The 57,671-nt window shown below is 66.6% G+C and carries 50 protein-coding genes, 1 tRNA gene and 2 pseudogenes (1 of these 53 running past the window's edge); 11 read left to right on the top strand and 42 right to left on the bottom strand.

The features are described 5' to 3' along the window. From secD to ABD088_RS06245, 8 genes are all read right to left on the bottom strand, one after another. Positions 1 to 1,228, bottom strand: the 5' portion of a protein-coding gene (gene secD / locus ABD088_RS06280; protein WP_343900846.1) for a protein translocase subunit SecD. 488 nt of this gene lie to the left of the window's left edge; only the first 1,228 of its 1,716 coding nucleotides appear in the window; it begins with the start codon at positions 1,226 to 1,228; its stop codon lies beyond the left edge, outside the window. Between the two features lie 91 nt (positions 1,229 to 1,319). After that, the gene (yajC, locus tag ABD088_RS06275) at positions 1,320 to 1,754 is read right to left on the bottom strand and encodes a preprotein translocase subunit YajC (protein WP_343900845.1); all 435 of its coding nucleotides are present in this window, start codon (positions 1,752 to 1,754) and stop codon (positions 1,320 to 1,322) included. Between the two features lie 145 nt (positions 1,755 to 1,899). Next, positions 1,900 to 2,973 (bottom strand): Holliday junction branch migration DNA helicase RuvB, encoded by a 1,074-nt coding sequence (gene ruvB, locus ABD088_RS06270; protein ID WP_343900844.1) that lies wholly within the window; start codon positions 2,971 to 2,973, stop codon positions 1,900 to 1,902. Between the two features lie 9 nt (positions 2,974 to 2,982). Beyond that, on the bottom strand, positions 2,983 to 3,606 hold the full coding sequence (gene ruvA / locus ABD088_RS06265; protein ID WP_343900842.1) for a Holliday junction branch migration protein RuvA: 624 nt from the start codon (positions 3,604 to 3,606) through the stop codon (positions 2,983 to 2,985). A gap of 98 nt (positions 3,607 to 3,704) precedes the next feature. Further along, complete coding sequence (gene ruvC / locus ABD088_RS06260; protein ID WP_343900841.1) at positions 3,705 to 4,301, bottom strand: crossover junction endodeoxyribonuclease RuvC; 597 nt, start codon at positions 4,299 to 4,301, stop codon at positions 3,705 to 3,707. 7 nt (positions 4,302 to 4,308) lie between these two features. Then, the gene (locus ABD088_RS06255; protein WP_343900839.1) at positions 4,309 to 5,067 is read right to left on the bottom strand and encodes a YebC/PmpR family DNA-binding transcriptional regulator; all 759 of its coding nucleotides are present in this window, start codon (positions 5,065 to 5,067) and stop codon (positions 4,309 to 4,311) included. 2 nt (positions 5,068 to 5,069) lie between these two features. Next, positions 5,070 to 5,780, bottom strand: coding sequence for a pyridoxal 5'-phosphate synthase glutaminase subunit PdxT (gene pdxT, locus ABD088_RS06250; protein WP_343900838.1), 711 nt, complete (start codon positions 5,778 to 5,780; stop codon positions 5,070 to 5,072). A gap of 128 nt (positions 5,781 to 5,908) precedes the next feature. Beyond that, entirely contained in the window at positions 5,909 to 7,165 is a 1,257-nt protein-coding gene (locus tag ABD088_RS06245) for a CapA family protein (protein WP_343900837.1), read from the bottom strand. A gap of 51 nt (positions 7,166 to 7,216) precedes the next feature. Between ABD088_RS06245 and ABD088_RS06240 the strand changes: the two genes are divergently transcribed. Beyond that, positions 7,217 to 9,238, top strand: coding sequence for a M3 family metallopeptidase (locus ABD088_RS06240; protein WP_343900836.1), 2,022 nt, complete (start codon positions 7,217 to 7,219; stop codon positions 9,236 to 9,238). Beyond that, positions 9,235 to 9,942, top strand: coding sequence for a GNAT family N-acetyltransferase (locus ABD088_RS06235; RefSeq protein WP_343900835.1), 708 nt, complete (start codon positions 9,235 to 9,237; stop codon positions 9,940 to 9,942). Before ABD088_RS06240 ends, ABD088_RS06235 begins: the two co-directional genes overlap by 4 nt. 85 nt (positions 9,943 to 10,027) lie before the next feature. On the opposite strand, the gene pdxS is transcribed toward ABD088_RS06235, so the two are convergent. From pdxS to ABD088_RS06205, 6 genes are all read right to left on the bottom strand, one after another. Beyond that, the gene (pdxS, locus tag ABD088_RS06230) at positions 10,028 to 10,957 is read right to left on the bottom strand and encodes a pyridoxal 5'-phosphate synthase lyase subunit PdxS (RefSeq protein WP_372711121.1); all 930 of its coding nucleotides are present in this window, start codon (positions 10,955 to 10,957) and stop codon (positions 10,028 to 10,030) included. Between the two features lie 136 nt (positions 10,958 to 11,093). Then, the gene (locus ABD088_RS06225; RefSeq protein WP_343900831.1) at positions 11,094 to 11,657 is read right to left on the bottom strand and encodes an HIT family protein; all 564 of its coding nucleotides are present in this window, start codon (positions 11,655 to 11,657) and stop codon (positions 11,094 to 11,096) included. A 3-nt stretch (positions 11,658 to 11,660) separates the two neighbouring features. Then, complete coding sequence (gene thrS / locus ABD088_RS06220; RefSeq protein ID WP_372711119.1) at positions 11,661 to 13,694, bottom strand: threonine--tRNA ligase; 2,034 nt, start codon at positions 13,692 to 13,694, stop codon at positions 11,661 to 11,663. Between the two features lie 95 nt (positions 13,695 to 13,789). Then, entirely contained in the window at positions 13,790 to 14,263 is a 474-nt protein-coding gene (locus ABD088_RS06215; RefSeq protein ID WP_343900829.1) for a DUF1990 domain-containing protein, read from the bottom strand. 73 nt (positions 14,264 to 14,336) lie between these two features. Further along, a complete protein-coding gene (locus ABD088_RS06210; protein ID WP_343900827.1) occupies positions 14,337 to 17,960 on the bottom strand; it encodes a DNA polymerase III subunit alpha in 3,624 nt (1,207 codons plus the stop codon). Beyond that, positions 17,957 to 18,268 carry a DUF6504 family protein gene (locus ABD088_RS06205; protein ID WP_343900825.1) on the bottom strand — a complete coding sequence of 104 codons (312 nt, stop codon included), beginning with the start codon at positions 18,266 to 18,268 and terminating at the stop codon, positions 17,957 to 17,959. Before ABD088_RS06205 ends, ABD088_RS06210 begins: the two co-directional genes overlap by 4 nt. A 332-nt stretch (positions 18,269 to 18,600) precedes the next feature. On the opposite strand from ABD088_RS06205, the gene ABD088_RS06200 reads away from it, so the two are divergent. Continuing rightward, complete coding sequence (locus ABD088_RS06200) at positions 18,601 to 20,133, top strand: outer membrane protein assembly factor BamB family protein (protein WP_343900823.1); 1,533 nt, start codon at positions 18,601 to 18,603, stop codon at positions 20,131 to 20,133. 60 nt (positions 20,134 to 20,193) lie between these two features. Here ABD088_RS06200 and ABD088_RS06195 read toward each other — a convergent pair. The 3 genes and pseudogenes from ABD088_RS06195 to ABD088_RS06185 form a co-directional block, all read right to left on the bottom strand. Then, positions 20,194 to 20,543 (bottom strand): annotated as a pseudogene (locus ABD088_RS06195) (VOC family protein). Continuing rightward, a pseudogene (locus ABD088_RS06190) lies at positions 20,517 to 20,786 on the bottom strand (helix-turn-helix transcriptional regulator); the annotation flags it as partial. The pseudogenes ABD088_RS06195 and ABD088_RS06190, both read right to left, overlap by 27 nt. Before the next feature lie 9 nt (positions 20,787 to 20,795). Then, a complete protein-coding gene (locus ABD088_RS06185; RefSeq protein ID WP_343900822.1) occupies positions 20,796 to 21,560 on the bottom strand; it encodes an SOS response-associated peptidase in 765 nt (254 codons plus the stop codon). Between the two features lie 35 nt (positions 21,561 to 21,595). Between ABD088_RS06185 and ABD088_RS06180 the strand changes: the two genes are divergently transcribed. The 3 genes from ABD088_RS06180 to ABD088_RS06170 all read left to right on the top strand — a co-directional run bounded on the left by ABD088_RS06180 (position 21,596) and on the right by ABD088_RS06170 (position 23,682). Next, complete coding sequence (locus ABD088_RS06180; protein WP_343900820.1) at positions 21,596 to 21,865, top strand: mycoredoxin; 270 nt, start codon at positions 21,596 to 21,598, stop codon at positions 21,863 to 21,865. Positions 21,866 to 21,967: 102 nt separating this feature from the next. After that, entirely contained in the window at positions 21,968 to 23,053 is a 1,086-nt protein-coding gene (locus ABD088_RS06175; RefSeq protein ID WP_343900819.1) for an S-(hydroxymethyl)mycothiol dehydrogenase, read from the top strand. Beyond that, on the top strand, positions 23,053 to 23,682 hold the full coding sequence (locus ABD088_RS06170; RefSeq protein ID WP_343900817.1) for an MBL fold metallo-hydrolase: 630 nt from the start codon (positions 23,053 to 23,055) through the stop codon (positions 23,680 to 23,682). Before ABD088_RS06175 ends, ABD088_RS06170 begins: the two co-directional genes overlap by 1 nt. Positions 23,683 to 23,783: 101 nt before the next feature. On the opposite strand, the gene ABD088_RS06165 is transcribed toward ABD088_RS06170, so the two are convergent. Then, complete coding sequence (locus ABD088_RS06165) at positions 23,784 to 24,221, bottom strand: hypothetical protein (protein ID WP_343900815.1); 438 nt, start codon at positions 24,219 to 24,221, stop codon at positions 23,784 to 23,786. A 150-nt stretch (positions 24,222 to 24,371) separates the two neighbouring features. Continuing rightward, on the bottom strand, positions 24,372 to 25,127 hold the full coding sequence (locus ABD088_RS06160; protein ID WP_343900814.1) for a lipoate--protein ligase family protein: 756 nt from the start codon (positions 25,125 to 25,127) through the stop codon (positions 24,372 to 24,374). 46 nt (positions 25,128 to 25,173) lie between these two features. Between ABD088_RS06160 and ABD088_RS06155 the strand changes: the two genes are divergently transcribed. After that, positions 25,174 to 25,770: a uridine kinase gene (locus tag ABD088_RS06155; RefSeq protein ID WP_343900812.1), complete on the top strand. Its 597-nt coding sequence runs from the start codon at positions 25,174 to 25,176 to the stop codon at positions 25,768 to 25,770. Positions 25,771 to 25,805: 35 nt separating this feature from the next. On the opposite strand, the gene ABD088_RS06150 is transcribed toward ABD088_RS06155, so the two are convergent. Beyond that, a complete protein-coding gene (locus ABD088_RS06150) occupies positions 25,806 to 26,669 on the bottom strand; it encodes a thioesterase family protein (RefSeq protein WP_343900810.1) in 864 nt (287 codons plus the stop codon). Positions 26,670 to 26,732: 63 nt separating this feature from the next. Further along, entirely contained in the window at positions 26,733 to 28,199 is a 1,467-nt protein-coding gene (locus ABD088_RS06145; protein ID WP_343900809.1) for a protein adenylyltransferase SelO, read from the bottom strand. Between the two features lie 59 nt (positions 28,200 to 28,258). Between ABD088_RS06145 and ABD088_RS06140 the strand changes: the two genes are divergently transcribed. Beyond that, positions 28,259 to 28,693: a ribosomal maturation YjgA family protein gene (locus ABD088_RS06140; protein WP_343900808.1), complete on the top strand. Its 435-nt coding sequence runs from the start codon at positions 28,259 to 28,261 to the stop codon at positions 28,691 to 28,693. A gap of 455 nt (positions 28,694 to 29,148) precedes the next feature. On the opposite strand, the gene nrdF is transcribed toward ABD088_RS06140, so the two are convergent. The 4 genes from nrdF to nrdH all read right to left on the bottom strand — a co-directional run bounded on the left by nrdF (position 29,149) and on the right by nrdH (position 33,140). Continuing rightward, the gene (gene nrdF / locus ABD088_RS06135; RefSeq protein ID WP_343900807.1) at positions 29,149 to 30,123 is read right to left on the bottom strand and encodes a class 1b ribonucleoside-diphosphate reductase subunit beta; all 975 of its coding nucleotides are present in this window, start codon (positions 30,121 to 30,123) and stop codon (positions 29,149 to 29,151) included. A 132-nt stretch (positions 30,124 to 30,255) separates the two neighbouring features. Further along, a complete protein-coding gene (nrdE, locus tag ABD088_RS06130) occupies positions 30,256 to 32,424 on the bottom strand; it encodes a class 1b ribonucleoside-diphosphate reductase subunit alpha (RefSeq protein ID WP_372711112.1) in 2,169 nt (722 codons plus the stop codon). Further along, positions 32,394 to 32,864, bottom strand: a complete 471-nt coding sequence (gene nrdI, locus ABD088_RS06125; protein WP_372711110.1) for a class Ib ribonucleoside-diphosphate reductase assembly flavoprotein NrdI — start codon at positions 32,862 to 32,864, stop codon at positions 32,394 to 32,396. The genes nrdE and nrdI overlap by 31 nt, the downstream gene beginning before the upstream one ends. A gap of 33 nt (positions 32,865 to 32,897) precedes the next feature. Continuing rightward, the gene (gene nrdH, locus ABD088_RS06120) at positions 32,898 to 33,140 is read right to left on the bottom strand and encodes a glutaredoxin-like protein NrdH (protein ID WP_343900805.1); all 243 of its coding nucleotides are present in this window, start codon (positions 33,138 to 33,140) and stop codon (positions 32,898 to 32,900) included. Between the two features lie 424 nt (positions 33,141 to 33,564). Between nrdH and poxB the strand changes: the two genes are divergently transcribed. Continuing rightward, positions 33,565 to 35,289: a ubiquinone-dependent pyruvate dehydrogenase gene (gene poxB, locus ABD088_RS06115; RefSeq protein WP_343900803.1), complete on the top strand. Its 1,725-nt coding sequence runs from the start codon at positions 33,565 to 33,567 to the stop codon at positions 35,287 to 35,289. A 148-nt stretch (positions 35,290 to 35,437) separates the two neighbouring features. On the opposite strand, the gene ABD088_RS06110 is transcribed toward poxB, so the two are convergent. The 11 genes from ABD088_RS06110 to ABD088_RS06060 all read right to left on the bottom strand — a co-directional run bounded on the left by ABD088_RS06110 (position 35,438) and on the right by ABD088_RS06060 (position 46,708). Beyond that, positions 35,438 to 35,510 (bottom strand) — tRNA-Ala (locus ABD088_RS06110). Between the two features lie 88 nt (positions 35,511 to 35,598). Continuing rightward, positions 35,599 to 36,000, bottom strand: a complete 402-nt coding sequence (gene rsfS, locus ABD088_RS06105) for a ribosome silencing factor (protein ID WP_343900801.1) — start codon at positions 35,998 to 36,000, stop codon at positions 35,599 to 35,601. A 40-nt stretch (positions 36,001 to 36,040) separates the two neighbouring features. After that, entirely contained in the window at positions 36,041 to 37,132 is a 1,092-nt protein-coding gene (locus ABD088_RS06100) for a hypothetical protein (protein ID WP_343900799.1), read from the bottom strand. 24 nt (positions 37,133 to 37,156) lie between these two features. Further along, on the bottom strand, positions 37,157 to 37,780 hold the full coding sequence (gene nadD / locus ABD088_RS06095) for a nicotinate-nucleotide adenylyltransferase (protein WP_372711148.1): 624 nt from the start codon (positions 37,778 to 37,780) through the stop codon (positions 37,157 to 37,159). Further along, positions 37,773 to 37,931: a hypothetical protein gene (locus tag ABD088_RS06090; protein WP_343900798.1), complete on the bottom strand. Its 159-nt coding sequence runs from the start codon at positions 37,929 to 37,931 to the stop codon at positions 37,773 to 37,775. Before ABD088_RS06090 ends, nadD begins: the two co-directional genes overlap by 8 nt. Before the next feature lie 164 nt (positions 37,932 to 38,095). Beyond that, positions 38,096 to 39,388 (bottom strand): glutamate-5-semialdehyde dehydrogenase, encoded by a 1,293-nt coding sequence (locus ABD088_RS06085; RefSeq protein WP_343900797.1) that lies wholly within the window; start codon positions 39,386 to 39,388, stop codon positions 38,096 to 38,098. An 80-nt stretch (positions 39,389 to 39,468) separates the two neighbouring features. After that, positions 39,469 to 40,638, bottom strand: coding sequence for a glutamate 5-kinase (proB, locus tag ABD088_RS06080; protein ID WP_343900796.1), 1,170 nt, complete (start codon positions 40,636 to 40,638; stop codon positions 39,469 to 39,471). Beyond that, on the bottom strand, positions 40,635 to 42,206 hold the full coding sequence (gene obgE, locus ABD088_RS06075; RefSeq protein ID WP_343900795.1) for a GTPase ObgE: 1,572 nt from the start codon (positions 42,204 to 42,206) through the stop codon (positions 40,635 to 40,637). The genes proB and obgE overlap by 4 nt, the downstream gene beginning before the upstream one ends. 126 nt (positions 42,207 to 42,332) lie before the next feature. Continuing rightward, a complete protein-coding gene (gene rpmA, locus ABD088_RS06070) occupies positions 42,333 to 42,587 on the bottom strand; it encodes a 50S ribosomal protein L27 (RefSeq protein ID WP_343900793.1) in 255 nt (84 codons plus the stop codon). Positions 42,588 to 42,633: 46 nt separating this feature from the next. After that, on the bottom strand, positions 42,634 to 42,942 hold the full coding sequence (gene rplU / locus ABD088_RS06065) for a 50S ribosomal protein L21 (protein WP_343900944.1): 309 nt from the start codon (positions 42,940 to 42,942) through the stop codon (positions 42,634 to 42,636). Between the two features lie 388 nt (positions 42,943 to 43,330). Further along, on the bottom strand, positions 43,331 to 46,708 hold the full coding sequence (locus ABD088_RS06060; protein WP_343900791.1) for an Rne/Rng family ribonuclease: 3,378 nt from the start codon (positions 46,706 to 46,708) through the stop codon (positions 43,331 to 43,333). Between the two features lie 417 nt (positions 46,709 to 47,125). Between ABD088_RS06060 and ABD088_RS06055 the strand changes: the two genes are divergently transcribed. Then, a complete protein-coding gene (locus ABD088_RS06055) occupies positions 47,126 to 47,770 on the top strand; it encodes a vitamin K epoxide reductase family protein (RefSeq protein WP_343900789.1) in 645 nt (214 codons plus the stop codon). A 105-nt stretch (positions 47,771 to 47,875) separates the two neighbouring features. On the opposite strand, the gene ndk is transcribed toward ABD088_RS06055, so the two are convergent. The 6 genes from ndk to ABD088_RS06025 all read right to left on the bottom strand — a co-directional run bounded on the left by ndk (position 47,876) and on the right by ABD088_RS06025 (position 54,898). Beyond that, positions 47,876 to 48,292, bottom strand: coding sequence for a nucleoside-diphosphate kinase (gene ndk / locus ABD088_RS06050; RefSeq protein WP_343900788.1), 417 nt, complete (start codon positions 48,290 to 48,292; stop codon positions 47,876 to 47,878). Between the two features lie 40 nt (positions 48,293 to 48,332). Next, positions 48,333 to 48,779: a DUF4233 domain-containing protein gene (locus tag ABD088_RS06045; protein ID WP_343900786.1), complete on the bottom strand. Its 447-nt coding sequence runs from the start codon at positions 48,777 to 48,779 to the stop codon at positions 48,333 to 48,335. Positions 48,780 to 48,784: 5 nt separating this feature from the next. Further along, positions 48,785 to 50,146, bottom strand: a complete 1,362-nt coding sequence (locus tag ABD088_RS06040; RefSeq protein WP_343900784.1) for a bifunctional folylpolyglutamate synthase/dihydrofolate synthase — start codon at positions 50,144 to 50,146, stop codon at positions 48,785 to 48,787. Further along, entirely contained in the window at positions 50,147 to 53,404 is a 3,258-nt protein-coding gene (gene ileS, locus ABD088_RS06035) for an isoleucine--tRNA ligase (RefSeq protein ID WP_343900782.1), read from the bottom strand. Positions 53,405 to 53,706: 302 nt separating this feature from the next. Next, positions 53,707 to 54,471 carry an SDR family oxidoreductase gene (locus ABD088_RS06030; protein WP_343900781.1) on the bottom strand — a complete coding sequence of 255 codons (765 nt, stop codon included), beginning with the start codon at positions 54,469 to 54,471 and terminating at the stop codon, positions 53,707 to 53,709. Between the two features lie 70 nt (positions 54,472 to 54,541). Further along, a complete protein-coding gene (locus ABD088_RS06025) occupies positions 54,542 to 54,898 on the bottom strand; it encodes a DUF488 domain-containing protein (protein WP_343900780.1) in 357 nt (118 codons plus the stop codon). Between the two features lie 117 nt (positions 54,899 to 55,015). On the opposite strand from ABD088_RS06025, the gene valS reads away from it, so the two are divergent. Continuing rightward, positions 55,016 to 57,643 (top strand): valine--tRNA ligase, encoded by a 2,628-nt coding sequence (valS, locus tag ABD088_RS06020; protein ID WP_343900778.1) that lies wholly within the window; start codon positions 55,016 to 55,018, stop codon positions 57,641 to 57,643. Positions 57,644 to 57,671 lie beyond the last annotated feature (28 nt).

Here is a 57,671-nt window from a genome sequence, read left to right as displayed (position 1 = left end):
ACACGATGAACGAGTCGGCAGTCAGGCCGATGGAGACGATGATGCCGGCAATACCCGCCAAGGAGAGGCGGTAGTTCTGGGCCCATCCGAGCAAGACGATGGCCAGATAGGTCAGGATGCCCGCGACCACCAGGGAGAACATGGTGACGAGTCCCAGCAGGCGGTACTGGAAGAAGGAGTACAGGGCGACCAGTGCCAGGCCGATGATGCCGGCGATGAGGCCCATGCGCAGCTGGTCCGAGCCCAGCGTGGCGGAGATCTGCTGATCGCTTTGAATCTCGAAGCTGATCGGCAGTGCGCCGTACTTCAGCTTCTCGGCCAGCGCCTTGGAGGATTCCTCGGTGAAGTTGCCGCTGATCTCGGCCTTGCCGTCAGCGATCAATGCGTTGGTCGTCGGAGCCGAGAGGACCTTGCCGTCCAGGACGATGGCGAACTGGTTCTGCGAGCCCTTCATCTTGACGAGGCGTTCGGTCACGGTACGGAACTTGGTCGTTCCCTCACCGTTGAACTCCAGGTTCACCACCCATTTTCCGGTGTTGAAGCCCTGCTGCGAGGTCTGCATGCCGGATGTGGCGTTGGCGATGTCGGTGCCCGGAATGGCGACCGGGCCCAGGATGTACTTGACGTGCTGGTCCGGGTCACAGGAGATGCTCGGCTTGGACGGGTCCGCGGATTCGATATCCGACTTCGCCAGTTCTGCCGTGCAGTCGTAGGCCTCGAACTTCTTCTGCAAGTTGGCATCGATCCAATTGGTGTCCGACCCGTTCGCCGGCTTCTTGTCCGGCTTGGGCAGGTCGGCTGCCTTCGTGCGTTCTGCCTTCGGTGTGGCATCCCAGCTGCCGGCCTGGATGACCGGGCGGAATTCCATGTTCGCTGACGCCTGGATCAGCTCGCGGGTCTTCTCATCGGGAACACCGGGCATGGAGACGACGACGTTGCGTCCCGACTGCGTGGTGATCTCGGCTTCGGACACGCCGGAGCCGTCAACGCGCTGGCGGATGATCTTCACCGCTTGGTCCAGCTGATCCTGGTTGATGGCCGCTCCGCCTTGGACCTTTGGCGAAAGGATCATCTGGGTCCCGCCCTCGAGGTCGAGGGCGAGCTTGGGGGCGAAGCTCGCTTGATTGGTGGCAACGCCGGAAATCAGCACCGCCGAAAGCGCGATGATGATCACGCCGAGCCACAACAGCGCGCGCCGCGCGTGCTTGATCGGGCCAGTCTTAGTCATGGTGGGACTTTCTGCTCAAGACACCAGTGGAAGGCATCGAAGTACGGCAGAACGCGGCGCCGGGCCCTGGGGGCCAGACGCCGCGATGCACTTAGTCGTTCTGGTTCTTGCCTTCGCTGTCGAGGCGACGCAACGTCTCCTCGGGGGTTTCGCCCTGGTTGGAGTGCCCGGCGGGGGCCTCGTCCTGGTTCAGCGACGTGTTGGCCTGTTCCGGGGTTTCCGCGGTGGCGACGGGCACGACCTTGGCGATGGCCTGGGAGTGCACGGTGGCGGTGGTACCCGGCGACAGTTCCAGGGTGACCTTGTTGTCATCGGTATCGATGGACAGCACGGTGCCGAAGAGACCGAAGTTGGTCATGACCTCCGAGCCCGGCTCCAGCTGCGAACGCAACTGCTGCTGCTGCTTCTGCGCCTTCTTGCGGCCGCGGAACATCATGAAGATGAGGAACGCGAACGCCAGAATGAGGATGAGGGTCATCGGGTCGAAGCCCGGTGCTGCAGCCTGGGCCAATATCGTGGAGGTCAAGGGTTACTACCTGTTTCTGTTCTGGGGGCTTCCGTGCACGCCGGCTAGAGAGCGCACTGGAGGGCAAGTCACCATTGTATAGGTCGATGCTGGACGTTCCGTGACCGGGACCTCAGTGCGAACCGTGCCGTTCCGGGCCGGAGTCCTAGGAATCGCCGTCGACGGCCTCGCCCGGGTGCCCGAATTGTGCTCCGGTCCCGTCGCCGAAAGCAGCACCCGCAGGCGCCACCAGGCCCAGATGATCCCAGGCAGCAGGCATGGCAATGCGACCGCGGGGAGTCCGCCCCAGCAGGCCTTCACGCACCAGATACGGTTCGGCAACGGTCTCCACTGTCTCGGTTTCCTCGCCGACCGCGATCGCCAAGGTCGACAAGCCGACGGGGCCACCACCGAACTTCGTGCACAACGCCAGCAGGACGTTGCGGTCCAGCCGATCCAGGCCCCGGGAATCAACTTCGTACATGTCCAGGGCCGCCGAGGCGGATCGGGCGTCGATCTGTTCGATGCCATGGACCAGGGCCCAGTCCCTGACCCGCCGCAACAGCCGGTTGGAAATGCGGGGAGTCCCCCGGGAACGCATGGCGATCTCCGCGAAGGCCGCCGAATTCACCGACATGTCCATCAGCATGGCCGACCGGCGCAGCACCAGCTCCAGCTCGTCCGTCGAATAGAACTCCAGATGGCCCGTGAACCCGAACCGGTCACGCAATGGCCCGGGCAGCAGGCCCGCACGGGTCGTCGCGCCGACGAGGGTGAAGGGAGGCAGCTCCAGCGGGATGGCGGTTGCCCCGGCACCCTTGCCGACGACGATGTCGACCCGGAAATCCTCCATCGCCATGTAGAGCATTTCCTCGGCGGGGCGGCTCATCCGGTGGATCTCGTCCAGGAAGAGGACTTCGCCCTCCGTGAGCGACGACAGGATGGCCGCGAGATCGCCGGCGTGCTGGATCGCCGGTCCCGAACTGATCCGCAAGGGCGCGTTCATTTCCGCGGCGATGATCATCGCCAGCGTCGTCTTGCCCAACCCCGGGGGGCCCGAGAGCAGGACGTGATCCGCGGAACGCTGCCGGATCCTGGAGGCTTCCAGCACCAGGGACAGCTGTTGGCGGACCCGTGCCTGGCCCACGAAGTCGTGGAGGTTCTTGGGGCGCAGGGCCGCCTCGATGGCCCGTTCCTCCGGCTCCGAGGTCGAGGCCGTGATCTGCTGGTTCTCGGACATGGTCGTAGCCTAGCGTCCGCCGACCGAGGCTCCGCGACCCAGGTCGCGCAGGACGGACTTCAGGATTTCCCCGACCTGGCCACCGGCCACGAGGTCGGGTTCGGCCTTCGCGGTGGACGCCAACGCCTTCTCGGCGTCCTTTTCTGTCCAGCCCAGCCCCACGAGTGCCTGCAGGACCTGTTCCTTCCATGCGGGAACGACGGCGGCCGGGACCGCGGTGCTCGCCTCACCGGTCGGGGCCAGCTTGCCCGCGAGTTCCAGCACGATCCGCTGGGCGCCCTTGGGGCCGATACCCGGAACCCGGGTGAAGGCCTTGGTGTCCCCACCGGCGGAAGCGACGCGCACGTCCTCGGGACTGTGCACCGCCAATACCGCCAGGGCCAGACGCGGTCCGACGCCGGCCACGGAGAGCAGCACCTCGAAGACCTCGCGCTCCCCCGGCGTGGCGAAGCCGAACAGGGTCATCGAATCCTCGCGGACGACCAGGGAGGTGTGTACCTGGGCATCACGTCCCACGTGGAGCCCGGAGAGGGTCTGGGGCGTGGCCTGGATGAGCATCCCGAACCCGGACACCTCGATGACTGCGCTGTTCAGGGCCACATGGGTGACCACGCCGTTCAGGGAACTGATCATGGAAAGCCTTCCTCCGGCGTCGTACTGGTGTCGGGGACCGCCAGGCGGTATCCGAACATATCTACGAATACCCTACCCGGTGACCCGGCCCCGGCGGTTCAGCGACGCGGCGCCCGGGTCGACCGTGCCGTCGCTTCCGCGGCGGCCCAGGCCCGCTGGGCGGGGGTCAGCCCGCTGGATCCGCCACTGACCCCGACCGAAGCCTGGGCTCCCGGTGCCGCCCCACGCCAGCCATGGGTGATGGCCAGCGCCGCGGCATCTGCGGCGTCGGCGGGTGTGGGCGGTGCGTCCAGGCGCAGGATCTTGGCGACCATCTTGCCGACCGCCGCCTTGTTGGCCTGGCCGCTGCCGGTGACTGCCGCCTTGACCTCGGTGGGCGTGTGCAGTGCCACCGGGATGCCGCGGCGCGCGGCGGCAACGATGACGATCCCCGAGGCCTGGGCGGTGCCCATCACCGTGCTGACGTTGAGCTGGCTGAAGACCCGTTCGACGGCGAGCACATCCGGGCGGTGCCGGTCCAACCAGACGTCGATGCCCTCGGCGATGGCCAGCAGGCGCTGGTCCAAGGGGGTGTCCGGGGTCGTGCCGACCACGGTGACGTCGATCAGGGTGGCCCGGCGGTTGGGTTCGACGTCGACCACGGCCAACCCACAGCGGGTCAAACCCGGGTCGACGCCGACCACACGCAATGCCACGACGGTGCTAGTCGTCCGCTTCGAGCTCGGCCATGACCTCTTCGGAGAGGTCGGCGTTGGAGTAGACGTTCTGCACGTCGTCCAGGTCCTCCAGGGCGTCGGTCAGCTTGAGGAACTTGCGGGCCGCGTCGGCGTCCAGGTCCACCTGCATGGACGGGACGAATTCGACCTCGTCGGACTCGTACTCGATGCCGGCTTCCTCCAGCGCCTTGACCACGGCACGCAGATCGGTCGGTTCGGAGTGGATCTCGAAGCTGTCGCCGGACTCCTTGACCTCGTCGGCACCGGCCTCGAGGACCGCCATGAGGATGTCATCCTCGGTCAGGTCCTTCTTGGGCAGCGAGACGACCCCCTTGCGGGCGAAGAGGTAGGCGACGGAGCCCGGGTCGGCGACGGTGCCGCCGCTGCGGGTGATGGCCAGGCGCACCTCGGAGGCGGCGCGGTTCTTGTTGTCCGTCAGGCACTCGACCAGCAGTGCGGATCCCTGGGGGCCGCGGGCCTCGTAGATGATCTCGGCGTAGTCGATGACCTCGCCGGTGAGTCCGGCACCGCGCTTGACGGCCCGGTCGATGTTGTCATTGGGGACCGAGGTCTTCTTCGCCTTGGACACGGCGACTTCCAGGGCCGGGTTGCCGGCCATGTCGGCGCCGCCCGCACGAGCTGCGACTTCGATGTTCTTGATGAGCTTGGCGAACGACTTGGCACGCCGTGAATCGATGACGGCTTTCTTGTGCTTGGTCGTTGCCCATTTGGAGTGGCCTGACATGCTTACGCTTCTCCCTTGATCAGCTGGATGAAAAGTTCGTGGATCCGGCGCTCCCCCGTGACCTCCGGGTGGAAGGAGGTGGCCAGCAGCGATCCCGAACGTACTGCAACGATTCTACTGTCCGTTGGCGATTCCGCACCGAGCGGCCCGCTGGGCACCTGCACGGAGGCCAGGACCTGGACGTCCGGGCCGACGCTTTCCACCCACGGGGCGCGGATGAACACGGCGTGCACCGGGTCGGCCACGGCGCCCGACGTTGCCCCATCGGGGCCCGGCAATCCCTGGAGCCCGGCGAAGTCCAGGTCGGTCTCGAAGGACTCGACCTGCCGGCCGAAGGCATTGCGGCGCACGGTCATGTCGATGCCCCCGAAACTCTGCTGGGGCGCGCCCGCCCCATCGGTGGCCGGGTCCACGATGCGATCGGCCAGCAGGATCAGCCCGGCACAGGATCCGTAGACCGGGAATCCGTCGGCGATGCGCTGCTTCAACGGTTCGGCGACGCCGAACATCCGGGCCAGCTTGTCGATGGTGGTCGATTCGCCGCCCGGCAGGACCAGCCCGTCCAGACCGTCGAGTTCCTGCGGGCGCCGCACCGGAACGGCAGTCGCACCGCAGGCCTGGAGCGCCGCCACATGTTCGCGGACGTCGCCCTGCAGGGCCAGGACACCAACTGTGAGCATGCGCAACCGCCTCTTCCGGCACGGACCGGACATCGGGCCGCACCGTGGCGGCCGGGAAATGGGGACGCTCCAGCATAGTTCGGCGTGGACTCCCGCCGCGCGGCCGGCGACACGCCCCGTCTTCCGGCCGCGTCCACCGCCCCGCAGCCCCGGGATGCGGATCAGCTGGCGCCGGGATCCCACGGCTTGGCGCCCGCATCGTCGGCACCCAGGGCGTTGAGCGTGGTGCGGGTGCGTTCCAGGGAGGCTGCGTCCCCGCGGGCGGTGGTGCAGGGTGTCTTTGCCGGAAGCGCACACCAGCGCACCGGATCCTGGGCCATGATGTGGGCGGCCCACCGCGGCGGGGAGGTCTTCCACCCTGTGGCGGTGCGGGTGAACTCCAGTTTCAGGCTCACCCCTTCCCGGTTCACCGCCAGGTCCGTGGCATGGGCGGAAACACTGTTGCCCAGACCATAGGCGATCCAGACGCCGTCGTACTTCTCCAACGGCAAGACCGAATGCGTGTGGTGGGAGTAGACGACATCGAAGACACCGCTGCCGGCCAGGGCACGCGCGGTGCGGCGCTGGTCTGCGGTGGGACGGCTGGAATACTCCTGGCCGGCATGGAACCCCGCGAGAACGACGTCGGCGCCTGCCTTCCGGGCTGCCTTCGCCTGGGCGATCATGCGGTCGGTGTCGATGAGGTCGACCCGCCAGCCCGTGTCGGGCTGCAGGCCGTTGAGTGAGAAGGTCGCGGTGACGATGCCGACGCGCACTCCCTGCGCGTCCAGGATCAGCGGCCGGGCCGCCTCGGCCGCGGTGCGGTACGTTCCGGTATGGCGCAAGCCCGCCTGATCGAGCCCATCCAAGGTGCGTTCCAGCCCGGCCGTCCCGGCGTCGATGGCATGGTTGGTGGCGGTGGTGCAGGCGTCGTATCCGGTGGACTTCAGCGCCGGCAGGATCTGTGGCGGCACCACGAACGAGGGGTAGCCGCTATAGGGGCCGTCGGCGTCACCCACCGGGGTCTCCAGCGAACAGACTGCCAGATCGGCGTCTTCCAGAAAGGGCTCCACCCCCGAGAGCAGCGGGCGGAAGTCCGGTTGCGCCGCCGTGCCGTCAGTGCGGGCCTGGGCCCAAAGCGGTGGATGCAGCAGCACATCCCCGGTCACCGCCACGGATACCCGTTCCGGGGCCGCCGCGGAAGACCGGGCAGCCCCGGAGGCCTGGGGGGTTGAGGGGGTTGCGGCGCCGGTGGAGGTCGAAGGGTGCGTTGGCACCGCCGTGGAACCGCCGGCCACCGGCCCGTCGGAGGGCGTGCACCCGGCGAGCAGCAGAGCCACAGCGCAGGCGACCGCCAGGCCTGCTGCCGGCCGGAACCTGTGTCGCGGGACCGCCGGCTCGCGATCTCCGTGTCCGGTGGGGGCGGCGGCAATCGTCATGCCTCGATGGTATGCGTCGCGCAAGGCCCCGGGGTGTGAAAAACTGCCTTCATGACCAATCCCCTGCTGACGCCGAGCCCGCTGCCGTTCGAGATGCCCGCCTTCGACACGCTGACGGCCCAGGACTACGTCGACGCGGTCCGGCAGGGCATCGCCGAGCAGCTCGCAGCGATCGAGGCGATCACGTCCTCCACCGAGGAACCGACGTTCGCCAACACCACGGAGGCCTTCGAGGCGAGCGGCGAAACCCTGCGCCGGGCCATCATGGCGTTCTCGAACGTCAAGCCCTCGCACGGGACGCCGGACATCCTCGCCGCCGACGGGCAGATCCAGGCGCTGATGACCGAACACGCCGACACCGTGCACCTCGATGCCGGGCTGAACGCCCGCCTGGAGGCGGTGGCGTCGGCCGGCGGGCTCGACGGTGAGCGGGCGCGGCTCAGCGAGGAGACGCTGAAGGCGTTTCGTCGGGCAGGGGCCGGCCTCGGGACGCAGGACAAGGCGCGGTTGCGCGAGCTGAACTCCGAGATCTCCGCACTCTCGACCAGGTATTCCACCGCGCTGCTCGCCGGGATGAACGACGCTGCGGTGCACTTCGTCGACGCCGCCGACCTCGCGGGGCTCTCCGAGGCGGAGATCGCCTCCGCCGCCCGCGCCGCAACCCAGGCAGGGCACGACGGCGGCTACCTCCTCACGTTGGTCCTGCCCACCCACCAGCCGGCACTGGCACGCCTGGAAAACGCGGATTCCCGCCGGCGCCTGTTCGAGGCCTCCACCGGGCGGGGCCAGGATGGCCCGCACCGCACGCTGGACCTGGCCGCGTCGATGGCCCGGTTGCGTGCCGAGCGGGCCGGACTGCTGGGATATCCGAACCATGCTGCCGTTGTGCTGGAAGCGCAGACCGCCCCCTCCCTTCACGCCGTGAGGGAACGCCTCGCGGCGTTGGTTCCCCCGGCGGTGGCCAACGCGGCGACGGAAGACGCGGTCATGGCCGAGGTGGCCGGACAGGCGATACAGCCATGGGACCGCGCCTACTTCTCCGCGCGGGTGCAACGCGAACGCTACGCTGTCGATGCCGCAGCGCTGAAGCCCTGGTTCGAACTGGACCGGGTCATCCACGAGGGGGTCTTCGCGGCGGCGACCCGGCTCTACGGCATCAGCTTCACCGAACGGCACGACCTGCCGCTGTACCACCCGGACGCCCGCATCTGGGAGGTCACCGACGCCGATGGCAGCACCCGCGGGTTGTTCCTCGGGGACTACTTCGCCCGGCCGACCAAGGCAGGCGGGGCGTGGATGAACAGCATCCGGGTCGGCGCCTCCCTGTTCGGCGAGCTGCCCGTGGTCACCAACAACCTCAACATCCCGGCCCCCGCCGAGGGGGAACCGGCATTGCTCACCCTCGATGAGGTGCGCACGCTCTTCCACGAGTTCGGACACGCCCTGCACGGACTGTTTGCCGACGGGATCTACCCCTCGTTGTCCGGAACGGCAGTCCCCCGCGACTTCGTGGAGTACCCCTCCCAGGTCAACGAGATGTGGCAATTCGACGAGGAGCTGGTCAGCTCCTATGCCCGCCACGTCGAGACCGGCGAGGCCCTGCCCGACGGCGCGTTGGACCGGATCCACGCAGCCGCACTGTGGGGCGAGGGTTTCGGAACCACGGAGTACCTGGCGGCAGCAGTGCTGGACCTCGGCTGGCATTCATTGGCCCCCGGCGAGGACCCGGGCGATCCGCTGGCCTTCGAGGAGCGGGTCCTGCGCGAGGCCGGATTCAACCCCGACGTCATTGCGCCGAGGTACCGTTCCGGCTATTTCAAGCACATCTTCGACGGCGGATACTCGGCCGGGTACTACTCCTACATCTGGAGTGAAGTGCTCGACGCCGACACCGTGGAATGGTTCGCGGAGAACGGTGGCGGGACCCGGGCAAATGGCAACCGGTTCCGTGCCGGACTGCTCGCCCGCGGCAATACCCGCGATCCGCTGGAATCGTACGAGGACTTCCGTGGCCGGCCGGCACGGCTCGAGCCACTGCTCGTACGCCGCGGACTCGATGGGGTCTCCCGGTGACGACCATCTCCGGCGCGCAAACCGCCTGTGCCGATTGGAACCGCTCGCTCGCCGCAGCAACTGGCGGCCGCGAGTTCTCCACGCACGGCTGCCAGTGGGTATGGCAACCGAGCCGGGCCCGCCTGGTCCTCCTCTTTCCCGCCCGCCCGGAAGCGGCAGGCTTGCGCCCGGGGTTGGCCGAAGGCACCCGGTTGGGCGCCCGCGAGGTCCATGTCTGGCTCAATGCCGCCGCACGGGATACCGACCTGGTGGACCTGGGCTTCCGCGATGCCCCTCCGGTCTTCTGGCATGCAGGGAGCTTCGATGACGTCGCCGAGGCGTCCCGGGAGCACCAGCAATGGGACGGCCGCGTCCAGTTGACTCCCGATCTGCCCGAGGCCACCGGGCCCGACGCCGACGAACTCTCCATCGTGGACCCCGGTCACATCGAGCATGCGGTCGCCCGCACCCACTCCGGTGAGCTGGTGGGACGCGGTCTTGCCTACCGGCACGACGGCGGCGATGTGTCAGTGCATGACCTCGCCGTCGGCCCGTCATCCCGCCGCCGCGGTACCGGTACCGCCTTGTTGGCTGCACTGGCGCGCCCGCTGGGCTCCATCGGCAGCTCGGACCAGCTGCTGGCCGCCTCGACGCCCGGGGCGTCCGCCTTTTTCAGGGCCAACGGCATGGATCTGATCGGCAAGGGCCGTCACCTGGTCCAGTAGCGTCGTCTGCGCCGGCCATCCATCCGGTTAAACGACGGCTGGCCGCTCCCCGAGGGGAGCGGCCAGCCGTGTCGTGAGCCGGTGTCTACCAGCCGCGCTCGGAGAGCCGGTGCGGCTCCGGGAGCTCTTCGACGTTGATGCCGACCATGGCCTCGCCCAATCCACGGGAGACCTGGGCGATGACGTCCGGGTCGTCGTGGAAGGTCGTGGCCTTCACGATGGCGGCGGCACGCTGTGCCGGGTTGCCTGACTTGAAGATGCCGGAACCGACGAACACGCCGTCCGCGCCGAGCTGCATCATCATCGCGGCGTCGGCGGGGGTGGCGATGCCACCGGCGGTGAAGAGCACGACGGGGAGCTTGCCGGTCTGCGCGATTTCGCGCACCAGCTCGTACGGTGCTTGGAGTTCCTTGGCGGCCACGTACAGCTCATCCTCGGCCAGCGAGGAGAGGCGGGCGATCTCGGAACGGATCTTGCGCATGTGTCCCGTGGCGTTGGAGACATCGCCGGTGCCGGCCTCGCCCTTGGAGCGGATCATCGCGGCACCCTCGTTGATGCGACGCAGCGCCTCCCCGAGGTTCGTGGCGCCACAGACGAACGGAACGGTGAAGTCCCACTTGTCGATGTGGTTCACGTAGTCGGCCGGGGTCAGGACCTCGGACTCGTCGATGTAGTCGACACCGAGGGACTGCAGGATCTGCGCCTCGACAAAGTGTCCAATGCGGGCCTTGGCCATGACGGGGATGGAGACGGTCTCGACGATGCTGTCGATCATGTCGGGGTCGGACATGCGCGATACGCCGCCCTGGGCGCGGATATCTGCCGGGACCCGCTCGAGGGCCATCACGGCCACGGCGCCGGAATCCTCGGCAATGCGGGCCTGCTCGGCGGTGACGACATCCATGATGACGCCTCCCTTGAGCATCTCGGCCATGCCGCGCTTCACCCGGGAGCTGCCTGTGGTGGAAGGCTGCGCGGGGGTGTTTTCAGTGCTGGACACGTCGGGTCCTTTCAAAACGGTGGAGGAGTACGTTCCATCCTAAGCCTCTGTGCCACCCATCACCGTCCACCGTGACGTCACACGGAAGCACCCTGCAGGCTACCTGCTGGTAGCCCACCCGGGCGGGAGCGCACAGCTGAGGCTGTGCAACCTACTGATGGTCCGCCCAGGCATCGGCAATGTCCTGGCGGATGTCCCCGAGGACAGCGGGGATGGCCTTGGTCTGGGCGATGATCGGGAAGAAGTTCCCGTCCCCGCTCCAGCGCGGGACCACATGCTGGTGCAGGTGGGCCGCGATCCCCGCGCCGCCGGAGACCCCTTGGTTCATGCCCAGGTTGAATCCGGTGGGCTTGGCCACCGCACGCAACACGCGCATGGCCTGCTGGGCCAGGGCGCCCATCTCGGCGGTCTCCTCCACGGTGATGTCCGTGTAGTCAGGCACGTGCCGGTACGGGCACACCAGGAGGTGGCCCGAGTTGTAGGGAAAGAGGTTGAGCACCACGAACGCCGTCTTGCCGCGGTGCACGATGAGGGATTCCTCGTCGCTGCGCTGCGGGCCGGTGCAGAACGGGCAGTCATCCTCGTCGGTGACCTGGCCCTGGCCACGTTTGATGTACGCCATCCGATAGGGCGTCCAGAGCCGTTGGAAGGAGTCCGGGACCCCGGCCAGTTCGAAGTCGTCGGTGATGTCCTCGTCGTGTTCCGGGGTCCCCATGGACTACGCCTCCCGGTTCTTCACAGCGGCGACGATGCGCTCGACGGCCTCGGCTACCGGCACGCCGTTGTCCTGGCTGCCATCGCGGAACCTGAAGGAGACGGCTCCCGCTTCGGCGTCCTCACCACCGGCGATGAGCACGAACGGGACCTTGTCCTTGGAGGCGTTGCGGATCTTCTTCGGGAAGCGCTCGGTACCCAGGTCGGCCTCGGCACGGATGCCCCGGGCCTTGAGCTGGGCAACGATGTCCTGGACGTAGTCGTTGAACGTCTCGGCCACGGGCACGCCCAGGACCTGGACGGGCGAGAGCCACGCGGGGAACGCACCGGCGTAGTGCTCGATCAGCACGCCCATGAAGCGTTCCACCGACCCGAAGAGGGCGCGGTGGATCATGACCGGACGCTGGCGGGAGCCGTCGGCTGCCTGGAACTCCAGGTCGAAGCGCTCCGGCAGGTTGAAGTCCAGCTGGATCGTGGACATCTGCCAGGTCCGGCCGATGGCGTCACGGGCCTGCACGGAGATCTTCGGACCGTAGAAGGCCGCTCCGCCCGGATCCGGGACCAGTTCCAGGCCCGAAGCAGTGGCGACCTCTTCCAGGGTCCGGGTGGCCTCATCCCAGGCGTCATCGCTGCCGACGTACTTCTCGGGGTCCTTGGTGGAGAGCTCGAGGTAGAAGTCATCCAGGCCGTAGTCCTTGAGCAGGTCCAGGACGAACTGCAGTGTGGTGGTCAGCTCATCCTTCATCTGCTCGCGGGTGCAGTAGATGTGGGCATCGTCCTGGGTCATGCCGCGCACGCGGGTCAAACCGTGCACGACGCCGGACTTCTCATAGCGGTAGACGGACCCGAATTCGAACAGCCGCAGGGGCAGTTCGCGGTAGGACCGCCCGCGCGAAGCGAAGATCAGGTTGTGCATCGGGCAGTTCATCGGCTTCAGGTAGTAGTCCTGGCCGGGCTTGCGCACCGATCCGTCGTCGTTGAGTTCCTCGTCGACGTGCATCGGGGGGAACATCCCGTCGCGGTACCAGTCCAGGTGGCCGGATATCTCGTAGAGGTGGCCCTTGGTGATGTGCGGGGTGTAGACGAACTCGTATCCGGCTTCCTCGTGGCGCTGGCGCGAGTAGTCCTCCATGGCCCGGCGGATGATGCCGCCCTTGGGGTGGAAGACCGGCAGGCCTGACCCGAGCTCGTCGGGGAAGGAGAACAGGTCCAGCTCAGCGCCCAGCTTGCGGTGGTCACGGCGCTCGGCCTCTGCCAGCCGCTCCTGGTAGGCCTTCAGATCCGCCTTCGTCGGCCAGGCGGTGCCGTAGATGCGCTGGAGCTGCTTGTTCTTCTCGTTGCCCAGCCAGTAGGCGGCAGCCGTCCGCGTCAGGGCGAAGGCGTTGGAGATCAGTTTGGTGTTGGGCAGGTGCGGGCCGCGGCAGAGGTCGCACCAGACGATGTCCCCGGACTTGCGGTCGACATTGTCGTAGATGGTGATCTCGCCGGCGCCGACCTCGATGTTGGCGCCCTCGCCGACCTCATCGGCGTCGCTGGACTTGCCCAGCAGTTCGAGCTTGTACGGCTCGTTGGCCATGGCCTCGCGGGCTTCATCCTCGCTGACCACCCGGCGGGCGAACTTCTGGTTCTGGTTGACGATCTTGAGCATCATCTTCTCGAGGGCCTTCAGGTCCTCGGGGGTGAACGGCTCGTCGACGTCGAAGTCGAAGTAGAAACCGTCGGTGATGTAGGGGCCGATGCCGAGCTTGGCTTCGGGGCGCAGCTGCTGGACAGCCTGGGCCATCACATGTGCGGTCGAGTGGCGCAGGACCTCGAGGCCCGCGGGGGAATCGATGGTCACCCGTTCGACGACGGTGCCCGCCTCGAGCTCGCGCGACAGGTCGCGCAGGACCCCATCGACATGCATGACGACGACGTCACGATCGTCGAAGTACAGCTCGGCGCCGGTAGTGCCCGCAGCCACCTCTCGCTGTGCTCCGTCGACGCTGAGGGTGATCTGCTCTGACACGTGGGTCTCCTGGTTCGTTGGGGGCTTCATGACTTGTGGCATACGGTGACCACAGCCAGCCAGGGTCCAGCTTAACCGACGGGTTCGCGCCCGAACCAATCCGGGTTGTGCGTTGTCCCGCAGGATCAGCGCAAGGCGCGCAGGTACCGTCGTCGGACGACGCGCTGGGCGATCAGCAGGAGGGGGAAGAGTCCCCGCCACGGCTGGTGGGGTGCCGCCCGGGTCAGGGATCTGACCGTGAAGCTCACCGTGTCGTCATGACGATGCACGATGAATGCCTCTTCGCCCTCTACCGGGTGGCCCGGCCTGGTCTTGTAGGCGAATCCGACCCGGTCGGCTTCCACGATCACGGAGGTCACCTCCACCGGCTCGACGATCACCCTGCCCAGCAGGTGGACCCTGATGTCCAGCCGGTCCCCCACGGACACCGGATCTGTCGAGTCCACCGTGAACCCGCTGGCCGTCTTGACGCGCCAACGGAGCACTTGGGCGCTTGTGCGTTCCCAGACGGCGGCACCACGCCCCAGGAACGCCGACGCCTCGGCCCTGCGGTAGCGGGGATCGGTCGCCGGCCAGGCGCTGAGTTCCGGGCTGGTCATGTGGTGCGTCCCCCTGGTGATGGTGCCTCTGGGCCGTGTCCTGCCCCAGCCTACGTCGTGGGCACGGCCCGTGTTATCCGACGCCGGTTTCCGGCCAGTCCTCCGGTAGGTCGGCCGGTCCCCGATGGTCCAGGTCCTCGGCTTCCATCCTCCGCGCCAGCGGCTGCACACCGCCGTCGTGCCGGACGGGCTTGCCCCGCAAACCGGTGAAGGTCTCCTTCACCCGGCAAGGGTCCGATAAGTGTCCGGGGCCCGGAAGCGAGCCCTGATCGGCCAGGTCCCAGGCCTGCAACGCCTGCAGGCTGATTCCACGGGGCCCGGTGCGCCGGGTGAGGCCGTGGACCAGCAGCAGGCGGGTCGCGAAGAGCAGGGGGCCCGAGTTCTGCTGGGCCTCGTGGAAGAAGGTGCAGTCCACGCAGCCGGTGCCGTCGTCCAGGGAAATGAACACCACCCGGCGTCCACCGCGCATCGGTGGCGTCTGGGTGGCCACCCGGACCCCGGCGACCAGGACCTCGGTTCCGTTGCGCAGCCCCAACAGGTCCTTCGCCGGCGTAGCCCCCAGCTTCGAGAGCAGGGGCGCGTGGGAGGACATGAGGTGCCCGCTGACATCCACGGCCATGAGGTCCAACTCGGTGCGGATGGTCTCCTCCAGGCTGGGTGCGGCCGCGCCCACCGTCAGAGCCCCCAATTCCACATCCCCCAGAGGTAGCGGAAGCTGTCCGGTGATCGGACGGTGGCGTGCGGGCAGGGCCTTGGCCGGGCGTCCGGCGAGATGGAGCATCAGATCGGCGCGGTTTCCCCGGCCGGCGGCCTGCTGGAGGCCGTCAAATGCCCCCAGTGCGGCGAACGTCCGCAACGAGGACCGGCTCAATCCCGACCGGTCCCGCACATCGGCCAGCGAATCATAGGGCTGCCCGGCAATGACCCGCTTGACCTCGGTCCCCGAGACCCCATGGATACCACTCAGGCTCAACCGGATGCCCAGCCGCCCGGCCGGCATGGTCCCCGGGGCACGGTAGACCGGGGGGACGGTGGGCGGTGGCAGCAGGCCCCGGACGCGCTCGACCCGGTAGGAGGCATCGGAACGGTTGATGTCCAACGGCAGGATCGGGATGCCCATCCGGCGGGCTTCGGCGACCAGGAGCCGTTTGGGATACATGCCGGGGTCGTGTTCCCAGATGCCGGCGAGAAAGGCCTCCGGATGGTGGGCCTTCAGCCACGCCGACTGGTAGGTGGGCACCGCAAAGGCAGCACCGTGGGCCTTGCAGAAGCCGAAGGAGCCAAAGGCCTTCAACGTCTGCCAGACGTCGTCGATGACTCCCAATGGATAGCCCCGCTCCATGGCGCGGGCCCGGTAGAGCTCCTCGACCCGGGGCTCCGCCTGGTCATTGCCGAGCAGCCGGCGGTAGACATCGGCCTTGGCCAAACCGCAACCGGTCATAACGTCGAAGATGCGCAGCACCTGTTCGTGGAAGACCGTGACCCCGTGGGTTTCCGCCAAGGCTGGTTTCAGGTCGGGGTGCGGGTAGTTCTCCGGGGCGAATCCGTGCCGGTTCTCCAGGTATGGCTTGACCATGTTCGATTGCATCGGGCCGGGGCGGAAGAGCGAGATGTCGATGATCAGGTCGTTGAACTCACGCGGGGCAAGCTTGCCGATCAGTTCGCGTTGCCCCGGGGACTCGATCTGGAAGCATCCCAGGGTATCGGTGGTGCGGATGAGCTCGTACGTCGGTTCGTCATCCAGCGGAACACGGTCCAGGGCGATCGCCCCGTCCGCGTCCAGGAAGTCCGGCAGCACACCACCGGGACCGCGGGGATGGGATCCGGCCGCTGCCACTGATGCGCCGTCTCCGTGGATCCTGACGACCTCGGAAACGGCATAGGCCATCGCCGATTGCATGCGCACCCCGAGGACATCGAGCTTGAGCATGCCCATGGGGTCCATGTCGTGCTTGTCGAACTGGCTCATCGGCAGGCCGAGCCCGCTGGGTTGGACCGGGGTGCGATCCAGCAAGGTGTTGTCACCGAGGATGACACCGCAGGGGTGCATGGAGATATGCCGGGGCAGCCGGTCCAGGCGTTCGGTCAGGTCCACCAGCAGGTCCAGCTGCCGTTCGGCGCCCATCCGTTCGGCGAAGGGACGCAGTTCGGGCTTCTCCTCCAGCGCCTCGCGGAAGTTGCTGGCCGAGAAGCGCCACAGCTGCTTGGCGATCACATCCAATTCGCCCTCTTCCATGCCGAGCGCCTGCCCGGCATCCCGGACAGCGCCGCGGGCACGATAGCCGTTCTGCATGCTCATCAGGGTGACCCGTTGGGAGCCGAACCGATCGAAGATGTTCTCGTAGACCCGGTGCCGTTCGGCGGATTCGACGTCGATGTCGATGTCGGGCAAGGTGGTGCGGTCCCGGGAAAGGAACCGCTCGAAGAGCAGATCGTGGGCCAACGGGTTCACCTGGCTGATACCCAGCAGGAAATTCACCAGGGACGAGGCCCCCGAGCCCCGGGCGGCATTGCGCACCCCCATCTCGGCGATCATCGCACTGACCTCGGCGACGGTGAGGAAATAGGTGCTGAAGCCCAGATCGGTGATGGTATCCAGTTCCAGGGCCAGTCGATCGCGCAGCTGCCGGGAGCCTGATTCCCGGGGCAGCAACCGGGTGATGCCCGCTTCGCACCGTGCCGCGAGAGCGGCATCCGGACGCCCCGTGATGCCGATGACGCTGGCCTCGGGCACGACGGGGATCCCCCACCCGGCGTCCGCGACGGGGTCCATCCGGGCCCAATCGGCCAACGCCGCGGTGGAGCGCAGCAACTCGGCGGCCACCGCCCCCTCCCCCGCTTCCCGGGCGAGTTCCCGGGCCAGGGCCTGCATGCGCCCGGGGCTCTTGAGCCATCCCTGTCCGTTGGGTTGCAGGTCGGTCAGGGTTTCCAACGAGCTCAACGCCCGGGCGGAGTCGAGCACGTCGGCGGTGGCGGCGCCATCGGCCTCGGCATAGCGCACGGCATTGGTCAGGACCGCCGGTATGCCCAGGGCCTGGGCAGCCCGGAGCATCCGGATGGCATGGGCACTGCTGAGCCGCTCGCCCGGGGTGTTCAGGTGGGTGACCAGTTCCACGCGCACCGCATCACGTCCCAGCCTGGTCAGCCACGTGCCCAGGGTCGAGCGTGCCCGGGGCAGGTCGCGCCGCAGGGCTGCCTCCCCGACGTCGGAATCCGGCCCCAGCAACACCGTCAGCACCGTGCCTTCCTCGGGGTCGACTGCGCAGGTTGCCAGCTCGGCAGGGGTGACCCCGATGGGCTTGCCTGCCGTGCCACCACGGTGTGCCGACGTGCCCTCATGCGCCAGGGAAACCAGCCGGCACAGGGCGCGGTACCCGGCGCCGGCGCAATGTCCCCGGGCCAGCACGATGACCCGCCCCTGCACCTGGAGCCGGGGCCGACCACGGGACGCGGCCACCGGATGCCGCGGGATGCCGGATGCCGGACCCAGCACTGCCAGGTTCACCCCGAGGATGGGGTCCAAGCCAGATTCCCGGCAGGCCTTGAGGTGCTTGACGGCGCCGTACAGGCCATCACGTTCGGTGGCGGCCAACGCATCGGCCCCCTCGGTGGCAGCACGGCGGGCCAGGTCCTGCGGCCAGGACACCCCGTAGTGTGCGCTGAACGCGGAAGCCACGTTCAGGTGGGTGAAGCTCACGCGCTCTCCAGCAAGGCGTCGTGGATGCGAATGAGCCGCCAGCGGCCATTCTCCACATCCCGGGAGACCTCGAACGTGAGCAGCGGCCCCCGGCCGGCCAACCTGACCTGGAGCCTCCAGATCTCGTGGTCCACGAGTCCCGGTCCGCGGCCACGTTCGGCGCGGACTTCCTCGGCCCACCACTTCCGGCGCTCGAACCAGCGCACGGGGTCCGCTGCAATGCGGTATTCACGGCCCTGCCAGCGCAGGCGCAACGGCAGTCCCGCGGTGCTGCATTCCACGTCGACGGATTGGGTGAAAAGCCCCATCTGATACCTCCAAACCGCCCCGGAAAACAACGTGGGTCACGGGGCACTATGTGACGGACGGGGCCGCGGATCCGCAGGGGCATGACGACCACTCCATTCTATTCGAATCTATGTTCTAAGCAAGATCAGACTAGAAAGCTTGTACGACACTTTGGGGTCGGGGTCTCGAAACAGGAACCTGACCGGGCATGATGCAACGGCACCGACTACGACGACGGGGCTTCCCCGGCCTGGAATGGCCCGGTTGCTGCCGCCCCCACCCCCATGCCGGGACTTATCCACATTTGCGCGGATTCCTGTTCCCGTCATTTATGCGCCGCTAGCGTCAAGACATGGGAAACCGCATAACCACCAGTCTCGTCTCGCTTGCGCTGCTTCCGCTGGCCCTCACCACAGCCTGCACGGCGTCACCGGAACCGCCTGGATCCTCCACTGCCCCTGGCGCCGAGAAGAAGGCCCCGCAAACAGAATCCATCGCCCCCCGCAGCACCGGGAAGATCAAGCCGGTCTGGACCAGGAAGCTGGAGCCCATCGGACAACCACTGCTGCAGGACGGCGTTGCCCTGATCATCTCCGGCGAAGGCCAGCTCATGGAGTTGGTCGCCCTGAACGTCAAGAACGGCAAGGAGCTCTGGCGCAAGGACTACCACCCGGGACATGTACCGGGAGGGCTACCCGCCGTCCCAGAAATCTCAGAAGACAGGAAAGGCCGTACCCGCGTCGTCTTTCTCCAACAAGGAAAGATCCCCACAGAAAACGCTGGATCATACCGGTGGACCGTTCCCGTTGCCGTGGACCTGAGAACCGGGAAGCTAGTTCATCGTGGGACGACTTCGGAACAAGTTGGAAGCCGCCCACGTGCTTGTGCAGACGGAACCGACCTTTGTTATATGCGTTTCAAACAACCGGACTTCGACAGCGAAGCGGTACGCATAGATCTCGATACTGGCCACAGCCAACGAGGCAAGACCGTCAGCCCCCTCTCCGATCAATTCCAGCCGATTCACCGTCAGGGACTCCACGTGGTGTTCGGAGAACATGAGCGGTTCGCCATGGTCAAGAACAAAAAGATCACCTGGCAGAAAGACATCGAAAAGATTTTCGGAGCCGGCGCCTCGGCCAACAGAGGCTTCGTAGTCTCCAAGGTGCCGAAAAAAGAAATCTACGTCGCAGACCTCGGCATCCCCGGTCGCTCCGAGCTCCGGAATGATGACTCCAAAAAACACAAATCAAAGTTGACGGACCATGTTTTGGCGGGAATTGACGGAGCCACTGGCAAGACGAAATGGAAAGCCAAGGGAGCCGGCACCATTTGCTCCTTCTACGTCGGTGAATCGGCGACCCGGCTGGGCGACGGTAAGGCCTTCCCCATCCGGTGCGACTATCTGTCCGGAACCTACGACGGAGTCTTCGACCACCCCTATGCCAAAGCCAAAGCACAATTGGTCGGCTACGACCCGCTGTCCGGAAAGCCCGCGTGGAAGTTGAAGCCCGTAAAGATCACCAAGCGCAAACAGATGCTGCTCGAGACTGCCGGAGATGGAACGTACATCGTGACCGGCAAATCCGGTGGACACCGCATTGTCGAAACCACTCATGGCTCAAGTCGCGCCGCGCTGTCCGGGGAAACCTTCTTCTGCATCCACAGTCAGGAGATCCGTCTGCCGGTCGAACCCGGTGAAGATCGACAACGTACCGGGACGGGCGGAGATTTGTATGCCTCGTGCACGAGTACCGGCAAGAAGGCCAAGGGCTACACGATCGGCGCAGTCAGGGACGTTGACAACACCGAACGCGGAATGACGCTGATCTCCGAAGAAGGACGCGTCTCCGCGTTCAAGTTTCCTTCGGGGCAGAAGTCCTGAAGGCAGTGTGGCGTGCCTCCGGATCCAGCGGCACGCCACTCGCCGACAACCGGGCGACGGTCAGGAGGCAGCCTGGTTGATGCGCACCAAGTTCCCCGACTGGTCGCGGAAGGCACAGTCGCGCGGGCCCCACGGCTGGTCGATCGGTTCCTGGAGCACTTCGGCGCCAGTGGCCCGGACGCGCTCGAAAGGGCATCAACGTCGTCCGTGGTGAACACCGTCATCGGGAGCACACCCTTGGCGAGGAGTTCTTGCATGGCGTTGCCGTCCTGCTCGGAGCGCCCGGCATGCGGGTCCGAGAAGACGATTTCGGCACCGCCCGGAAAGGCGGATCCGAGTGTGACCCACCGGCCGCCGCCGGCGACATCGTTGAGGACAGCGAGGCCGAGCGAGGGCCACCCCACGCCCATGCAGGCATCGGTGACGCTGACCCCGCCGCGCAGCAGGGCCATGGCCCGTTCGATGCGGCGGGTCATGAGGTAGGCGTACGGCGTCTCACCGTAGGCCGCCTTGAACCGCCGGGAGAAGTGGGCCGGCGACATCAGGGCCCGGGATGCCATGGTCGGCACGTCCAGGGGGCTGGCGAAGTCACGGTCGATCAGGTCGCGGACGCGGCGACGATGGGTGAGCCCTTCCAGCTCGTGGGCGTCCATCATGGCCGGCTACTCCGTCAGCAGTTCGGTGAGTGGTTCGGTCAGCTCCGGGCCATCATTCCTGACGTTGCCCACAGCGGAGGCGACTTCGCGCAGGCTCCATTGCCCGGCGACCGCATACGCCTCGGCCCTTACCTGTTCAACAAGGGGGCCGGCTTCCTTGTCCCCCGGGTTCAGCCACTCGGCCATCGACTCGCGGTCCAGGGGAATGGGCAGGCGGTCATGCAACCCGTGCAATGCGTCGAGGACCTCCGATTCCCCCGTGGCCTCGGGTGAGGCCATCGTGAGGATGCTGCAGCTGAGCAGCCAGCGTTCGTCGTCGTCCTCTGCCTTGGAGGGGTCCTTCCACCATTCGTAGATGCCGGCGAAGTAGATCATCGAGTCGTCTTGTGGGTGCACGAAGAAGGGGCGCTTGGTCCCGGCCTTGCCGGTACCTGCCTTTTTCCATTCGTAGTAGCCCTCGGCCGGGATGGCGCATCGGCGCGCCTTGATGGCCGAACGGAAGGTGGGCTTTTCCAGCACCGTCTCGCTGCGGGCGTTGAACGCCCGCACGCCGACGGACGGGTCCTTGGCCCAGATCGGCACCAGCCCCCATTTGGCCACGTGGACCTGGCGGACCACCTCGTCATCGATCAGCCGTTCCAGCACGACCGGGACATCCGTGGTCGGGGCGACGTTCCAGGACCTCCGCAGTTCCAGGGCGTCATCGGCTTCGGCTTCCGCGTCGGCCACCAGGTCTCCGATGGCCCGCGCCATCACGTATCGTCCGCACATGGAATAAGCGTCTCATAGGGCTGGTTGTGCTGGATATGACTGATCTGAAGACCGCTGAATTCGTGCCCGAAGCCGGAACCGTCACCATGTTCACGACCTCCTGGTGCGGCTATTGCAGGAACCTGAAGAAGGCCATGGATGCCGATGGAATCTCCTACCGCGAGGTCAACATCGAGGACGTGGAAGGGACCGCCGAGATCGTCGAATCCGTCAACGGCGGCAACCAAACGGTGCCCACGCTGCTCTTTGCTGATGGATCCGCCGTAACCAATCCACGTATTGAACAGGTGCGCGAGCGCCTCTGACGGCTCTGTGACAGGATGAAAGGTGTCCGCGGTTCTGCCGCGCGGGCACCTTTTTCTTTACCGGAACGGGCCGTGATCCACGGCCGAGAGGATGGAAACCACATGCCACAGAAGGTCAAAGCCGTCGTCGTCAAGGCCAAGGACGCGCCGGTCGAAATCGAAACCATCGTCATCCCCGATGCCGGCCCCGGAGAGGCCGTCGTGGACATCCTGACCTGCGGGGTCTGCCACACCGACCTGCATTACAAGCTGGGCGGCATTGGCGATGAATACCCCTACCTGCTCGGCCACGAGGCCACCGGCGTCGTCAGCCAGATCGGCGAAGGCGTCTCCAACGTTGCCGTCGGCGACCGTGTGGTGCTGAACTGGCGCGCCGTCTGCGGCGAATGCCGCGCGTGCACCAAGGGCCAGCCGCAGTACTGCTTCGACACCGCGAACGCCACCCAGAAGATGACGCTCGAAGACGGCACCGAGCTCTCCCCCGCGCTGGGCATCGGAGCCTTCGCGGAGAAGACCCTCGTTGCTGCCGGGCAGTGCACCAAGGTCGATGAGGACGTGGATGCGGCGGCCGTGGGCCTGCTGGGCTGCGGCATCATGGCCGGCATCGGTGCCGCCATCAACACCGGTGAGGTCAAGCGCGGCGAGTCAGTGGCCGTGATCGGCTGCGGCGGCGTGGGCATCGCGGCCATTGCCGGCGCCCAGCTGGCCGGCGCCACCACGATCATCGCGGTGGACATCGACCCGGCGAAGATCGAACTGGCGAAGAAGCTCGGCGCCACGCACGGGGTGAATTCCAAGGAACAGGATCCGGTGGAGGCCATCCGCGAGCTGACCGGAGGATTCGGTGCCGACGTGGTCATCGACGCGGTGGGCCGCCCCGAAACCTACAAGCAGGCCTTCTACGCCCGCGATCTGGCCGGCCGGGTCGTGCTGGTCGGTGTCCCGACCCCGGAGATGCAGCTGGAACTGCCCTTGCTGGACGTCTTCGGGCGCGGCGGTTCACTGAAGTCGTCCTGGTACGGCGACTGCCTGCCCTCCCGCGACTTCCCCATGCTGGTCGAACAGTACAAGCTGGGGCGCCTGGACCTGGACGCATTCGTCACCGAACGCATCGGGCTGGGCGACATCGAGGCCGCCTTCGACAAGATGCATGACGGCACCGTGCTGCGTTCGGTGGTGGAACTCTGATGCCCGCACAAATCCAGAACCTGGTCACCTCCGGCACCTTCAGCCTCGACGGCGGGACGTGGGACGTCGACAACAATGTGTGGATCATCGGAGATGAGTCCGAGGTCATCGTCATCGACCCCGCCCACAAGCCGGCCGCCATCGTGGAAGCCGTGGGCGACCGCTCGGTGAAGGCCGTCCTGCTCACGCACGGCCACGACGACCACATCCGGTACGCCCGCGAATTCGCGGATGCCGTCCGTGCCCCGATCCATCTGAACCCGGAGGACCAGATGCTCTGGGAGGACGTCTTCCCGGGGACGGTCCCGGATGGGGAGATCTATGACGGTGACACGTTCGAGATCGCCGGGTCCACGCTTCAGGCCATCCATACGCCGGGCCACTCCCCCGGGTCCACCTGCTTCCACGCGCAGAAGCACGGGACGCTGTTTTCCGGTGACACGTTGTTCAAGGGCGGTCCCGGTGCGACGGGACGCAGCTACTCGAGCTTCGAGACGATCATCGAATCCATTCGGGACCGGCTGCTGGTCCTGCCCCCGGACACCGTGGTGAATACCGGCCACGGCGACGCCACCAGCATCGGTGCGGAAGCACCGCACCTGCAGGAATGGATCGATCGGGGCGAATAGCCGATACCGGCTGATCGGCCGACAGCGCTGGATGATGGCGGGCCCTTCGGGGCCCGCCATCGTCGTTTACGCTCGCTCCGACGTGCGGCCCGCCCACTGCATCAGGCGCCAGCACGGCCACGGGCCAGGTCGAGCACTTCGGTTGGCCGCAGGGCGCTCGTGGTGGACACCGTCGGCGCACGAACCACCTGCAGGACCCCGATGATCCCCTCGTAACGCACCATCGCCTGCGTGAGTTCGATGCTGCTGGCATAACGTCGCAGGAGCAGTTCCCTCCCGTCGGGGCCCGTGGCAGACCCCGGTTGCATCCGTGCAGGCCATTCGGAGAGCCCGTCGACCAGCGCATGGAGGATCCCGTGGGCTTCTCCATACGCCATGTCGCGGATGATCAGCTCGGGCTGGTCCAGTCCGGTCAGCCCGACCGTGTAGGCAACCGGAACGCCGCGCCGCCCGATCGCATGTTCAATGAACCATTCCCCCGTCGGTGGTGCCGCCGCGGGCTCCAACTCCCGGGCCATGGTGCTGCAAGTGGTGCACATGATGCCTCCTCATCGGCATCGACCACCCCGTCGGGGCCGCTGCCATGCACACCAGCATCGGCACCCACGCGGTGGCCCGGCCCTGGCGGACGCACGCCTGTGCACAACGCCGGCCCCACGGGCCCTGTGGCGGTGCAGTGGACGCGCCGGCTACGGGCGCCCGAGGGATCCGGGGTCCATCAGTTCAGTGTGCTGTGCGTACCCAGCCAACAACGCCCGTTCGACAGCATCCACCGTGGTGCCCGGCACCAGATCCTCGGCGGACCCGGCGGTCGAGGGATCCAAGGCAAGCCCCATGTCCCGGTAGACGGCCTCAAGCACGCGGCGCAAAGGGGCGGAGTCCTCCACGACGAAAACGCTGGCGAACAGCCACGCACCGGCCACCACGCGCTGGGCCGTCCCGACGAGCTTGACCGGCGACCGCACCACCGAGGAGGGGCCGGGCATCCCGTGCACGCTGAACTCCCCCGGACAGTATTCGCCGGGGATCTCACCGACCCGGGCGTCGATGCCCAACGTCCCCAGCGCCCGGGCGTACACATCACCCAGCACCCTGAAGCGTTCCTGGTGTCCCGCCATGGCCTGCCCGGCCGGTTCTACGTGGTCCACGATCAGCGTTCCCCGGTGATAGGCGGCGGCCCGGCCGCCGGCCTTGCGCACCACCGGCGCAAAGCCCAGTTCCCGCGCGGAGGAGGCCGCGTCGTCGTACCCGGGAAGCCGGACATCACGTTGGCCGAACGCCAGCGTCGGTTCCGGACGGTACAGCCGCAGCGTGGCCGGCGCCCCGCCGTCGCGGACGCGTTCCAGCAGCCGGATGCCCTCGAGCAGATCGTCCCCGGGATCTCCGGTGGGGTCGGAGCGCCAGACGGTCAACGGCTGATCTGCTGCGGGATTCCAGGCACTCATGCCCTCGATTCTAGATGTGGGCGTGCCGCACGGAATAATAGGGGCCGTGCCCGAACGATCCATGACCCTCATTCTCCTCGGCGGCTCCTCCGGTTCCGGAAAGTCCTACCTCGCCGCGCGGTACGGTAGACCCCACATCGAACTGGACAACTTCTACCGCGAACTGGCCGAGGACTCCCCCGCCACGCCGCTGCCGCGCACCGGCTACGGAGAGGTCGACTGGGACCACCCGGGCACCTGGAACTGCGACGCCGCCGCAGACGCCGTGTTGTCCCTGCTGCGCTCCGGCACCATGCAGGTCCCCGACTATTCGATCTCCACCTCCAGCTACAGCGGCCACCAGACCGTGGCCATGGCCGGCGGCCCAGCCGTGGCGGAGGGGATCTTCGTGGACGAGATCCGCGCCCCACTACTGGCGGCCGGCGTGGACGTCCGCGCCTACTACATCGACGTGTCCCCGATGACGACGGCGGTGCGCCGGTTCGTGCGCGATGTCAGGGAGCGCCGCAAGCCGGTCCCCTTCCTGCTGCGCCGCGGTTGGGCGCTCTACCGTGCCGAGGGCCAGCTGCGCCGCCGCTACGTCGACGCCGGCTTCATCCCCACGCCGAAGCCCAGGATCCGCGAAATGCTCGCCGCCGCCTGACCCTGCCGCCTGACCCCACGTCAGCTGCCCGGAACCTACCGGACCGGCATCGGCCGGACGGTGAGGATCTGCTCGCTGCGCCCGAAGGGGCCCTCGACATCGTGCAGCACCGCTGAGGTCAGCCCGATGCCGTCGGTTCCGTAGGTCTGCTGCGAGGAAATCCCCAGCCATTCCCCGGTGGGCCGACGGTGCATGTGGATCTGCAGGTCCACGTTGGGGAACATCCAGGACTCGGGGCCCGGGGCCACGCGTGGTGCCACCCCGTTGGCGGTGTCGACCATGCCCAACAGGTGGACCATGTCGTCGGAGGGCTCGCCGTCGACCATGGCGTTGGGGTTGCGCATCCAGACGACGCCGCGCCCCAGCCGCAGGCCCGGTTCAACGCGGAATTCCAGTTGCTCGATGTAGCCGCCGGGCCACATGTCCATGCCGTCCCAGGCGGGCAGGTCCTCGGGGTGCGTCACCGTGGGGTCCTCGATCCCGGCAACTGCCGTGGAATCATCGGTCTTCAACCGCCAGGCTCGGGCCACGATGGCCGTGCGGCCCTGACACACCATCTCGGCCTCGATCAGCTCGATCGTCTTGCCGGGCCGGACCATGCGCGTGGTGACCTCGATGTCGCCGCCGTGGATGATGCCCAGGATGTCCAGGCTGACCCGGGCCATGCGCATGTCCTCGCGCGGCTGGAACTTCTCCAGTTCGTGGGCCAGCAGCCCCGTCGCCGGTGCCATGTGCTGTTCGTGGGCATTCCACGCGCCCTGGGTGTGGATGGTGGAGCGGTATCTTCCGCCGCCCAGCGGGACGTAGAACGAGGCGGGCCGCGTGCCATCCGCCAACTGCTGGAGGTGGTCCGAGGAGGCCTCGGGAACCGTGCCGGGTCCGGTCGAGGTTTCGGTCATGGATCCGTCCTTTCACTGCGGCGCGGGGGGCGCCGAAAATTCCACACTAGTCGGGAAGGGGGCTCAGGTGCCGCAGAAGGTCCGGTATGGTCCGAAGTCCTCCGGCGCCCCGGACGCATAGCGTTCCAACCCCGGCCGTTCCCGGTACGGGTCGGTCACGACGTCCAGCAGTTCCCCGAAGGGTTCCAGGTTGCCGGCCGTCGCGGCGGCCAGGGCCTCCTCCACCAGGTGGTTGCGCGGGATGTAGGCGGGGTTGGTGCGGTCCATCAGGTCTGCATCGGGTTCCAGGACAGACCACGCGGCAGCCCAGGCGTCATAGGCAGCGGTGTCGGCGAACAGGCTCCGCACCGGGTCGCTGTCACCGCGGGCCGCGGCACCCAGACGGCGGAAGAAGGTCGTGTAGTCGACGCCCTGCTGTTGCAGCAGGGCGATGACGTCGTCGACGACGGCTGGAGCCTCCGGGACCTCGGCGTCGACGGGGGCAAGCCCCAGTTTTCCGCGCATCCCCGTCGACCAGGCGGCGCTGTATTGGTCGCGGAAGCTGCGCAGGGAGGACATGGCCGTCTCGACCGCCTGGTCCTCGTCGTCGTCCAAGAGCGGCAGCAGCGCCTCGGCGAGGCGCGCCAGGTTCCACTCGGCGATGACCGGCTGGTTGCGGTAGGCGTATCGCCCCTCGGCGTCGATGGAACTATAGAGCGCCGCGGGATCGAAGCGGTCCATGAAAGCGCACGGCCCGTAGTCGATGGTCTCGCCGGAGATGGTCATGTTGTCGGTATTCATGACCCCGTGGACGAAGCCAATCAGCATCCACTGCGCAACCAACTGTGCTTGGGCGGAGACGACGGCATCGAACAGCGCCCGGTAGGGGTGTTCGGCGGTCGCCGCCTCGGGGTGGAGCCGCGCAATGGCGTGGTCGGCCAGCCGACGCAGCAGGTCCACATCCCCTTGGGCCCGGGCGTATTGGAACGAGCCCACGCGCAGGTGGCTGGAGGCTATGCGGGACAGGACGGCTCCGGGCAGCGCAGTGTCCCGCCGAATGGTGGTACCGGTGGCGACGACGGCCAGCGCACGGGTGGTGGGGATGCCCAGGGCGTGCATGGCCTCGCTGACCAGGTACTCGCGCAGCATCGGCCCCATGGCTGCCAGCCCGTCACCGCCGCGGGAAAACGGCGTGCGGCCGGAGCCCTTCAGGTGCAGGTCGTGCAGGGTGCCGTCGGGGCCCCGGAGCTCACCCATCAGCAGCGCCCGGCCGTCACCCAAACGTGGCGAGTAGGAGCCGAACTGGTGCCCGGCGTAGCCTTGCGCGACGGGAGTTGCCCCCTCGGGAACCGCGGTCCCGGTCAGCAGTCCAAGCCCCTCAGCACTGCGCAGCCATCCTGCCTCCAACCCCAAGTCCCCGGCGAGCCGGGTGTTCAACACCAGCAGGTTCGGTTCCGGGGTCGGTTCCGCTTTCCACGCGATGGAGAGTTCGGGGAGTTCGTGGGCGAATTGGCCGTTGAGGACAACGGTTCCCTGGAGTGCAGCGCTCATCCTCCGACCATACGCCGAGCCCGCCCAGGTGTCGTATCGGGCGGCGGTAGACTGCCGGAATGCATCGCTCCCGCACGGCCTCCCCCACCCTGCGGCGCCGGCTGATGCTCGTGGCCGCCGTTCTCTGCATCGTACCGATGGGCCTGGCCGCCAGGTTCCTGCTTGGCGGCTGGGTGGCAGACGTCGCCGGTGGAGTCCTGTACGCCGTGCTGGTCTATCTGCTCGTCGCGTTCTGCTTCCCCCAGCGCCGTCCCCTATTCATTGCCGTCGTGTCGCTGGGCGTCTGCTGGGCTGTGGAGCTCCTGCAGCTGACGGCGCTTCCCCGCGATCTGGGCGCGGTCTTCCCGCCGATCCGGCTGGTGTTGGGGACGACATTTGTTGCCTGGGACCTGTTGGCGTATGCGGCGGGAGTGGCCGCCGCGTGGCTCGCCGAACACTGCCTGGTGCGGGCACGATCGGCACCGACGCCGGCGGCAGCAGCAGACGCCCGTTAGGGACTCTCCACGTTCCCCACATCGTGGCATTCCTCCCCGGGCAACATCTGCTCGGCAGCACACTGCGCTTCGCCGCCGGCGCCCCAGCAACTGGTAGTGCCGAGCACGAGCGCAAGGGCAATGAGGGGACGGCGGGATCTCACGTCTAGCTCACCTCCCAGGCCGCGGCGACGTTCGGAAGTACATCTCAGCACGGCAGAGTGATTCCCGCAATGCTGGACTTCTGCCGTGTGACGATTAGCCATCCAACGCTGCCGCCGAAACCGACAGCGAACCGCGGCGAGCCCATGACCGTGTTGCCGCACACCACGTTCGATGCCCCCACGCGACGGCCGTTCGGATACCGCCGACAGGGCGGTAGACGGGGCCCTCAGACGACAAGAGGCCCGGACCCGCGAGATGAACGCGGATCCGGGCCTCTGGCCACACTTCTCAGGCCAAGCTGCGCACAGTGACTAGAACTCCCAGTCCTCGTCCTCGGTGTTCACTGCCTTGCCGATGACGTAGGAGGAACCCGATCCGGAGAAGAAGTCGTGGTTCTCGTCGGCGTTCGGGCTCAGCGCCGAGAGGATCGCCGGGTTCACGTCCGTGACGGACGAGGGGAACATGGCTTCGTAGCCCAGGTTCATCAGCGCCTTGTTGGCGTTGTAGTGCAGGAACTTCTTGACGTCCTCGCTCAGCCCCACGCCGTCGTACAGGTCATGGGTGTACTGGACCTCGTTCTCGTAGAGCTCGAAGAGCAGCTCGAACGTGTAGTCCTTCAGCTCGTTCTTGCGCTCTTCGGACAGGCCTTCGAGGCCCTTCTGGTACTTGTAGCCGATGTAGTAGCCGTGCACTGCCTCGTCACGGATGATCAGCCGGATCAGGTCTGCGGTGTTCGTCAGCTTGGCCCGGGAGGACCAGTACATCGGGAGGTAGAAGCCCGAGTAGAAGAGGAAGGACTCCAGCAGCGTCGAGGCGATCTTGCGCTTGAGCGGATCCTCACCATGGTAGTAGGACTCGATGATCGAGGCCTTCTTCTGCAGGTTCACGTTCTCGGTGGACCAGCGGAACGCCTCGTCGATGTCCTTGGTGGAGGCCAGCGTGGAGAAGATCGACGAGTACGACTTGGCGTGCACGGACTCCATGAACGCGATGTTCGTGTAGACGGCTTCCTCGTGCGGGGTGATCGCGTCGGGGATCAGCGACACTGCACCGACGGTGCCCTGCAGGGTGTCCAGCAGGGTCAGGCCGGTGAACACCCGCATGGTGAGCAGCTGCTCGTCGGCGGTGAGCGTGTTCCAGGACTGGACGTCGTTGGACAGCGGGATCTTCTCCGGCAACCAGAAGTTGTTCACGAGGCGGTTCCACACCTCAACGTCCTTGTCGTCCTGGATGCGGTTCCAGTTGATGGCCTCGACGTGGCCCTGCAGCTTGACCTGGTCGGTCATTTCAACCCCTGACTTTCTGGTGGGCGGTGCCCGATTGCTGGTGGGACGGGAGTACGACGGCGGGAGGTTGCCCGCCGTCGTACTCTCCGGTCATGGTCGCGGAGAACGACTAGATGGATGCAAAGCCTGCTGCTAGAGCATGCAGGAGACGCAACCCTCGACTTCCGTTCCCTCCAGCGCGAGCTGGCGAAGGCGGATGTAGTAGAGCGTCTTGATGCCCTTGCGCCATGCGTAGATCTGCGCCTTGTTGATGTCACGCGTGGTGGCGGTGTCCTTGAAGAACAGCGTCAGCGACAGGCCCTGGTCCACGTGCTGCGTGGCAACCGCGTAGGTGTCGATGATCTTCTCGTAGCCGATTTCGTAGGCGTCCTGGTAGTAGTCCAGGTTGTCGTTCGTCAGGTACGGGGCCGGGTAGTAGACGCGACCCAGCTTGCCTTCCTTGCGGATCTCGACCTTCGAGGCGACCGGGTGGATCGAGGAGGTCGAGTTGTTGATGTAGGAGATCGAGCCGGTCGGCGGAACCGCCTGCAGGTTCTGGTTGTAGATGCCGTGCTCCATGACGGAGGCCTTCAGCTCCAACCAGTCCTGCTGGGTCGGGATCTGCACACCGGCGAACATCTCGCGGACCTTCTCGGTCTGCGGGACCCACTCGCCCTCGGTGTACTTGTCGAAGAACTCGCCGGAGGCGTACTTCGAGTCCTCGAAGCCGCCGAAGGTCCGGCCGGTTTCCATCGCCAGGCGATTGGAGGAGCGCAGCGCGTGGAACAGCACGGTGTAGAAGTAGATGTTCGTGAAGTCCAGGCCCTCCTCGGAGCCGTAGTGGACCCGCTCGCGGGCCAGGTAGCCGTGGAGGTTCATCTGCCCCAGGCCGATGGCGTGCGACTGCTCGTTGCCCTCGGCGATGGAGGGAACCGAGCTGATGTAGGACATGTCCGACACGGCCGAGAGTGCGCGGATGGCAGTCTCCACGGAAGCGCCGAAGTCCGGGGAATCCATCGTCTTGGCGATGTTCATCGAGCCCAGGTTGCAGGAGATGTCCTTGCCGACTTCCTGGTAGCCCAAGTCATCGGTGTAGGTCGACGGGGAGGACACCTGCAGGATCTCCGAGCAAAGGTTGCTCATGATGACCTTGCCCTTGATCGGGTTGGCCCGGTTCACGGTGTCCTCGAACATCACGTACGGGTAGCCGGATTCGAACTGGATCTCAGCGAGGGTCTGGAAGAACTCGCGGGCGTTGATCTTGGTCTTCTTGATCCGCGAATCATCGACCATCTCGTAGTACTTCTCGGAAACCGAGACGTCGGAGAAGGGCATGCCGTAGACGCGCTCGACGTCGTAGGGCGAGAAGAGGTACATATCCTCGTTCTTGCGGGCCAGCTCGAACGTGATGTCCGGAACCACAACGCCCAGCGAGAGGGTCTTGATGCGGATCTTCTCGTCCGCGTTCTCACGCTTGGTGTCCAGGAAGCGGTAGATGTCCGGGTGATGGGCATGCAGGTAGACCGCACCGGCACCCTGGCGGGCCCCGAGCTGGTTGGCGTAGGAGAAGCTGTCTTCGAGAAGCTTCATCACGGGGATGACCCCGGAAGACTGGTTCTCGATCTGCTTGATCGGCGCACCGTGCTCGCGGATGTTCGTCAGCGACAGGGCGACACCGCCACCGCGCTTGGACAGCTGCAGCGAGGAGTTGATGCCGCGGGCGATCGACTCCATGTTGTCCTCGACACGCAGCAGGAAGCAGGAGACGAGCTCGCCGCGCTGGGCCTTGCCGGCGTTGAGGAAGGTGGGGGTGGCCGGCTGGAAACGGCCATCGATGATCTCGTCGACAAGCTGGGTGGCGAGCTTGTGGTCGCCACGGGCCAGGTGCAGGGCAACCATGCACACGCGGTCTTCGTAGCGTTCGAGGTAACGCTTGCCGTCAAAGGTCTTCAGCGTGTACGACGTGTAGAACTTGAAGGCACCCAGGAACGTCTCGAAGCGGAACTTCTTCTTGTAGGCGTGCGAATAGAGGTCGCGGACGAAGTTCATCGGGTACTGGTCGAGGGTCTCGCGCTCATAGTACTCATGCTTGATGAGGTATTCGAGCTTCTCGTCCAGGTCGTGGAAGAACACCGTGTTGTTGTTCACGTGCTGCAGGAAATACTGCCGCGCTGCAGCCCGGTCAGCCTCGAACTGGATGTTGCCATCCCGATCGTAGAGGTTGAGCATGGCGTTCAGCTCGTGGTAGCCCAGATCCTTGAAGGCCTCCGGGACTTCCTTGCTCTCGGTCTTCACGGTCGACTCGGCGACTGTTGTTTCCAAAACTCTTCCAATCCTTGGCGTACATGGGCCACATCCTCGGATGTGCCCATGAGTTCGAAGCGATATAGCACTGGAACCGAGCACTTGGCGGAAATCTTGTCCGCCGCCAAGCAGTAGGTGGTTCCAAAGTTCGTATTGCCGGCGCCGATGACGCCGTGCAGCAGGTTCCGGTTGTCCTCGTTGTTGAGGAATCGGATGACCTGCGGGAGAATCGACCGCTCGCCCTTCTCCCCGCCATAAGTCGGCAGGACCAGGACGTACGGTTCAGTGGCCAGCAACTCGGGGTCCCTGGCATGGAGGGGAATGCGCGCCGCCTCGACTCCCAGCTTCTCGACGAACCGCTTCGTATATCCAGAAGCGGAGGAGAAGTAGATCAGGGAAGTGCTCGTGGTGACGACCGGAGACCCGAGGGCCGCCACCACGGTGTCGGCGGACATCATGCCGGCCTCCAACTGGTGGTGATGGGTGGTTCTCTACGCGACGTTCGCGGCGAGCTCGGACAGCTCCGCGATCTTGTCGGGGCGGAAGCCGGACCAGTGGTCGGCCTCGGTGATGACAACGGGAGCCTGCATGTACCCGAGGGCACGAACTCGCTCGAGTGCCTCGGGATCCTGGGAGATGTCGACCTTCTCGTAGACGATGCCCTTCTTGTCCAGAGCGCGGTAGGTGGCGTTGCACTGCACGCATGCTGGCTTGGTGTAAACCGTGACGGTCATGGCGTTGGTCCCCTCGTACGAGATGGTGGTTTTCTGAGATATGTGCCCCGGCTTGCCGGGCTCCAAAAGTGGGCCAAATAGGACGAAAACCGTGCTAAAACCGGTCCCGGCCCTTGGGGCGCCTTCGGAGATTCCAATACTACATGTAGTGCAAGCTGCGACGAGCAACCCCTATATGTTGTCTTACAAGTATGTCATTACCCAGCGATTTCGTCCACAGGCACTGTGGAGAAGTCGGCCGTTGATTCCCGCACGATTCCGGGGTTCGGCGCGCGCCATCCACAGGCTGTGCATTCGTCGTACACAGTTCGGGTCCAAGGGCGTGTCGCGTCGGCCCGGCGTGTCGTGTCGGGGAGGGGCCGAGCGCCGGGGTGGCGGTCGGCGTAGGGTGGGCCTAACCGCAGCGGAAGGAACAGAACTGGCCATGAGTACTGTCGCAGAGAACATGATCGCCACACTTCGCGCCAATGGCGTCCAACGGATCTACGGAGTCCCCGGCGATTCCCTGAACGGCATCACCGACGCACTCCGCAAGGACGGAACCATCACTTGGTCTCACGTCCGACACGAGGAGGCCGCTGCCTTCGCCGCCGGCGCAGAAGCAGCCTTGACCGGCGAGCTCGGAGTATGTGCCGGTAGCTGCGGCCCCGGCAACCTGCACCTGATCAACGGCCTCTACGAAGCCAACAGGACCCGCGTCCCGGTCCTGGCCATTGCAGCCCACATCCCCAGTGGGGAAATCGGGAGCAACTACTTCCAGGAAACGCATCCACAGGATCTCTTCCGTGAATGTTCCGTATATACCGAGATGGTTTCCACCCCGGAGCAGATGCCGCGGCTGCTGGAAATCGCCATGCGAACGGCAGTGGAGAAGCGTGGTGTCGCAGTACTGGTGATTCCCGGCGACGTGGCGCTGGCCCCGGCCGTGAGCGACCGCATTTCACATGTACGGCGTAGCCACCCGGTCGTCGTCCCGTGCCGTGAGGAACTCGAAGAGGCTGCCGGACTCCTCAATGCCGGAAGCAAGGTCACCATCCTCGCCGGTGCCGGCGTCGCCGGAGCACACGATGCCGTCGTCGGACTGGCAGAGACCTTGGGAGCACCGATCGTGCATGCCCTGGGAGGCAAGGAGCACCTGGAATACGACAATGAATTCGACGTGGGCATGACCGGCCTACTCGGCTTCGCTTCCGGGTACCGGGCCATGGAGGACGCGGATACGCTGCTCATGCTGGGTACTGATTTCCCCTACCAGCAGTTCTTCCCCTCCCATGCCCGCATCATCCAAGTGGACATTCGCGGCGAGCAACTCGGACGCCGCGTTCCGGTCGACGTGGGCCTCGTGGGGGATATCGGTGACACCGCACAGGCGCTCCAGCCCTTGCTCAAGCGAAAGACCAAACGCTCGCACCTCAAGGATGCCCAGAAGCACTACCGGAAAACCCGGGAAAAGCTGGATGATCTGGCCTCCAAAACACGGAAGGGTGCGCCACTCCACCCCCAGTTCGTCGCCCGTCGGGTCGATGAGCTGGCGTCAGACGATGCCGTCTTCCTTCCGGACGTTGGCTCCCCGGTCATGTGGGCCGCCCGATATCTGCGCATGAATGGCCGACGCCGGTTGATTGGTTCCTTCGCACACGGCAGCATGGCCAATGCCCTCCCCCAGGCCATCGGGGTCCAATCAGCTGAGCCCGGCCGTCAAGTGGTCGCTTTGTGCGGCGACGGTGGCCTCTCCATGTTGATGGGTGAGCTGCTGACGGTCGTCCAGTCCCAGCTGCCAGTGAAGATGGTGGTCTTCAATAACTCCTCACTCAACTTTGTGGAATTGGAGATGAAGGCCGCTGGGTTCGTGAACTACGCAACCGGCCTGGACAACCCCAACTTTGCCGATGTCGCCAATTCGCTCGGCGTCCTGGGAATACGTGTGGAGAATTCGGCCGATCTGGATGCCGCGCTGAAGAAGGCCTTCTCCCACAACGGTCCCGCCCTGATCGACGTCGTGACCGCACGACAGGAGCTGTCCATGCCACCGGCGGTAACTGCCGAGCAGGCCAAGGGCTTCGCCTTGTATGCGGTTCGAACTGTCATGTCGGGCCGCGGCGACGAACTCTTGGATCTGGCCGCAACGAACTGGCGCCAACTCTTCTAGGCGAAGAGGGCCGGGCGGGACAGGCCAGCCCGGCCCGCCCGGGCCAGACACACATTTCTTGCCTATAACCCGCAGCCTGAGCAGGTGACGCGTTAAAGACTAATGTCCCGGGATATCGTTCTACCGATATCCCGGGACATTACATTCGTGGAGGTAAGGGGATTCGAACCCCTGACCTTCTGCATGCCATGCAGACGCGCTACCAACTGCGCCATACCCCCGAATGGGTGCTATCCCCAAGGTTTCCCTGTGGACAACTCATTCATCATAGGGCACTGAAATTGACTCGTGCAAATCGAGTCAACCCGATTATTCGGGGACTACCTTTTCCTCGCTTGCGGAGGCACGTACCTCAGCAGGGAGCTCGATGGCCGGGCAATCACTCCACAGACGGTCCAAGGCGTAGAAGACGCGGTCTTCCTGGTGCTGTACATGGATGACGACGTCAACGTAGTCCAGGAGCACCCAGCGTCCGAGACCCCGACCTTCGCGTCGCACGGGGCGCACGTCGAATTTCTCGATGAGGGCTTCCTCGATGCCATCGACGATGGCATTGACCTGGCGTTCGCTCTCTGCCGATGCAATCAGGAATGCGTCGGTGATGCCCATTCGTTCACTGACGTCCAGTGCAACAAGGTTTTCAGCCAGCTTGTCGGCTGCCGCATGGGCGGCGGTGCGGATGATGGAAATGGAGTGTTCTGTTGCAGCCATGAGGCTCCCTTGGTGTGGTGGTTCTGATGGTTGGTGGTGACTAGTTGTGGGTGCTGATCAAGACGATCGCTGTCACGAGAGCCCCGGCGCCGACCACCAGTGCGGCGATCACCGCCAACGTCCACGTGTTGACGCGGCGGACGCCTGCCGTGAGGTAATCGAGGGGTTCCAGTCCTTGAGCCGAGCGGGCGCTGATGGGTTCCCCGCTGTTCTGCATTTCCGCCTCTGCCGGGGCTACGGTCTCGGATTCCCTGGCAGGACGCAACGCATCGTGGTCCTTGTCCAGGTTTCCTGCGGCAGAACGCGGGCGTTCAGCGGTGACGGGCATCTGGAGCTGGAAACCGCTGGTTTGAGGTGCATTGATTCCCGTGTTCGCCAAGTCCCGTTCGGCTTGTTCATGCCGAAGGCGGTCCATGGCACCGGTGAAGGGGTCCGCGGTCTGTTGCTTGCGTTCCGTGGTGGACTGCTTGAGGCGTTCCCGCTCTGCCACGCGACGGCTGATGACGGCCGCCCGGGCCGCAAGTTCACGTTGCCTGGCAATGACCTCCAGGTCATCGCCGTCATCCAGCGTCGGCTGGTCCTCAGCCTGGCCGTCGACAGTCTGCCGACGTGCTTCGAGAGCTGCTTCAACGCTCAATTGCTCGTCGGACGATGGCCTGACTCCCGCGTCGGCGTCGAGGTCGGACTGTGCGGTACCGGTTTCCGCCGCTGCTGGTTGGGCAGTAGCTCGTGCGGCAGCCAGCGCCTGGAGTCGGAGTTGACGTCGGGTCACAGGAGCCGGTTCGTCCCCGGTCGCCAGGTCTGCTGCGGCCCCCTGGGCGGCGTTGGCGCGCTGTGCTTCTGCTTCGCGCTGGGCGCGGAGTGCCTCTCGGTCGCGGGCGCGCTGCAGGGAATCGCGTTCAACCCGTTCGGGCACCATGTCGAACGGCACGTCAGCTGCGCGTCGGCTCCGGTTGGCTTGGGATACACGTTTGAGTTGGTTCGTGTCCTCCGATGAGTCGGGATCGGCATCCGGCACGGGCTGATCACGCGTCGCAGGATCCCGCTCGCGGGCCTTATCGGCGGCCTCGCCAGCTTGTCGTTGCTCACGGAGGGAGCGCCGTGTCGGTGCGCGCCCCAGATCGTCGCTCATGTCGTCCGTTCCCGGCGTTGCCCCTCAGGCAATACCGTCGTAGTGATACAACTCATACTTCGCAATGTACTGAACCACCCCATCGGGAACCAAGTACCAGACCGGCTTCTTGTCCCTGATCCGGTCGCGGCAGGCGGTGGAAGAAATTGCCATGGCCGGAACCTCCAACAGGCTGACGTCTTGGCGTCCGAGGTCCGGAAGTTCATGCCCGGGCCGAGTGACCCCGACAAAATGCGCCAGGCTCCACAGCTCGTCGATGTCCTTCCAGGACAGGATCTGCTCCATCGCATCGGCCCCGGTGATGAAAAAAAGTTCGGCACCTGGCCTTTGCCGGCGCAGATCCCGCAACGTGTCGATGGTGTAAGTGGGGCCGGGCCGGTCGATATCGACCCTGCTCACCGTGAAGCGGGGGTTCGACGCCGTGGCGACCACGGTCATCAGGTACCGGTGCTCGGAATCGGAGACCTCACGGTCGGCCTTTTGCCATGGCCTGCCCGTCGGTACGAAGACCACTTCGTCCAGGTCGAATTCGGCGGCCACCTCGCTGGCGGCCACCAAGTGCCCGTGGTGGATGGGATCAAACGTCCCGCCCATCACTCCGAGGCGAATCGGCCGTACCGACCCGTCCGCCTCTGCCTTGCTAGTGATCGTCGTGGCCGTGCTTGTTGGAGAACTGCTTGTGCGTATCCTCGACCTCGGCGTGCGCATCGTGTCGGTTGCCGACGTTGGTGAACGACACGCAAATGAAGAGCAGCAACAGGAAGAAGACGAAGATTCCGCCGCTAACGATGTACGGCATGTTGCCGGCGCCCTCGGCCTCAGCACCACTCGCTAGTACTGTCCCCAAGACCTGCGTGAGCATGTTTCTCCTTTGCGCCCGTCATCGACCGGTGCCGCCCCCCGCTGGGACGATCCGGTGTCCGTCTGATGTCTGCGTATCATTCTACCCATCAGGGGCAGTCTCTACGAACGAATGTGCCCGTCGCCTTGGACAATCCACTTAGTGGTGGTCAGTTCGCGTACTCCCATCGGCCCCCGGGCGTGCATCTTCTGTGTCGAGATGCCGACCTCCGCGCCGAGCCCGAGCTCGCCCCCGTCGGTGAACCGGGTGGACGCGTTCACAATCACTGCTGCTGAATCGATCTCCGCGATGAACCGTTCTGCGTGAGCCAGGTCGTTGGTGAGAATCGCCTCCGTATGTCCGGTGGTCCACCGGCGGATGTGCTCGATCGCCTCATCCAGGTCGTCGACGACCGCGACGGCGAGGTCCAACGACATGTATTCGGTCGCCCAGTCCTCCTCGGTGGCCGCAACGACACGCAGCCCATCGGCAAGGGCGAGGGCGCGAGGATCGGCGTGCAGGGTGACGCCTGCCTTGGAGAGTTCTTCCAGGACATGGCGCGAGGCCGCAGCCTCTGAGTGCAGCAGCAGGGTTTCGACGGTGTTGCAGACGGAGGGGCGCTGTGTCTTGGCGTTGATCAGGATGGCTGCCGCCGACTCTGCGGTGGCAGTGGCATCGAGGTAGATGTGCACGTTTCCTTCGCCGGTTTCGATGACCGGGACCTTGGCGTTCTCCAGGACCGACTGGATCAGTGCACGCCCTCCACGGGGGATCAGCACGTCGACCTTGCCGCGGGCCCGCATGAGTGCTTCCGCTCCGGCGCGGCCAAAGTCATCCACGCTCTGCACGGCGTCGGCGGGCAAGCCGACCGAATCCAAGGCATCGCGAATCAGGTACAACAGCGCACGATTCGATTCGGCCGCCGCGGAGCCGCCACGGAGGAGCACCGCATTTCCGCTCTTCAGGGCCAAACCCGCGATATCAACGGTGACGTTCGGCCGCGCCTCATAGATGGCCCCCAGCACCCCCATCGGGACGTGCACCTGGCGGAGCCGTAGCCCGTTGGGCAAAGTTTGCCCGCGCTCAACGGTTCCGACCGGATCAGGCAGCCCGGCGAGCTCGTGCAGGGCCGAGATCAAACCATCCACCCGTGCATCGTCGAGTTTGAGCCGGTCCAGAAGGCCCTGGCTCGTCCCGGCGGCGCGTTCGCGATCCAGGTCCTTGGAGTTGGCCTCGATGACCTCGGCCCGGGAGGTATCCAGGGCTGCGGCAATGGCCAGTAGGCCGCGGTCCTTCCAATCACGGTTTGCCCGCGCGAGCTTGCGCGCAGCCGTCCGGGATCGGTCTGCCCGTAGGGATACCTCGTGGGCAACATTCCCGGCGGTGGTGGCTGAATCGGTGACGCTCTGGCTCATGCCACCAGCTTAGCTTCGCCAGCCTGTGGCTCCCTGAATGTTGAGCAACAGTGTCAAGACGCGGTGGTCTCGCTGGCTGGTTACCGGCTCGGGCCCGTGACGCGCGGCCCCACCAGCACCAGGTCGTCGACGTGGACGACTTCACGCTCATAGTGCGTGCCGAGCGATCTCGAGAGCTCGCGGGTGCTCCGGCCCAGCATCTCCGGCAATTCCGTCGAGGCGTAATTGACCAGCCCGCGGGCCAAGACGGTGCCGCTGGCATCGGCAATCTCGACCGGGTCGCCGGCTTCGAAATCGCCGTGGACACTGGTGATTCCTGCCGGTAGCAGTGACCTCGAGCCCGAGGCGACGGCGGTGACTGCGCCGGCGTCGAGCACCAGGGTTCCGCGGGTGGAGGCCAGATGCGCCAGCCAGAGCATGCGCAAGGGGCGCCGTCCACCGCGCGCTGAGAACCAGGTTCCGACGTCTTCCCCGTTCAGGGCCCGGCCGGCCTGTGCTGTCGAGGTGACCAGCGTGGGAATGCCGGATTCCGCGGCCATGGTTGCGGCCTCGACCTTGGTGACCATGCCACCGGTGCCCACACCAGACGTCCCGACGGAACCGATGGTGATGCCCTCGAGGTCTGCAGCAGTCTCGACTGTGGGGATGCGGTGGGCACCCGCAGATGGCGGACCGTCGTACACGGCGTCGACATCGGACAGCAGGATCAGCGCATCCGCCTTCACCAGGTGGGCCACCAGGGCGGCCAGCCGATCATTGTCACCGAAGCGGATCTCGTGGGTGGCCACGGTGTCGTTTTCATTGACGACCGGGACCACACCCAGGGTGAGCAGCCGTCCCAGCGCCCGGAAGGCGTTGGCATACTGCTGGCGCCGGATCAGATCGTCCGCGGTGAGCAACACCTGGGAGACGGTGATCCCGTGGGAACCGAAAGCCTGGGTGTATTTGGCCATCAACAGCCCTTGGCCAACGCTGGCGGCTGCCTGCTGGGTCGCCAGGTCACGGGGGCGTCGGACCAGGCCCAACGGGGCGATCCCCGCGGCGATCGCCCCGGAGGAGACGAGGATGAGCTCGACTCCCCCGTTGCGGACCTTCGACAGTTCGCTGACAAGACCGGTCAGGGCATCTTCGGAGATTCCGCCATTAACCGTGGTCAGGGAGGACGAACCGACCTTGACGACCAGGCGCGTTGCCTCCGTGAGTTCGGAGCGCTTCCTGATCGAGGACGGAATGCGGTTTTGCCGCGTCACTTCCCGCTGTCCCTGGAGGAGCGCTCGTTCTTGTAGTTGACGGACTCCGTCCAGACGCCGGCCTTGCGTTCGGCCTCAAGGTCGGCGCGGGCAGCGGCCCGGGCGTCCTTGCGATCCTGGTGTTCCTGGCGCTTCTGCTCGCGGGTCGGCCGGCTCATGTCGTCCAACCGAACGTCTTCGCCGCGACGTGAACCCAACAATTCGGCACCGGCAGCCATGGTCGGCTCCCAGTCGAACACCACGCCGTTGTCGTCGTCGCCGATCACGACGGCGTCGCCGGGCTTGGCACCGGCCTTGAAGAGCTTGTCCTCGACACCCAGTTTCGCCAAGCGGTCGGCGAGGTAGCCGACGGCCTCATCGTTGCTGAAGTCGGTCTGCTTGACCCATCGGATGGGCTTCTCGCCCTCGACGCGGTAGAGCGGCTCGAGGTTGCGCTCTTCGCGGCGGATGGTGAACTCGGCTCGTTTGACGGCACGCGGGCGCAGAACGGGCACCTCGACCTTGGTCTGCGCGACGGTCGCGGATGCCTTGCGTGCTGCGGTGACCAGCTCGCCCATGGCGAAGCCAAGCTCCCGCAGCCCGGTACGGGCCAGTGCCGAGACCTCGAAGACCTGGTAGCCACGGCTCTCGAGATCGGCCCGGACGAACTCTGCCATTTCGGCGCCGTCGGGCATGTCGGTCTTGTTCAGGGCCACCAGCCGCGGCCGGTCGTTCAGGGGGACCACGGTGCCATCGGCCCCGGCGAAGCTGGCGTCGGTGGCGTAGGCGGCCAGTTCGGCCTCGATGGTCTCGAGGTCGCTGATGGGGTCCCGGTCTGCTTCCAGTGACGCGCAGTCCAACACGTGCACCAGTGCGGCGCAGCGCTCGACGTGGCGCAGGAACTCGTGGCCCAGGCCCTTGCCCTCGCTCGCCCCGGGGATCAGCCCGGGGACGTCGGCGACGGTGAACCGGACCTCGCCGCTTTCGACGACGCCCAGGTTGGGGATCAGGGTGGTGAACGGGTAGTCGGCGATCTTCGGCCGAGCCGCCGACATGGCGGCGATGAGGCTGGACTTGCCGGCCGAGGGATACCCGACCAGGGCGATGTCCGCCACCGACTTCAGTTCCAGGACGATGTCCTGTTCCTCACCGGGAATGCCCAGCAGGGCGAATCCGGGTGCCTTGCGCTTCTGCGAGGAGATCGCGGCGTTGCCGAGCCCGCCCAGTCCTCCGGCGGCGGCGATGTATTCGCTCCCCTCCCCCACCAGGTCGGCCAGGATGTTCCCGGCGCGGTCCTTGATGACCGTGCCATCCGGGACCGGCAGGATCAGGTCCTCACCGTTTTTCCCCGGGTGCATGTCACCCTTGCCCGGCTCGCCGTTGCCGCCCTGCCGGTGCGGGGAGTGGTGGTAGGAAAGCAGCGTGGTGGTCTGGCTGTCGACGCGGATGATCACGTCGCCGCCGTTTCCGCCGTTGGCACCGTCGGGGCCACCCAGGGGCTTGAACTTCTCCCGGCGGATCGACACGCAACCGTGCCCGCCGTTTCCGCCGGAAACGTTTAGGACTACGCGGTCTACGAACGCTGCCACTGAAGGGACTCCTCTATCGGGTGCCGCCACGGGACTGGATGCCCGTGGTGCGGCGGGGTAAAAAACAACTGGAGGGCGGGCCGTGCGGCCCACCCTCCAGTCTAGCGAAATGCGGTAACGCCCTGCTTAGCCGGCGTCGACGATGTTCACGACGCGACGGCCGCGATGGGTACCGAACTCAACCGAGCCGGCTGCCAGTGCGAACAGCGTGTCGTCGCCACCGCGGCCAACGTTGGCGCCGGGGTGGAAGTGCGTGCCACGCTGGCGAACGATGATCTCGCCGGCGGAAACGACCTGGCCGCCGAAGCGCTTCACGCCCAGGAACTGAGCGTTGGAGTCGCGGCCGTTGCGAGTGGAACTCGCGCCCTTCTTATGTGCCATTGAATGTGCCTACCTTTGAATCGTGGGTTAACTGGTCTCCGACGCCTTAGGCGATGGAGGTGACCTTGACCTTGGTCAGCGCAGCACGGAAACCCTGGCGCTTCTTGTAGCCGGTCTTGTTCTTGTACTTCTGGATGACAATCTTCGGGCCACGGAGGTTTTCAAGGACCTCGGCGGTCACAGTGACCTTCGCCAGATCAGCAGCAGCGGAGGTGACCTTGTCGCCATCAACCAGAAGCAGCGCGGGGAGCTCAATGGTTCCACCAGCTGCTTCGGGGACGCGGTCAAGGGTGACCCAGTCTCCTACGGAAACCTTTTCCTGCCGGCCGCCTGCGCGGACAATCGCGTACACCACTTGGGAACTCACTTCTCTCGACGTCTATTACTCTTACCGCGCACGTCCCACCGTTTCAAGTGAACGGGGATAAGCGCTGTGCTGTCACGCCGAGCGGAAAAATCCGATGAGCGGCGCATGCACCGAGGATCTAGATTACGCTATTGCGTCCGGTCGGGGCAAATACACCTCTCCCCGGCGGGTCGTCAAGACCCTGATGGGGTCGGGATGCGATCCATGCCACAGCGGCCACCGGCCCTCCATCCAACCCCCGGCACCGGATAACGGCCGCCCGCAGGTCCTCCGCGGGCGCCCAGGCTCTCCGGAATGCGCCGCGGGCGGGCCCCGGTGTACCCGGAACCCGCCCGCCAAGAACGCGCCGGCGGAGGGTGCTCCCCCGCCGATCTGCCTACAGTTCCTCGGCAGGTACCCCGACACCGAGCATGACCGGGGCCTCTGCCGCGGCGTCCGTCGCCGCGACGGAAGCCGTGCCGAGCTTGGCTACGTGGCTGGTGGTCCCTGCACTGGAGGACGACGCCGGTGCGTCCTTGCGCTCGATCGGCATGTTGGCACCACCCTGGGCGCTGGACGCGGACCGGCTGCGCCGCGGACGGCGTGTCGGAGCTGCCGGCGCTGCCGCCGCCGCTGCCGGTTCCGGCGTGGACTGCACTGGCTCCTGCACTGGCTCCTGCACCGGCGCGGGGGCGGGTGCGGGGGCCTGTGCTGCAGCCGGCGGCGGTGAAGCCACCGTGGAACCCTGGGCGCGCGCTGGCTCGGCTGGGACGCCAAAGGCTTCGTTGAGGGACTCGAGCGTCAGGTCAGGGGCCTGGGTTGGTGCCGTGGCCCGACGGCTGCGACGGGCACGTGGCAGGCGCACCGGCTCACCGGCGATGCTCACCACGGGACCGTCCTGCGTGAGATCTCCGCCGGTTGCCTCGGCCGGGGTCGCCTCCGGTTCGGACGCGGCGACAGTGGAAGACCCGCGGGACTCCCCACCGGCTGCAGCGTCCTGCACCTGGGACGAGTGGCGCTGGTTCGAGGTGTCCTCGGCGCCGGAGCGCCCGCGACCGCGCGACCGCCCCCGTCCACGACGACGCGAACCGCCCTCGTGCTGACCGTCGGAGGATGCGTCGGCGGCAGGAGTCCCGGCCCCACCCTCCGCGGGCTGGACCGCGGCTCCGTCCTGGTCGTGGGCGGCGTGGGCTGCCGCGGCGATCGAGGCGAAGGCGGCACGTGCCGCCTCGGCCTTGGCTTCCGCCTCGGGATCCTGCTGCTTGGTCTCCGGTGCCGTGAACTCGGTCGCGTGGTCGGCATCGGTGCCCTTGTTGCCCTGGCGCCGGTCATTGCGTGGCTTGCGGTCGTTGCGCTTCTGGTTGTTGGAATCGTTCGGCGCGCTGGCGGCGCGACGGTGTTCCACGGGCTCTTCGTGGGTGACCACACCGCGCCCGTTGCAGGCCTCGCAGTTCTCGCTGAAGACCTCCAGAAGCCCGGTGCCCATGCGCTTGCGCGTCATCTGGACCAGGCCCAGCGAGGTGACCTCGGCGACCTGGTGCTTGGTCCGGTCGCGGCCCAGGCATTCCACGAGTCGACGCAGGACAAGATCCCGGTTGGCCTCGAGCACCATGTCGATGAAGTCGATGACGATGATGCCACCGATGTCGCGCAGGCGCAGCTGCCGGACGATCTCCTCGGCGGCCTCCAGGTTGTTCTTCGTGACGGTTTCCTCGAGGTTGCCGCCGCTGCCGGTGAACTTGCCGGTGTTCACGTCGACCACGGTCATGGCCTCCGTGCGGTCAATCACCAGCGAGCCGCCGGAGGGCAAGAAGACCTTGCGCTCCAGGGCCTTGTGGATCTGTTCCTCGATGCGGTGGGAGGCGAAGATGTCGGTTTCGGACGTCCACTTCTCCAGTCGGCCGATCAGGTCGGGGGCCACGTACATCACGTAGGCCTCGATGGTGTCCCAGGCCTCCTCGCCGGAGACGATGAGCTTGGTGAAGTCCTCGTTGAAGACGTCGCGGACCACCTTGATGGTCAGGTCAGGCTCGGCGTAGAGCAGTTCCGGCGGCGTCGTCTTGGTCGACGTCGATGCGGCTTCGATGCCCTCCCACTGGGCGCGCAGGCGGTTGATGTCGTTCATCAGCTCCTGCTCGCTGGCCCCCTCGGCGGCGGTGCGCACAATGACCCCTGCGTTCTGCGGCAGGTGGTCCTTGAGGATCTTCTTCAGGCGGTTGCGCTCGACGTCGGGCAGCTTGCGCGAGATCCCGGTCATCGATCCGCCGGGCACGTAGACCAGGTAGCGGCCGGGCAGGGAGATCTGGCTGGTCAACCGGGCACCCTTGTGTCCGACCGGGTCCTTGGTGACCTGGACCAGCACGGAGTCCCCAGACTTCAGGGCGTGCTCGATGCGGCGCGGCTGGCCCTCCAACCCGGCGACGTCCCAGTTGACCTCGCCGGCGTAGAGGACCGCGTTGCGGCCACGGCCGATGTCGATGAAGGCGGCTTCCATGGAGGGCAGCACGTTCTGGACCTTGCCGACGTACACGTTGCCGATCAGCGAATCCTGCTGGGTCTTGGACACGAAGTGCTCGGCCAGGACGCCGTCCTCGAGGACACCGATCTGGATGCGGTCCTCGTTCTGGCGCACCACCATCTGGCGGTCCACCGATTCGCGGCGGGCCAGGAACTCGGCCTCGGTGATGACATGGCGGCGGCGACCCGCATCACGGGAGTCGCGGCGCCGCTGGCGCTTGGCCTCGAGCCGGGTGGAGCCCTTGACGGAGGTGACCTTGTTCGACGGCACCGGCTCGGCGGCGGCGGCGCGGGGGCCACGCACACGGGTCACCGTGTTGGGCGGATCGTCGTCCTGTCCACCGGAGAGTTCGACGTCGGCATCCCCGCGGCGGCGGCGCCTGCGCCGGCGGGAGACGGAACCGTCGCCCTCGTCGGCATCGGCAGCGCCGTCATGGGCGGCTTCGCCCTGACGCGTGGAGTCGGATCCGGACCGCGAACGGTTGCGCCGGCTCTGGCGGTTGCCCGCACCGGAGTCGGAATCATCGCCGTCGGACTCCAACGGCGCGGTGGTGCGCTTGGCCGGGACGGCCGCGGTGAGATCCGGGGCCTGGAACAGCACGGACACCGGCGAACCGGTGACGGCGAAGGGATCTGCGGGGGCGGCACTCGAGGCGGGTGCCGGTTCGGCTTCGGCAGCCGCCGGCTCGGCTTCCGGCGTCGATGCGGCGTCGGTGATCGCGGCGTCGGCTGCCGGGGATTCGGCGGCCGCGGCGGTGCGCGCCGGGGCCTTGCGCGTCCTGCGGGTCTTGGCCGGGGCGGCCTCCACGGTCTCGTCGGCGGCGGCAGGTGCCGCGTCGGCGGTGGGGGTTTCGGCTGCCGGTGCAGCCTTCTTGGCGGTGGTCTTGCGGGCGCGCGGGGCGCGGGCCGGCTTCTCGGGGACCACGACGGCGGCCTCAGCGGTTTCGGTGTCCGCGGCGGCGGGCTCGGTGGCCGGGTCCAGGACTGCCGTCTTCTTCACGGCCGGCTTGCGGGTGCGCGGCGCACGGGTGGTCTTCGGGGCGGGCGTCTCGGCGGCGGTGTCGGCCGGAGGTGCCGTTTCATCCGGTGCCGCTGCGGCCTCTGCCGGCGCGGTCTTCTTCGGTGCTGCCCGCTTGCGGGGCGCCCGCTTGGCGGGGGCCTTGGCTTCCGCAGCCGGGGCGCTCTCGGCCGAAGCCGCGGAGTCAAGGGGCTGGGACGACTGTGCCGGCCCATTCAGTTCTTCGTTCGATGCATCCATGGAAGGCCATACTCCTAGCCGGAGTACCCATCCACAGCCGGGACGCCGGCGATCGGTTCGGGATCCGTGGCCTCGAGGGCCTCCCGGATCCCGGAAGTCAATGTTCTTATTTTCCGAGGTGCACCAACGTGGGCGGGTGCGGCGTGCCCGGAAAACCAACGCAGTCGTCCCGACAAGCCGCTTTCTGTTGCGGCGGCCGCCAGCGGTATTCATCCGTGGGCATCGTCGCCGATGCCTGCGGTGATTCATCGCTGCGGGTCGGGAATCCTGCAGTTGGGCTGAGGGCAAACTGTGGATTCGCCGACAACCATGGCCATTGTCTCATATGGAACATCGCAGTCTCCGGCGTTCACCCTAGAATCGAGGGGAAGCTGCCACCAGCCGGTGCGCAACGACCCGTCTACGAGGAGTGCCCCCGTGGCCCACAAAGCCCACCACCCTGACGATCAGCGTGTCGTCGATGACCCGGCCGCCGGCGTCGTGCCGGCCTTTGCCCGGGACCGCGTCTTCGGGTGGATCCTCGCGATCGCCGGGTTCATCAGCTGGATCGCCGCCTGCACCCTGACGCTGGAGCGGCTGGAGATCTACAAGGACCCGAACTACACGACGTCCTGCGACATCAGCCCCTGGGTCTCCTGCGGCACCGTCATGCAGACCCACCAGGCCGAGCTCTTTGGTTTCCCCAACCCCCTCATCGGCGTGGCGGGATTCGCCGTCGTCGTGGCCATCGGCGTCACGCTGATCGCCGGCGCCAGGTTGCCGCGCTGGTACTTCATCGGCCTGCAGACCGGCATCACGCTGGCCCTGGTGATGATCTGCTGGCTCTGGTTCCAGGCCCTGTACGTCATCCACGTGCTGTGCCCGTACTGCATGGTGGTGTGGGCGATGATGATCGTGCTGATCGTCTACACGACGGCGCGCAACATCAGCCACGACGTCATCCCGGCGCCCGCCGGGCTGAAGCGGTTCCTGGCCGAATGGCATTGGGTCATCGCCGTCCTGCTGATCGTGCTGTGCGCCGGATCGATCCTCTTCTCCTTTGCGGGCGTCTTCTTCGGATAGGCCGGCGACTGCCCGGCCCTCCCCCGGGCCGGCCCCAGACAGGACGACGCCGGCCAGGCACCGCGAAGGTGCCTGGCCGGCGTCGTACGGGGTGTTCCGGGTCCGCTAGGAGAACCAGATCCCGATCTCGCGCTCGGCTGACTCGACGGAGTCGGAGCCGTGCACCAGGTTCTGCTGGACCTTTTCGCCCCAGTCGCGCCCGAAGTCACCGCGGATGGTGCCCGGTGCTGCGGTGGTGGGGTCGGTGGTCCCGGCCAGTGAGCGGAAGCCCTCGATGACGCGTTCGCCTTCGAAGATGGCGGCGACGACCGGGCCGGAGAGCATGAACTCGACGAGCGGCTCGTAGAACGGCTTGCCGGCGTGCTCCTCGTAGTGGGCCTCGAGGATCCCGCGGGTGGCGGAAACCTGCTTGAGCTCGGCGAGGCGGTAGCCCTTGGCCTCGACACGGGCCAGGATCGAACCGGTCAGCTGGCGCTTGACGCCGTCGGGCTTGACCAGTACCAGGGTGCGTTCTGTGGACACGCGGTTGCTCCTTCGTAGAGGTGGGGGTTCGGTCACCAGTCTAGTGGCCGGTTTCGGGCTCCGGGTGCGCTGCTTCCCATTCGGCCTGCAGGGCGTCCCGTCGGGCGTTTTCCCGGTCGATCGTGCGGCCCTTCGTGACGGCGTACCACCAGCAGGCGGCAAACAGGATGCCCACGATGAACATCGACGGGTCCACGAAGCCGAGCAGGATCAGGATGATCTGCACCGCCCAGCCGATCCAGTAGCCCAGGGGCTTGGAGAGGAACGCGCAGGCCAGGATGCAGACGGCCATGATCCAGCCGCCGACCAGGAAGATCAGCAGCGGGTTGATGGTGTCGCGGTACAGCCCGAAGACCGCCAGCGTCGCGAACAGGGCGACGCCGGCTTCCAGGGTCAGGATGGTGGAGGCGAAGAGCACCCGGGTGGAGCGGCGCTTCTTCTTCATGCCGGGGCGCCATTCGCGTTGGGCTTTGGTCATGCGTGCCATGGTGCTTACTTTCCTAACAGGGTGCGTGCTTCGCCGACCAGGGTGATCGACCCGGTGACCAGGACGCCACCGGCCAGGTCCTCGGTGGCCTCGGCGCGTCCGACGGCCCATTCCAGGGCGTCGTCGAGGCGTTCGGTGATGTACAGGTCCTGCTCCTTGAATCCGGCGCGCAGGGCCATTTCGCCCAGTTCGCCGGCCGGGATGGCCCGCGGGGAGGTGGACTCGGTCAGGCAGAGGTCCTGGACCAGGTCACCGTACTGCGTGTACAGCATCTCGAGCATGGCCGGCGCGTCCTTTTCGGCCAGGATTCCCACGACCAGCACCAGCGTGCTGAAGCCGAAGGCCTCCTTGGCCGCGTCGGCGGAGACCTTCAGCCCCGCGGGGTTGTGGCCGGCGTCGACGAGGATGGTCGGCGCCGAGCGGACCAGTTCCAGCCGGCCGGGGCTGGAGACGGCCTCGAAGCCCTGGCGGACCAGGTCCTCGTTCAGGGCGGTCTCCCCGCCGCCGAGGAACGCCTCCATGGCGGCGACGGCGACCGCTGCGTTCTGCGCCTGGTGGGCGCCGTGCAGCGGCAGGGCCAGCTCCTGGTAACGCCCGGCCAGGCCCTGGATGGTCACGGTCTGCCCGCCGACGGCGAGGGTGCGCGATTCCACGCCGAATTCCACCCCCTCGAAACGGAAGGGGACCTGAAGCTCGCGGGCGGTTTCCAGCAGCACCTGGGCGCCCTCTGGCTCCTGGGCGGCGGACACCAGGAAGCCACCGGGCTTGATGATGCCCGCCTTTTCCAGGGCGATGTCATGGATGGTGTCACCGAGCAGGTCGGTGTGGTCCAGCGAGATCGGGGTGACCACGGAGACCTGCCCGTCACCGACGTTGGTCGCATCGGTGATGCCGCCGAGCCCGACCTCGACCACCGCGACATCCACGGGTGCGTCGGCGAAGATGGCGTAGCCCAGGATGGTCAGCGCCTCGAAGTACGTCAGCGGGTTCTGGCCCTGTTCGTCGAGTTCGGCGTCGACGATGGCCAGGTAGGGGCGGATCTCGTCCCAGATGCGCACGAACACCTCATCCGGGACCGGTGCCCCGTCCAGGCTGATGCGTTCGGTGACGCTGGACAGGTGCGGGCTGGTGTACCGGCCCACGCGCAGGTCGTGGGCCAGCAGCAGGGCCTCGATGATCCGCGCGGTGGAGGTCTTGCCGTTGGTCCCGGTCACGTGGATGATCGGCATCGCCTTGTTGGGCTCGCCGAGGATCTCCATGGCCCGGAACATCGGCTCCATGCGCGGTTCCATTTTGTTCTCCGGTGCACGGCCGAGGAGTTCGGCGTACACGCTCTCGACCGAGAAGGCGTCGTGTTCGGGGCTCATTCAGGAAACCGTCCGTTCTACGGAGATGGTGGTGTCGACGTCGCCCGGAACGAGTTCCAGGTCGACGGTCAGGGTTTCGCGGCGCACCAGTTCGGCGTTGGCGTGCAGGGCGTCGATGACGTCCTGGGGTGCGCTGATGGTGGTGCGGATGCGGTCGCTGACCTGCAGTTCGGCGTCCTTGCGGGCCTGCTGGATGGCGCGGACCATGTCGCGGGCGGTGCCCTCGGCCTCCAGCTCGTCCGTCAGCTCGGTGTCCAGGACCACGAACCCGCCGCCCGGGAGCATCGAGACCGCGGTGGATCCGCCGTCGTGCCCGTCGGAGACCACGGTCTCGAGCGTGTATTCGCCCGGTTCCAGGGCCAACCCGCCGGAGGTGACGACGCCATCGGTGAGCGACCAGTCCCCTGATTTGGAGCCCTTGATGGCGACCTGGACGTTCTTGCCCAGGCGCGGTCCGGCGGCGCGCGCGTTGACGACGAGCTTCTGCTCGATCCCGAACTCCTCCGGGGAGGCGTCCGCCGCATCGACCAGGCGCACGTGGCGCAGGTTCAGCTCCTCGGCGATCGTGTCGGCACCGGATTCCAGGGTGGCAGCGCCGGGGACGACGACGGTGAGCTGCTGCAGGGGCAGTCGCACCCGCAGCTTCGCTGCCTTGCGCAGGCTCGAACCCGTGGAGCAGATCTGCCGGATGAGGTCCATGCGCTCGACCAGCCCGGCGTCCTCACCGAAGGCGTCCGCTGCGGGCCAGTCGGTCAGGTGCACCGAGCGGCCCCCGGTGAGGCCACGCCAGATCTCCTCGGCCACCAACGGCAGCAGCGGGGCTGCCACCCGGCAGAGCGCCTCGAGCGCGGTGTACAGGGCGTCGAACGCGTCGGTGTCCTCGGCGAAGAAGCGGTCGCGGCTGCGCCGGACGTACCAGTTGGTGAGCATGTCCAGGTAGGAGCGCAGCGCGTCGCAGGCACCGGAGACGTCGTAGTCGTCCAACCGGGCCCCGACCTCGGAGACCAGGGCGCCGGTGTTGGCGAGCAGGTAGGTATCCAGCGGGTCGGTGTAGCCGTCGTGGCGCAGCTTCGCCTCGTACCCGGCCCCGCCGTTCGCTGAGTTCGTGTAGAGGGTGAAGAAGCTGTACACGTTCCACAGCGGCAGGATCACCTGGCGGACGCCGTCACGGATGCCTTGTTCGGTGACCACCAGGTTGCCGCCGCGCAGGATGGGGCTGGACATCAGGAACCAGCGCATGGCGTCGGAGCCGTCACGGTCCAGGACCTCGGTGACATCCGGGTAGTTGCGCAGCGACTTGGACATCTTCTGCCCGTCGGAGCCGAGGACGATGCCGTGGCTGATGACGTTGCGGAAGGCCGGACGGTCGAACAAAGCGGTGGAGAGGATGTGCAGCATGTAGAACCAGCCGCGGGTCTGCCCGATGTACTCGACGATGAAGTCCGCGGGGTTGTGGGTGTCGAACCATTCGCCGTTCTCGAACGGGTAGTGCACCTGGCCGTAGGGCATGGAGCCGGAATCGAACCAGACATCGAGCACGTCTTCGACGCGGCGCATGGTGGAGGCGCCGCTGGGGTCATCCGGGTTGGGCCGGGTCAGTTCGTCGATGAACGGGCGGTGCAGGTCCACCTGGCCGTCGTTGTCCACCGGCAGGCGACCGAAGTCGGCCTCCATCTCGGCGAGCGAACCGTAGACGTCGGTGCGCGGGAAGTCCGGGTTGTCCGAGACCCACACGGGGATGGGGCTGCCCCAGTAGCGGTTGCGGCTGATGGACCAGTCGCGCGCGTTGGCCAGCCACTTGCCGAACTGGCCGTCCTTGACGTTGGACGGGATCCAGTTGATCTCCTGGTTCAGTTCCGTCATCCGGTCCTTGAACGCGGTGACCTCGACGTACCAGGAGGAGATGGCGCGGTAGATCAGCGGGGTGCGGCAGCGCCAGCAGTGCGGGTAGGAGTGCACGTAGCTGGCCTGGCGCAGCAGCCGGCCCGATTCGCGCAGCACCCGGGTGATGGCCTTGTTCGCGTCGAAGACCTGCACGCCGGCGATTTCTGCCAGCGGGCCGTTGGCGAACAAGGGCAGGAACTTGGCGCCCTCGTCCACCGAGAGGACCACGGGGATGCCGTTGGCCTCGCAGATGTTCTGGTCCTCTTCACCGTAGGCGGGCGCCTGGTGGACGATGCCGGTGCCGTCGGTGGTGGTGACGTAGTCGGCGACGAGGATCTTCCAGGCATTGCCGGTCCCATAGGTGTCGGCGTCGGCGAAGTAGTCCCAGAGGCGGCGGTAGCCGATGCCCTCGAGTTCGGTGCCTGCGTAGGTGGTGGTGACCGCGGCGGCCGCGGCAGCACCGTCGTCGTACCCGAGCTCCTTGGCGTGGGCGCCGACGAGGTCCTCGGCCAGCAGGAACCGCTCCCCTGCTGCCGGTGACCCGTTCGGGCCCACGGGCACGACGGCGTAGCGCACCCCGGGTCCGACGGCGAGGGCCTGGTTGGTGGGCAGGGTCCACGGCGTGGTGGTCCAGGCGATGGCCTGGGTGCCGGCCAGCTCGCGGGAGGCAGCGCTCTCGCCGGGCAGCAGTTCGAAGGTCACCGTGACGGTCTGGTCCTGGCGGTCCTTGTAGACGTCGTCGTCCATGCGCAGCTCATGGTTGGACAGCGGCGTCTCGTCCTTCCAGCAGTAGGGCAGCACCCGGTAGCCGTTGTAGGTCAGGCCCTTCGAGTGCAACTGCTTGAACGCCCAGAGCACCGATTCCATGTACTCGACGTTCAGCGTCTTGTAGTCGTTGTCGAAGTCGACCCAGCGGGCCTGGCGGGTGACGTATTCCTGCCATTCGCCGGCGTACTTCATGACCGAGGAGCGGCAGGCATCGTTGAACTTGTCGATGCCCATGGCCTCGATCTGCTTCTTGTCCGTCATGCCCAGCTGCTTCATCGCCTCGAGTTCGGCGGGCAACCCGTGGGTGTCCCAGCCGAAGCGGCGTTCGACACGCTTGCCGAGCTGGGTCTGGTAGCGGGCGACGAGGTCCTTGACGTAGCCGGTGAGCAGGTGCCCGTAGTGGGGCAGGCCGTTGGCGAAGGGAGGGCCGTCGTAGAAGACGAACTCGTTGGAGCCGTCCTTGCCGGCCGGACGCGCGTCGATGGAAGCCTGGAAGGTGTTGTCGTCCTGCCAGTACTTCAGGACGCGTTCCTCGATCTCGGGGAAACGCGGTGACGTGGGCGTCACGCCCTGGGGATCTGTGGAGGCCTTGGGATACATGCTCATCAGCGGCTGTCCTCGCATCGGTGGGGCGCGGGTTCTCCGCGCCGTCTCGTCTCGATGCGGGGACGATTCCCGGCGCTCGGTCGCCGGTGTTCGCGGTACCACCCCGCTTGTCCGCGCGCCGGTCCCGGAGGACGCGTTGCACGAACCGCTCTGCGGGCTCTGACGCGCCCATCCGCCCGGTTCTACTGGGTCCGCAAGTGCGGACCGTTCTTCCGGAAGCTCGCCGGTGATGGCCGGGTCATAGCTGGTGCCCCCAGTCTAACGGATGAGAGGGGGCGGGGATGGACGCGCCGTGCCCCGGATCAGCTGGAGCGGATGATCTTGTGGTTGGCCGCCTGGGCCACCGGGCGGATGACGATCTCGTCCAGGTTGACGTGGTGCGGCAGCGTGATCGAGTGGACGACGACCTCCGCCACATCATCGGCTGTCAGCGGCTTCTGAACCCCGGCATAGACCTTGTCGGCTGCTGACTGGTCCCCCAGACGGTTCAACGAGAATTCCTCGGTGTGGACCAAGCCGGGCAGGATCTCGATGACCCGGATGTTGTTGCTGACCTCTTCCAGCCGCAGCGCCTGGGTCATGCCGCGTTCGGCGAACTTGGCGGCGTTGTAGCCGGCGCCGCCCTCGTACCCGGCGAGTCCTGCGCTGGAGGTCAGGTTCAGCACAGTGCCTTCCCCGTGGGCGCGCAGCATGGGCAGGAACGCGCGGGTGATCTTCATGGTGCCCAGGACGTTGACCCGGTACATCCACTCCCAGTCCTCGGTCTTCGCATCGGCGATGTAGTCGACGCCGCGTGCGCCGCCGGCAATGTTGACCAGCGTATCGATGCCACCCCCTTCGGTGACCGTGGCCAGGAGCCGTGCCACGTCGTCGTCCTCGGTGATGTCGGCGGGCACCGGGATGATGCCGCTGCCGTCGGCCAGGGCCTCGAGACGATCCGCGCGGCGGGCGACCGCATAAACGGTCCATCCCTGCTGGGCGAGCATGCGGGCCGTGGCCTCGCCGATCCCGGTGCTCGCGCCGGTGACGACTGCTGTGTGCTGGTGCTGTTGCGGTGTAGAAGTCATGGCACCACCCTAATCACGGACGGCTCACGAGCGCACCCGGACGTCACATTCCCGGCCCCTGGTCCCCCGGCTAGATGTTTTCGTCCAGGAACTCCAGCAGGACGACGGCGTTGTTGTGCTCCTCGTCCTTGGTGGAATACACCAGCACCACATCGTCATGTTCCTTGGCGAGCTCCATCAGCCGCTCGACCGCCTCCGTCCCCGGACCGTCCTCCAGTTCGGCCACGTAGCGCTCACGGAATTCCTCGAACCGGTGGTCCCGGTGGTTGAACCACGTGCGCAGCTCCTGGGAGGGTGCCACGTCCTTGGCCCACTCGTCGAGTTCGGCGTCCTCCTTCGCGACGCCGCGCGGCCACAGCCGATCGACCAGGATCCGGTATCCGCCGTTGGGTGCCTCGTAGGCCCGCTGCAATCTGATCTTGCCCATGTCCCGATGGTAGGCCGAAAGGACCCCGTGTGGGGCGGTGCGCACCAAGGTGTGGAGAAGCGTGCCGGCGCCGGGCCCGGGTCGAGTCCGGCGCGGCAACATGGGAGAATGGCTGACATGGCTGAACAGAACTTGGGCACAGACACGCCCGCAACCGTTTCCGTCCCCGACAAGCCGGCGCTGGAGGGCCTCGAGGAGAGGCTCGGACAGCGGTGGCGCGAGGAGGGGACCTACGCATTCAACCCCGAGACCACCCGCGAATCGGTCTACTCGATCGACACCCCCCCGCCGACGGCGTCCGGATCACTGCACGTGGGACACATGTTCTCCTACACGCAGACCGACGTGTTGGCGCGCTACCAGCGCATGACCGGGAAGAACGTCTTCTACCCGATGGGCTGGGACGACAACGGCCTGCCCACCGAACGCCGCGTGCAGAACTACTACGGCGTGCGCTGCGACCCGAAGATCGCCTACGACGCCGACTACCGGCCGCCCGCCACCCCGGCGAAGAACCAGCGCGACTGGGACCAGGTCTCCCGCCGCAACTTCATCGAGCTCTGCGAGGAGCTCGCCGTCGAGGACGAAAAGGTCTTCGAGCACCTGTTCAGCACGCTCGGCCTCTCCGTCGACTGGAACCTGACCTACCGCACCATCGATGACACCTCACGTGCCGTGTCCCAGCGCGCCTTCCTGAAGAACCTCACCGACGGCGACGCCTACATGGCCGAGGCGCCCACGCTGTGGGATGTCACGTTCCGCACCGCGGTGGCCCAGGCGGAGCTGGAGGACCGCGAGGTCGCCGGCGCCTACTACCGCTACCCGTTCTTCGCCGAAGACGGCACGCAGATCTTCATCGAGACGACCCGCCCCGAACTGCTGGCCGCCTGCGCTGGCCTCGTGGCCAACCCGGATGACGAACGCTACCAGCCGTTGTTCGGCCAGAAGGTCACGTCCCCGCTGTTCGGCGTCGAGGTCGAGGTCCACCCGCACCCGTTGGCCAAGGCCGACAAGGGCTCGGGCATCGCGATGGTCTGCACCTTCGGTGACCTGACCGACGTGACCTGGTGGCGCGAGCTGCAGCTGCCGACCCGTGCCATCATCGGCCGCGACGGCCGCGTCATCGGCGATACCCCGGAATGGATCACCACCGATGCCGGCCGTGAGGCCTACGCGGCGATCGCCGGCAAGACCGTGTTCTCCGCCAAGGAAACCGTTGCCGGCATGCTCACCGAGGCCGGGCTGCTCGACGGCGAGCCACGCAAGATCACCCACCCGGTGAACTTCTTCGAGAAGGGCGACAAGCCCCTCGAGGTCGTCAGTTCCCGCCAGTGGTACATCCGCAATGGCGGCCGTGACGCCGAACGGCGCGACCGCCTGGTCGGCCGCGGCCAGGAGATCGACTTCCACCCGGAGTTCATGCGCTCGCGCTACACGAACTGGGTCAATGGGCTCAACGGCGACTGGCTGGTCTCCCGCCAGCGCTTCTTCGGCGTCCCGATCCCTGTCTGGTACCCCTTGGACACCGCCGGCAATCCGGATTACGACCACCCGATCCTGCCGGCCGACGAACAGCTGCCCGTGGACCCGGTGGCCGAAGCCGCGCCGGGCTTCACTGCCGACCAGCGTGATGTACCCGGTGGATTCACCGGTGACGCCGATGTGCTGGATACCTGGGCCACCTCGTCGCTGACCCCGCAAATCGTGGGCCGGTGGAGCCGGGACGACGAGTTCTTCGCCAAGGTCTTCCCCTTCGACCTGCGTCCGCAGGGACACGACATCATCCGCACCTGGCTCTTCTCCAGCGCCGTGCGCGGCGATGCCCTGCACGGCTGCGTCCCCTGGAAGCATGCGGCGATCTCCGGCTGGATCCTGGACCCGGACCGCAAGAAGATGTCCAAGTCCAAGGGCAACGTCGTCGTCCCCACCGATGTCCTGAATGACTTCGGCGCCGACGCGGTGCGCTACTGGGCCGCCTCGGCCAAGTTGGGTGCCGACACCGCCTACGAGGTCGCGCAGATGAAGATCGGCCGCCGGCTGGCCATCAAGATCCTCAACGCCTCCAAGTTCGTCCTGAACCTGGGCGCCACCGAGGCCAATGTGCTCGACGGCGATGCCCACCTGGTCACGAACGGCCTGGATCGCTCCCTGCTGGCACGGTTGTCCGAGGTCATCGAGGAGGCCGACCGGGCCTTCGCGTCCTACGACTACGCGCGCGCCCTGGACATCGTCGAGTCCTTCTTCTGGTCGTTCACCGACGACTACGTCGAGCTCGTCAAGGACCGCGCCTACGGTGCCCGCGGCGAGGAGGAGCAGGCGTCGGTGCTGGCCGCCCTGGCCACCACCTTGGATGCCGTGCTGCGCCTGTTCGCGCCGTTCCTGCCCTTCGCCACCGAAGAGGTCTGGGGCTGGTGGCGTGCCGGATCGGTACACCGCGCCAGCTGGCCCACCAACGGCCACCTTGCCGGTGCCGTCGAGGGCGCCGACACCGCCGTGCTGCCGACCGTCGGCGCTGCCCTCGGGGGTATCCGCAAGTCGAAGTCGGAGGCGAAGGTGAAGCAACGCACCCAGGTGCTGTCCGGCGTCGTCAGTGGCCCGGAAGCGGTGATCGCACAGGTCCGCGCGGGGCTCGGCGATCTCTTGGCTGCCGGCAACGCCCTGGAGCTGGAGCTCCGCGCCGATGGCGCGGAACTACTGGTCTCCGACGTCGTGCTGGCTCCGGCCGAGGAACCCGCCCAGGGCTAGCCTCACCGGACCCGGACATGGAGCGGGC

It is taken from the genome of Arthrobacter rhombi, assembly GCF_039526245.1.
In the GTDB taxonomy this organism is placed as follows: Bacteria; Actinomycetota; Actinomycetes; order Actinomycetales; family Micrococcaceae; genus Arthrobacter_H; species Arthrobacter_H rhombi.
This window is presented reverse-complemented; position numbering and strand designations above follow the sequence as displayed.

Coding starts and splice junctions, on each gene's coding strand:
- ruvB (WP_343900844.1), bottom strand. CDS start 2,973: ATGTCCGAGAACCAGCAGATCACGGCCTCGACCTCGGAGCCGGAGGAA.
- ruvA (WP_343900842.1), bottom strand. CDS start 3,606: ATGATCAGTTCCCTGAACGGCGTGGTCACCCATGTGGCCCTGAACAGC.
- ABD088_RS06255 (WP_343900839.1), bottom strand. CDS start 5,067: ATGTCAGGCCACTCCAAATGGGCAACGACCAAGCACAAGAAAGCCGTC.
- pdxT (WP_343900838.1), bottom strand. CDS start 5,780: ATGTCCGGTCCGTGCCGGAAGAGGCGGTTGCGCATGCTCACAGTTGGT.
- ABD088_RS06245 (WP_343900837.1), bottom strand. CDS start 7,165: ATGACGATTGCCGCCGCCCCCACCGGACACGGAGATCGCGAGCCGGCG.
- ABD088_RS06240 (WP_343900836.1), top strand. CDS start 7,217: ATGACCAATCCCCTGCTGACGCCGAGCCCGCTGCCGTTCGAGATGCCC.
- ABD088_RS06225 (WP_343900831.1), bottom strand. CDS start 11,657: ATGGGGACCCCGGAACACGACGAGGACATCACCGACGACTTCGAACTG.
- thrS (WP_372711119.1), bottom strand. CDS start 13,694: ATGAAGCCCCCAACGAACCAGGAGACCCACGTGTCAGAGCAGATCACC.
- ABD088_RS06215 (WP_343900829.1), bottom strand. CDS start 14,263: ATGACCAGCCCGGAACTCAGCGCCTGGCCGGCGACCGATCCCCGCTAC.
- ABD088_RS06205 (WP_343900825.1), bottom strand. CDS start 18,268: ATGGGGCTTTTCACCCAATCCGTCGACGTGGAATGCAGCACCGCGGGA.
- ABD088_RS06200 (WP_343900823.1), top strand. CDS start 18,601: ATGGGAAACCGCATAACCACCAGTCTCGTCTCGCTTGCGCTGCTTCCG.
- ABD088_RS06185 (WP_343900822.1), bottom strand. CDS start 21,560: ATGTGCGGACGATACGTGATGGCGCGGGCCATCGGAGACCTGGTGGCC.
- ABD088_RS06180 (WP_343900820.1), top strand. CDS start 21,596: ATGACTGATCTGAAGACCGCTGAATTCGTGCCCGAAGCCGGAACCGTC.
- ABD088_RS06175 (WP_343900819.1), top strand. CDS start 21,968: ATGCCACAGAAGGTCAAAGCCGTCGTCGTCAAGGCCAAGGACGCGCCG.
- ABD088_RS06170 (WP_343900817.1), top strand. CDS start 23,053: ATGCCCGCACAAATCCAGAACCTGGTCACCTCCGGCACCTTCAGCCTC.
- ABD088_RS06165 (WP_343900815.1), bottom strand. CDS start 24,221: ATGTGCACCACTTGCAGCACCATGGCCCGGGAGTTGGAGCCCGCGGCG.
- ABD088_RS06160 (WP_343900814.1), bottom strand. CDS start 25,127: ATGAGTGCCTGGAATCCCGCAGCAGATCAGCCGTTGACCGTCTGGCGC.
- ABD088_RS06150 (WP_343900810.1), bottom strand. CDS start 26,669: ATGACCGAAACCTCGACCGGACCCGGCACGGTTCCCGAGGCCTCCTCG.
- ABD088_RS06145 (WP_343900809.1), bottom strand. CDS start 28,199: ATGAGCGCTGCACTCCAGGGAACCGTTGTCCTCAACGGCCAATTCGCC.
- ABD088_RS06140 (WP_343900808.1), top strand. CDS start 28,259: ATGCATCGCTCCCGCACGGCCTCCCCCACCCTGCGGCGCCGGCTGATG.
- nrdF (WP_343900807.1), bottom strand. CDS start 30,123: ATGACCGACCAGGTCAAGCTGCAGGGCCACGTCGAGGCCATCAACTGG.
- nrdI (WP_372711110.1), bottom strand. CDS start 32,864: ATGATGTCCGCCGACACCGTGGTGGCGGCCCTCGGGTCTCCGGTCGTC.
- nrdH (WP_343900805.1), bottom strand. CDS start 33,140: ATGACCGTCACGGTTTACACCAAGCCAGCATGCGTGCAGTGCAACGCC.
- poxB (WP_343900803.1), top strand. CDS start 33,565: ATGAGTACTGTCGCAGAGAACATGATCGCCACACTTCGCGCCAATGGC.
- rsfS (WP_343900801.1), bottom strand. CDS start 36,000: ATGGCTGCAACAGAACACTCCATTTCCATCATCCGCACCGCCGCCCAT.
- ABD088_RS06100 (WP_343900799.1), bottom strand. CDS start 37,132: ATGAGCGACGATCTGGGGCGCGCACCGACACGGCGCTCCCTCCGTGAG.
- ABD088_RS06090 (WP_343900798.1), bottom strand. CDS start 37,931: ATGCCGTACATCGTTAGCGGCGGAATCTTCGTCTTCTTCCTGTTGCTG.
- ABD088_RS06085 (WP_343900797.1), bottom strand. CDS start 39,388: ATGAGCCAGAGCGTCACCGATTCAGCCACCACCGCCGGGAATGTTGCC.
- rpmA (WP_343900793.1), bottom strand. CDS start 42,587: ATGGCACATAAGAAGGGCGCGAGTTCCACTCGCAACGGCCGCGACTCC.
- ABD088_RS06060 (WP_343900791.1), bottom strand. CDS start 46,708: ATGGATGCATCGAACGAAGAACTGAATGGGCCGGCACAGTCGTCCCAG.
- ABD088_RS06045 (WP_343900786.1), bottom strand. CDS start 48,779: ATGGCACGCATGACCAAAGCCCAACGCGAATGGCGCCCCGGCATGAAG.
- ABD088_RS06040 (WP_343900784.1), bottom strand. CDS start 50,146: ATGAGCCCCGAACACGACGCCTTCTCGGTCGAGAGCGTGTACGCCGAA.
- ileS (WP_343900782.1), bottom strand. CDS start 53,404: ATGAGCATGTATCCCAAGGCCTCCACAGATCCCCAGGGCGTGACGCCC.
- ABD088_RS06030 (WP_343900781.1), bottom strand. CDS start 54,471: ATGACTTCTACACCGCAACAGCACCAGCACACAGCAGTCGTCACCGGC.
- ABD088_RS06025 (WP_343900780.1), bottom strand. CDS start 54,898: ATGGGCAAGATCAGATTGCAGCGGGCCTACGAGGCACCCAACGGCGGA.
- valS (WP_343900778.1), top strand. CDS start 55,016: ATGGCTGAACAGAACTTGGGCACAGACACGCCCGCAACCGTTTCCGTC.